The sequence below is a fragment of the Novosphingobium sp. NFX11 genome (assembly GCF_057376415.1).
The window spans coordinates 1,065,001-1,122,671 of sequence record NZ_CP080385.1; the positions used below are offsets into that span (position 1 = coordinate 1,065,001).

The 57,671-nt window shown below is 68.5% G+C and carries 49 protein-coding genes and 5 pseudogenes (1 of these 54 running past the window's edge); 32 read left to right on the top strand and 22 right to left on the bottom strand.

Features of this window, described 5'->3' with window-relative positions; all coding sequences use genetic code 11:
• The first annotated feature begins 137 nt into the window (after positions 1-137).
• The 5 genes and pseudogenes from KZO24_RS22665 (at position 138) to KZO24_RS22685 (ending at position 5,575) form a co-directional block, all read left to right on the top strand.
• The gene (locus KZO24_RS22665; protein WP_271184089.1) at positions 138-1,139 is read left to right on the top strand and encodes a glycosyltransferase family 2 protein; all 1,002 of its coding nucleotides are present in this window, start codon (positions 138-140) and stop codon (positions 1,137-1,139) included.
• 7 nt (positions 1,140-1,146) lie between these two features.
• A complete protein-coding gene (locus tag KZO24_RS22670; RefSeq protein ID WP_271184088.1) occupies positions 1,147-2,679 on the top strand; it encodes an oligosaccharide flippase family protein in 1,533 nt (510 codons plus the stop codon).
• Between the two features lie 244 nt (positions 2,680-2,923).
• A pseudogene (locus KZO24_RS22675) lies at positions 2,924-3,037 on the top strand (aspartyl protease family protein); the annotation flags it as partial.
• A 37-nt stretch (positions 3,038-3,074) separates the two neighbouring features.
• A complete protein-coding gene (locus tag KZO24_RS22680; protein ID WP_486487254.1) occupies positions 3,075-3,701 on the top strand; it encodes a retropepsin-like aspartic protease in 627 nt (208 codons plus the stop codon).
• A gap of 53 nt (positions 3,702-3,754) precedes the next feature.
• Complete coding sequence (locus tag KZO24_RS22685; RefSeq protein ID WP_271184086.1) at positions 3,755-5,575, top strand: ABCB family ABC transporter ATP-binding protein/permease; 1,821 nt, start codon at positions 3,755-3,757, stop codon at positions 5,573-5,575.
• Position 5,576: 1 nt separating this feature from the next.
• On the opposite strand, the gene KZO24_RS22690 is transcribed toward KZO24_RS22685, so the two are convergent.
• The gene (locus KZO24_RS22690; RefSeq protein ID WP_486487255.1) at positions 5,577-5,954 is read right to left on the bottom strand and encodes a hypothetical protein; all 378 of its coding nucleotides are present in this window, start codon (positions 5,952-5,954) and stop codon (positions 5,577-5,579) included.
• 204 nt (positions 5,955-6,158) lie between these two features.
• Here KZO24_RS22690 and KZO24_RS22695 point away from each other — a divergent pair, with 204 nt between their 5' ends.
• Positions 6,159-6,338, top strand: coding sequence for a hypothetical protein (locus KZO24_RS22695; RefSeq protein WP_370425174.1), 180 nt, complete (start codon positions 6,159-6,161; stop codon positions 6,336-6,338).
• Between the two features lie 3 nt (positions 6,339-6,341).
• Here the strand turns inward: KZO24_RS22695 and KZO24_RS22700 are convergent, their stop codons facing one another.
• The 5 genes from KZO24_RS22700 to KZO24_RS22720 all read right to left on the bottom strand — a co-directional run bounded on the left by KZO24_RS22700 (position 6,342) and on the right by KZO24_RS22720 (position 9,691).
• The gene (locus tag KZO24_RS22700) at positions 6,342-6,542 is read right to left on the bottom strand and encodes a DUF1737 domain-containing protein (protein WP_232493580.1); all 201 of its coding nucleotides are present in this window, start codon (positions 6,540-6,542) and stop codon (positions 6,342-6,344) included.
• A gap of 207 nt (positions 6,543-6,749) precedes the next feature.
• The gene (locus KZO24_RS22705) at positions 6,750-7,148 is read right to left on the bottom strand and encodes a GFA family protein (RefSeq protein ID WP_271184083.1); all 399 of its coding nucleotides are present in this window, start codon (positions 7,146-7,148) and stop codon (positions 6,750-6,752) included.
• 110 nt (positions 7,149-7,258) lie between these two features.
• On the bottom strand, positions 7,259-8,557 hold the full coding sequence (hslU, locus tag KZO24_RS22710) for an ATP-dependent protease ATPase subunit HslU (protein ID WP_486487256.1): 1,299 nt from the start codon (positions 8,555-8,557) through the stop codon (positions 7,259-7,261).
• 13 nt (positions 8,558-8,570) lie between these two features.
• On the bottom strand, positions 8,571-9,149 hold the full coding sequence (gene hslV, locus KZO24_RS22715; RefSeq protein ID WP_008832063.1) for an ATP-dependent protease subunit HslV: 579 nt from the start codon (positions 9,147-9,149) through the stop codon (positions 8,571-8,573).
• A 44-nt stretch (positions 9,150-9,193) separates the two neighbouring features.
• The gene (locus tag KZO24_RS22720) at positions 9,194-9,691 is read right to left on the bottom strand and encodes an outer membrane protein assembly factor BamE (RefSeq protein ID WP_486487257.1); all 498 of its coding nucleotides are present in this window, start codon (positions 9,689-9,691) and stop codon (positions 9,194-9,196) included.
• Positions 9,692-9,862: 171 nt separating this feature from the next.
• Between KZO24_RS22720 and KZO24_RS22725 the strand changes: the two genes are divergently transcribed.
• The 3 genes from KZO24_RS22725 to KZO24_RS22735 all read left to right on the top strand — a co-directional run bounded on the left by KZO24_RS22725 (position 9,863) and on the right by KZO24_RS22735 (position 12,111).
• Complete coding sequence (locus KZO24_RS22725; protein WP_271184478.1) at positions 9,863-10,390, top strand: ubiquinol-cytochrome C chaperone family protein; 528 nt, start codon at positions 9,863-9,865, stop codon at positions 10,388-10,390.
• The gene (locus KZO24_RS22730; protein ID WP_271184477.1) at positions 10,387-10,914 is read left to right on the top strand and encodes a YceD family protein; all 528 of its coding nucleotides are present in this window, start codon (positions 10,387-10,389) and stop codon (positions 10,912-10,914) included. The genes KZO24_RS22725 and KZO24_RS22730 overlap by 4 nt, the downstream gene beginning before the upstream one ends.
• 213 nt (positions 10,915-11,127) lie before the next feature.
• Complete coding sequence (locus tag KZO24_RS22735; protein WP_271184476.1) at positions 11,128-12,111, top strand: endonuclease/exonuclease/phosphatase family protein; 984 nt, start codon at positions 11,128-11,130, stop codon at positions 12,109-12,111.
• 25 nt (positions 12,112-12,136) lie between these two features.
• Here the strand turns inward: KZO24_RS22735 and KZO24_RS22740 are convergent, their stop codons facing one another.
• From KZO24_RS22740 to KZO24_RS22815, 16 genes and pseudogenes are all read right to left on the bottom strand, one after another.
• The gene (locus KZO24_RS22740; protein WP_271184475.1) at positions 12,137-15,550 is read right to left on the bottom strand and encodes a glycosyl hydrolase; all 3,414 of its coding nucleotides are present in this window, start codon (positions 15,548-15,550) and stop codon (positions 12,137-12,139) included.
• An 88-nt stretch (positions 15,551-15,638) separates the two neighbouring features.
• Positions 15,639-16,953: pseudogene (locus KZO24_RS22745) on the bottom strand (family 1 glycosylhydrolase).
• 10 nt (positions 16,954-16,963) lie between these two features.
• A complete protein-coding gene (locus KZO24_RS22750) occupies positions 16,964-17,626 on the bottom strand; it encodes an alpha/beta hydrolase (protein ID WP_486487258.1) in 663 nt (220 codons plus the stop codon).
• A complete protein-coding gene (locus KZO24_RS22755; RefSeq protein ID WP_486487259.1) occupies positions 17,574-17,819 on the bottom strand; it encodes a hypothetical protein in 246 nt (81 codons plus the stop codon). The genes KZO24_RS22750 and KZO24_RS22755 overlap by 53 nt, the downstream gene beginning before the upstream one ends.
• The gene (locus KZO24_RS22760; RefSeq protein WP_271184472.1) at positions 17,816-18,289 is read right to left on the bottom strand and encodes a hypothetical protein; all 474 of its coding nucleotides are present in this window, start codon (positions 18,287-18,289) and stop codon (positions 17,816-17,818) included. The genes KZO24_RS22755 and KZO24_RS22760 overlap by 4 nt, the downstream gene beginning before the upstream one ends.
• Before the next feature lie 2 nt (positions 18,290-18,291).
• On the bottom strand, positions 18,292-20,304 hold the full coding sequence (locus KZO24_RS22765) for a TonB-dependent receptor (RefSeq protein WP_486487753.1): 2,013 nt from the start codon (positions 20,302-20,304) through the stop codon (positions 18,292-18,294).
• Positions 20,198-20,554, bottom strand: a complete 357-nt coding sequence (locus KZO24_RS22770) for a hypothetical protein (protein ID WP_486487260.1) — start codon at positions 20,552-20,554, stop codon at positions 20,198-20,200. Before KZO24_RS22770 ends, KZO24_RS22765 begins: the two co-directional genes overlap by 107 nt.
• Positions 20,555-20,598: 44 nt before the next feature.
• Complete coding sequence (locus tag KZO24_RS22775) at positions 20,599-21,432, bottom strand: fumarylacetoacetate hydrolase family protein (RefSeq protein ID WP_271184470.1); 834 nt, start codon at positions 21,430-21,432, stop codon at positions 20,599-20,601.
• 41 nt (positions 21,433-21,473) lie between these two features.
• Positions 21,474-22,364, bottom strand: a complete 891-nt coding sequence (locus KZO24_RS22780) for a VOC family protein (RefSeq protein ID WP_271184469.1) — start codon at positions 22,362-22,364, stop codon at positions 21,474-21,476.
• On the bottom strand, positions 22,361-22,792 hold the full coding sequence (locus KZO24_RS22785) for a GlcG/HbpS family heme-binding protein (RefSeq protein ID WP_271184468.1): 432 nt from the start codon (positions 22,790-22,792) through the stop codon (positions 22,361-22,363). Before KZO24_RS22785 ends, KZO24_RS22780 begins: the two co-directional genes overlap by 4 nt.
• Entirely contained in the window at positions 22,789-24,312 is a 1,524-nt protein-coding gene (locus KZO24_RS22790) for a bifunctional 3-(3-hydroxy-phenyl)propionate/3-hydroxycinnamic acid hydroxylase (protein WP_271184467.1), read from the bottom strand. Before KZO24_RS22790 ends, KZO24_RS22785 begins: the two co-directional genes overlap by 4 nt.
• 20 nt (positions 24,313-24,332) lie before the next feature.
• Positions 24,333-25,585: pseudogene (locus KZO24_RS22795) on the bottom strand (amidohydrolase family protein).
• 94 nt (positions 25,586-25,679) lie between these two features.
• Entirely contained in the window at positions 25,680-26,603 is a 924-nt protein-coding gene (locus tag KZO24_RS22800) for a LysR family transcriptional regulator (RefSeq protein ID WP_430098837.1), read from the bottom strand.
• A gap of 88 nt (positions 26,604-26,691) precedes the next feature.
• Positions 26,692-27,306, bottom strand: coding sequence for a hypothetical protein (locus KZO24_RS22805; protein ID WP_271184464.1), 615 nt, complete (start codon positions 27,304-27,306; stop codon positions 26,692-26,694).
• An 86-nt stretch (positions 27,307-27,392) separates the two neighbouring features.
• On the bottom strand, positions 27,393-28,379 hold the full coding sequence (locus KZO24_RS22810) for a sterol desaturase family protein (RefSeq protein WP_271184463.1): 987 nt from the start codon (positions 28,377-28,379) through the stop codon (positions 27,393-27,395).
• A gap of 479 nt (positions 28,380-28,858) precedes the next feature.
• Entirely contained in the window at positions 28,859-30,205 is a 1,347-nt protein-coding gene (locus tag KZO24_RS22815; RefSeq protein WP_008831686.1) for an LLM class flavin-dependent oxidoreductase, read from the bottom strand.
• Positions 30,206-31,809: 1,604 nt separating this feature from the next.
• On the opposite strand from KZO24_RS22815, the pseudogene KZO24_RS22820 reads away from it, so the two are divergent.
• From KZO24_RS22820 to KZO24_RS22930, 23 genes and pseudogenes are all read left to right on the top strand, one after another.
• Positions 31,810-32,690: pseudogene (locus tag KZO24_RS22820) on the top strand (phage tail sheath family protein); the annotation flags it as partial.
• Positions 32,691-32,712: 22 nt separating this feature from the next.
• Positions 32,713-33,236, top strand: a pseudogene (locus KZO24_RS22825) (phage tail protein).
• Positions 33,237-33,240: 4 nt separating this feature from the next.
• A complete protein-coding gene (locus KZO24_RS22830; protein WP_271184461.1) occupies positions 33,241-33,948 on the top strand; it encodes a hypothetical protein in 708 nt (235 codons plus the stop codon).
• Between the two features lie 827 nt (positions 33,949-34,775).
• On the top strand, positions 34,776-36,080 hold the full coding sequence (locus tag KZO24_RS22835; RefSeq protein WP_271184459.1) for a Pvc16 family protein: 1,305 nt from the start codon (positions 34,776-34,778) through the stop codon (positions 36,078-36,080).
• A complete protein-coding gene (locus KZO24_RS22840) occupies positions 36,077-37,999 on the top strand; it encodes an AAA family ATPase (protein ID WP_486487261.1) in 1,923 nt (640 codons plus the stop codon). Before KZO24_RS22835 ends, KZO24_RS22840 begins: the two co-directional genes overlap by 4 nt.
• Positions 37,996-38,232, top strand: a complete 237-nt coding sequence (locus tag KZO24_RS22845; RefSeq protein ID WP_271184457.1) for a hypothetical protein — start codon at positions 37,996-37,998, stop codon at positions 38,230-38,232. Before KZO24_RS22840 ends, KZO24_RS22845 begins: the two co-directional genes overlap by 4 nt.
• A complete protein-coding gene (locus KZO24_RS22850) occupies positions 38,229-45,221 on the top strand; it encodes an eCIS core domain-containing protein (RefSeq protein ID WP_486487262.1) in 6,993 nt (2,330 codons plus the stop codon). Before KZO24_RS22845 ends, KZO24_RS22850 begins: the two co-directional genes overlap by 4 nt.
• Positions 45,187-45,477 (top strand): hypothetical protein, encoded by a 291-nt coding sequence (locus KZO24_RS22855; RefSeq protein WP_486487263.1) that lies wholly within the window; start codon positions 45,187-45,189, stop codon positions 45,475-45,477. The genes KZO24_RS22850 and KZO24_RS22855 overlap by 35 nt, the downstream gene beginning before the upstream one ends.
• A 70-nt stretch (positions 45,478-45,547) precedes the next feature.
• A complete protein-coding gene (locus tag KZO24_RS22860) occupies positions 45,548-46,489 on the top strand; it encodes an eCIS core domain-containing protein (RefSeq protein ID WP_486487264.1) in 942 nt (313 codons plus the stop codon).
• A 401-nt stretch (positions 46,490-46,890) separates the two neighbouring features.
• Complete coding sequence (locus KZO24_RS22865; RefSeq protein WP_486487265.1) at positions 46,891-47,502, top strand: hypothetical protein; 612 nt, start codon at positions 46,891-46,893, stop codon at positions 47,500-47,502.
• Entirely contained in the window at positions 47,499-47,696 is a 198-nt protein-coding gene (locus tag KZO24_RS22870; protein ID WP_486487266.1) for a hypothetical protein, read from the top strand. The genes KZO24_RS22865 and KZO24_RS22870 overlap by 4 nt, the downstream gene beginning before the upstream one ends.
• Positions 47,693-47,866 carry a hypothetical protein gene (locus KZO24_RS22875; RefSeq protein WP_486487267.1) on the top strand — a complete coding sequence of 58 codons (174 nt, stop codon included), beginning with the start codon at positions 47,693-47,695 and terminating at the stop codon, positions 47,864-47,866. Before KZO24_RS22870 ends, KZO24_RS22875 begins: the two co-directional genes overlap by 4 nt.
• Positions 47,859-48,341 carry a hypothetical protein gene (locus KZO24_RS22880; RefSeq protein ID WP_486487268.1) on the top strand — a complete coding sequence of 161 codons (483 nt, stop codon included), beginning with the start codon at positions 47,859-47,861 and terminating at the stop codon, positions 48,339-48,341. The genes KZO24_RS22875 and KZO24_RS22880 overlap by 8 nt, the downstream gene beginning before the upstream one ends.
• Positions 48,338-49,039 carry a hypothetical protein gene (locus tag KZO24_RS22885; RefSeq protein ID WP_486487269.1) on the top strand — a complete coding sequence of 234 codons (702 nt, stop codon included), beginning with the start codon at positions 48,338-48,340 and terminating at the stop codon, positions 49,037-49,039. The genes KZO24_RS22880 and KZO24_RS22885 overlap by 4 nt, the downstream gene beginning before the upstream one ends.
• Complete coding sequence (locus KZO24_RS22890) at positions 49,036-49,551, top strand: phage baseplate assembly protein V (protein ID WP_008831698.1); 516 nt, start codon at positions 49,036-49,038, stop codon at positions 49,549-49,551. Before KZO24_RS22885 ends, KZO24_RS22890 begins: the two co-directional genes overlap by 4 nt.
• Positions 49,551-49,895, top strand: a complete 345-nt coding sequence (locus tag KZO24_RS22895) for a PAAR domain-containing protein (protein ID WP_271184453.1) — start codon at positions 49,551-49,553, stop codon at positions 49,893-49,895. The genes KZO24_RS22890 and KZO24_RS22895 overlap by 1 nt, the downstream gene beginning before the upstream one ends.
• Positions 49,892-50,278, top strand: coding sequence for a GPW/gp25 family protein (locus KZO24_RS22900; protein WP_271184452.1), 387 nt, complete (start codon positions 49,892-49,894; stop codon positions 50,276-50,278). Before KZO24_RS22895 ends, KZO24_RS22900 begins: the two co-directional genes overlap by 4 nt.
• A complete protein-coding gene (locus KZO24_RS22905) occupies positions 50,275-50,820 on the top strand; it encodes a hypothetical protein (RefSeq protein ID WP_486487270.1) in 546 nt (181 codons plus the stop codon). The genes KZO24_RS22900 and KZO24_RS22905 overlap by 4 nt, the downstream gene beginning before the upstream one ends.
• The gene (locus tag KZO24_RS22910) at positions 50,736-52,694 is read left to right on the top strand and encodes a baseplate J/gp47 family protein (protein ID WP_486487271.1); all 1,959 of its coding nucleotides are present in this window, start codon (positions 50,736-50,738) and stop codon (positions 52,692-52,694) included. The genes KZO24_RS22905 and KZO24_RS22910 overlap by 85 nt, the downstream gene beginning before the upstream one ends.
• Positions 52,691-54,223, top strand: coding sequence for a hypothetical protein (locus KZO24_RS22915; protein WP_486487272.1), 1,533 nt, complete (start codon positions 52,691-52,693; stop codon positions 54,221-54,223). Before KZO24_RS22910 ends, KZO24_RS22915 begins: the two co-directional genes overlap by 4 nt.
• Before the next feature lie 738 nt (positions 54,224-54,961).
• Positions 54,962-55,363: a hypothetical protein gene (locus KZO24_RS22920; RefSeq protein WP_486487273.1), complete on the top strand. Its 402-nt coding sequence runs from the start codon at positions 54,962-54,964 to the stop codon at positions 55,361-55,363.
• 5 nt (positions 55,364-55,368) lie between these two features.
• Complete coding sequence (locus tag KZO24_RS22925; protein WP_271184449.1) at positions 55,369-57,549, top strand: hypothetical protein; 2,181 nt, start codon at positions 55,369-55,371, stop codon at positions 57,547-57,549.
• Between the two features lie 19 nt (positions 57,550-57,568).
• A protein-coding gene (locus KZO24_RS22930; RefSeq protein WP_486487274.1) for a DUF6519 domain-containing protein crosses the window boundary here: on the top strand, positions 57,569-57,671 show its beginning. It continues 1,691 nt past the right edge of the window; only the first 103 of its 1,794 coding nucleotides appear in the window; its start codon is at positions 57,569-57,571; its stop codon lies off the right edge, out of view.

The window sequence follows — 57,671 nt, forward strand, 5'->3', positions numbered from 1 at the left end:
GAGGCTTAAGCTTCCCCTGCCCCCTTGCATCCCCGGCTTCCTCATCCCCAACGCTTTCTTTACCACGGCAGGCATAAAGGCTGATTTGCAAACGCGCTTTCCGGCGCGCGGCCTTGATTGAGGAATCTGTTACCTACATGCCGACACCGGCGATCAGCGTTGCCATGAGCGTCTTCAACGGCGAGCGCTTCCTTGCATCCGCGATCGAGAGCGTCCTCGCGCAGGACTTCGCCGATTTCGAGTTCCTCATCATCGACGATGGTTCCAGCGACGGTTCGGCGGGACTCATTCGCGAATACGCGGAACGCGATCCGCGTATTCGCCCCATCGTACGCGAAAATCGCGGGCTCGTGGCCAGCCTCAACGAGATGATCGACGCAGCCCGCGCACCGATCATCGCACGCATGGACGCCGACGACATCTGCAGGCCGGACCGCTTCGCCCGGCAGATCGGCTTTCTTGCGGGCCATCCCGAATATGGCGTCGTCGGCAGTTGGAGCGAGGACATCGGAGAAAACGGCGAAAAGCTCGTCCGGTCCGGTGCCGACCATCCCGAGACTCACGAAGAACTGCTCGCCGCGATAGAGATCGGTGGGCAACTGATATGCCATCCCGCCGCGATGTATCGCCGTGACGTAGTCCGGTCGGTCGGCGGCTATCACGCCGCATTCCGGCATTGCGAGGACCTCGACCTGTGGCTGCGTCTGTCGAGCGTGACCAGGCTCGGCAATATTCCCGAGCGCCTGTTGCGCTATCGGCGCTATCCTGGACAAGTCTCCTCCCGCCACGCCACCGAGCAGCAGATCGGCACGGCCGTCGCCCAGATCGCCTGGCGCGAGCGCAAGGCCGGACGCACCGATCCGACCGCCGACCTCGAGCACCTGCCGCCGATCGGCGAACTCGACTCCCTTTTCGGCCGTCCCGGCATTTCCCGGCAAGTACGCGAGCAGGTCGCGCTCGGCCTGCTCTATTCGGCCAGCGCCATGCGTGATGAAGGATTCGATCTGCTGGTGAGCCACTTGCGCGATGGCGGGCGGCGTGACGGCATGTGGCGCACCGTCGCCAGACTCGTGCGCTTCGGCGAGCCGGTGCGTGCATTGCGCCTTGCCGCCACGCTCACGACCTCGACTTCGACTTGACCGCCCCATGACGGTCGAGATCGAAGCACCCGCCGCCGAGCCCCGCGCCACGGATGCAGGCCGGGGCACCGGCAGCGTAAAGTCCGCAGCCCTCTGGGCAGCGGCGAGCCAGTACACGCAATTCGTGCTGCAATTCGCAACCTCGGTCATCGTCTCGCGCTTCTTCCTGAAGCCCGAAGAGATCGGCCTGTTCTCCGTCGCGCTGGCTGCGGCGATGATCCTTTCAGTGATCCAGGACTTCGGACTTACCCGCTATCTGGGACGGCACCCCACCGCCGACGAGGACACGGTGCGGCATTGCACCGTGATCGCAGCGGGGTTCTCGCTCTTGCTTGCGGCGCTGATCCTCGCAATCGCCTGGCCGGTGGCGCGGTTCTATGGGGAACCGAGACTGTTCCCCATATTCGGGCTGATCGCGGCATCCTACCTGCTCAATCCTTGGAGCATCGTGCCGGTGGCACTGCTGTCGCGGCGGCTCGACTTCAGGGCGACGTTCATCGTCAACGCCGCCGGATCGGTAACAAACAGCGCCTGCGCGCTGACGCTGGCGGCGCTGGGGTTCTCGGCCACTTCGCTCGCCTGGGCCATGATCGCACAAGCCGCCGCGCGCGCCGTGGCGGCCCAGATCCTGCGACCGACCCCGCCCAGCCTTCGGGTACGGCGCGAAAGGGCACGCGAGATCATCGGATTCGGATCGGGCAGCGCGCTGCTCTATCTCTCCGGAGGGATCGGCATGCGCACGCCCGACCTTATCGTCGGGCGCATGCAGGGCATGACGGCGGCAGGCCTGTTCAGCCGGGGCGTCGCGCTGGCGACGCAACTTCACTACCTCGTGGCGGGCGCGGTGAGCGCGATCTACTATCCGACTTTCGCGCGACTGCGCGACGAGGGCAAGGATCTCGGCCCCTATTACGAGCGCGTGGTCGCGGCGCATGGCGCGATCGTCTGGCCCGCCATGGCCCTGCTGGCAGTGCTCAGCGAGCCGGTGATCCTGTTGCTCTACGGTCCCGGCTGGGCCGAGGCGGCGCCGCTGCTCGCCTTCGTCGCGATTGCCGAGTGCTGTTTCGTCGCGCTGCCGCTGCACATGGACCTGCCGATCCTGCTGGGGCGGCTGAAAGTCCTGCTCTGGTTCAACCTCGCGGACACAGCGCTGTCGGTCGGCACGCTGGCGGCGGGGGCGGCCATCGGCGTGGAAGCGGCGGCGGCCTCCCGGCTCGTCTACGGCCTCGGGTGGTTCTTTCTTTATGCGTTCTGGCTCCAGCGGATGATCGGCTTTCGCTGGCGCGCGACCGTCAGGGTCTACGCATCGTCCATCCTTGTCGCGGTGGTGACGATCGCGCCGGCGCTTTATGCCGTCACGGCGTGGCGGTCACCGGCGACGCTTGGATTCGTCGGACTTGTAGTCGCCGGTACGGCATCCGTGGTGGCCTGGGTGGCCGCGATCATGCTGTTTCGGCACCCCGCTCGAGACGACATAAAGGGCATGGCGGGGCACATTCTCACGCCGATACGGATGCGCCTGCGCCTCAGCCAAAGCTGAAATATTTATCCGTTTCACGTAGTGTTCCACGCAATATCGTGATAAACTGACATTCTCTATAAAGAACGCGAGGCACGTACCTCGCGGGGAGGATGCAATGTCGGGAATGAGCATGGCGCTGGCGATGCTGATCGCCAATCCCGTTATCCTCGGGGCAACCCCTGCCCCGATCACGGGCCCCGCACAGCCCGGCGCCGAGCCGCAGGGCGATATGGTCCAGGGCGACACCGACGCCCATGCACGCATGACCATCGCCGTCGCCGTCCATGGGACCGGGCCCTATCGCTTCCTCATCGACACCGGATCCCAGCGCACCGTCGTCTCAACCGCGCTGGCAGGCACCCTCAAGCTGGCGCAGGGACCGCAAGTGCGCGTGGTGGGCATCGCGGGAGCGCATGACGTCGCCACGGCCCAGGTCGAGATCCATCACGATCGGCCCGCGCGCCTTTTACGGCCTGACCGTGCCCCTGCTCGAACGCGCGAACATGGGCGCCGACGGGATTCTCGGCACCGACAGCCTGCAGCATCAGCGCGTGCTCCTCGATTTCGCGCGAAACACCATCACCATCGGCAACCTTGCCGAGACCGGCGGCGGGCGCGGCTTCGAGATTGTGGTGCGCGCCAAGGAGCGCTCCGGCCGCCTGATCATGACCGACGCGCTGATCGATGGCGTACGCACCGACGTCGTCATAGATACCGGCGCCAGCGGCACGATCGGCAACCGCGCCTTGCAGGAGGCACTGGCGAAGAAGCCACGACAGGCCATGCTCAAGGGTGCGGTATCGAGCGTCACCGGGCAGGAACTCGCCGTCGATCTCGGCGTCGCGGACAAGCTGGAGCTGGGCGGGATCGGCGTATCCAACGTCGTCATAGCCTATGCCGACGCCCCCGCGTTCAGCGAGCTGAAGCTCAGCCGCAAGCCCGCGATCTTCCTTGGCATGCGCGAATTGCGGGCCTTCAAGCGTGTCGCCATCGACTTCACGAAGCGCAAGGTTTCGTTTGACCTGGCCGGTGCGCGTTGACGGACAGCGCATTGCCGGATTGTTTCGTGACGTCGAGGCCCTAAATAGCGCCGATGCCTCCCGATACCGCCGTTCGCGATTCCAATGCCCGCCACGATGGCTGGCGCACGCTCCTGCGCTTCCTGCCGTACCTGTGGCCGCGCGACAATCCGGCGCTGCGCTGGCGGATCGTCTGGGCCTGCGTGTTCATCGTTCTCTCTACGGCGACGCAGCTGGTGCTGCCGTACATGATGAAGTGGGCGGTCGACCTGATGGGCACGACCGGGCCGAAGCTGCTCCAGCTGACCATGCTCATGGTGCTCGGCTATTCGGCCGGACGGCTGGCGCAGACCGGCTTCGACAACTTGCGCAATATCGTGTTCGAGAAGGTCGGGCAGGACGCGACGCGCCAGCTGGCGGAGAACGTGTTCGGCCAGTTGCACCGACTGTCTCTGCGTTTCCACCTTGCCCGGCGCACCGGCGAAGTCACCAAGACCATCGAGCGCGGGACCAAGAGCATCGACACGATGCTCTACTTCATGCTGTTCAACATCGCCCCCACCGTGCTGCAGCTGCTGGTCGTGGCGGTGATCTTCTGGGTCAATTTCGGCCCCGGCCTCGTCGCCGCGACGGCGCTCGCCATTGCCGCCTATATCTGGGTTACCCGCGTCATCACCGAATGGCGGACCAAGCTGCGCGAACAGATGAACCGCCTCGATGGGCAAGCCCTTTCCCGCGCGGTCGATTCGCTGCTGAACTACGAGACGGTGAAGTACTTCTCCGCCGAAAAGCGGGAAGAGGAACGATACGCACAGGCGACCCGCGCCTATGCCGTCGCCGCCGTGAAGAGCGAGAATTCGCTCGGCCTGCTCAACATCGTGCAGGGCGTGGTGATCAACCTGCTGATGGCGGGTGCCCTGGCCTGGACGGTTTACGGCTGGTGGCGCGGCAATTATTCGGCGGGCCAGCTGGTTTTCGTGCAGACCTACCTCACGCAGTTGTTCCGGCCGCTCGACATGTTGGGCATGGTCTATCGCACGATCCGGCAGGGCCTGATCGACATGGCCGAGATGTTCCGCCTGCTCGACACCTCGGTGGAAGTCTCCGATGCGCCGGGAGCGCCTGCGCTGGTCATCCGCAAGCCTTCGATCGTGTTCGATGATGTGGTTTTCGGTTACGAACCCGACCGCACGATCCTCCATGGTCTTTCGTTCGAGGTGCCTGCCGGTCAGGCCTTCGCCATCGTCGGCCCCTCGGGCGCGGGCAAGTCGACGATCGCGCGGTTGCTCTATCGCTTCTACGATCCGCTTTCGGGCCGCATCCTGATCGACGGGCAGGACATACGGGAGGTCACTCAAGTGAGCCTGCGCGGCGCGATCGGTATCGTTCCGCAGGATTCGGTGCTGTTCAACGACACCATCGGCTACAACATCGGCTACGGCCGCGACGGCGCCGAGGTCCAGGAGATCGAGACCGCGGCACGCGGCGCGGCGCTGATGGGCCTGATCGACCGGCTACCGCAGGGCTTCGAAACCGAAGTCGGCGAACGCGGTCTCAAGCTCTCGGGCGGAGAGAAGCAGCGCGTCGCGATCGCGCGAACGCTGGTCAAGAACCCGCCGATCCTGATCCTCGACGAAGCGACCAGTGCGCTGGACTCCCGCACCGAACAGGACATTCTCACCACCTTGCACCGCGTGGCCGAGCATCGCACTTCGTTGTCGATCGCCCATCGCCTGTCGACCATCGCCGACGCGGATCGCATCCTCGTCCTCAACGAAGGGAAGCTGGCCGAGAGCGGCACCCATTCCGAACTGCTGCGCCATGACGGGCTCTACGCAGAAATGTGGGCGCGCCAGGCGGCCGAAGCCGAAGCGATGATCGAGGCCGCCGAGTAGTTCAGTAACCCGAGGCCTTGCACAGCGCCTCGAGTTTCTGGACCTGCGGATGATCTTCGCCATATTGCCGGCGATAGATCGGGCGGTTGTCGCACGCCTGTTTCTGGAATTCCGGCGTGCCGGGCGCGGGGCGGGAATCGGATGGCGTATCGCTCGATGCTTCCTGCCCTGCATCCTTTTCGCGTTGGCGGCGCGCCTGTTCCTCCATGCGCGCACGGTTGAACACGCCCTCCGCTGCCTGACCCGGCGAGATTATGGGCACAATGTCTTGCGCCGCGACCGGCACGGCGATGAAGGCCGCGGCGGCAAGAGGGTCGACCGTCTTGAGGACCATGTCGTTCTCCGCAAGCTTAGGCGTTTTCCCGTCAGGCGACATCACCTGGCGGGAAAACATTACAGACCGCAAATTCTGGAGCAATCAGCCTGAATGCTCCTGCGTCAGGGCAAGTCGAGCATCGCGATGCGGGGCGTGCGGGCAAGGCGAAAGCCTGCGGACCGTGCCTCAATCACGGTGAACCCGTCAGGGAACCCTTTGAACCTTCAGCAGTTCGTTCGGGAAGAGTTCTGCCGGAGACATGATTCGATGAAGTCCAGCTTTGCGGGTATCGGTGCGCTTGCCCTCGCGGCAACGCCCCTCTGCGCCATCCCGCTGGCCCTGCCCTCCAATGTGGCGCAGGCAAAGGCCGAGAGCATCGCCGAGCGTGCCTTTGCCATGGATCGGGCAGACCACGACGTCAGCCCTACGGACGACGCCCCTCGCTGACTGTCACTTGACGACGTCGGCCTCGTGCCAGACGACGGCCTGGGCAGCCTTCATGCAGTTCTCGGCCGTATCCCATGATAGTGACGGCGAACCGTAGAGCCGCCAGCCCTGCGCCAGAGCTTCCGACACGCGCTCACAGAAGGCACGGTCGTCCGCTCCTGTCAGCAGGCGATATACGGGGCGATCTTCCGGGGTCTGGTACATGTGAAGCACTCTGGTTATCCGATATCAGATGCCTAGCCATTCCAGCCCGAACGGCAAGGCCCCGATCGCATAATCGACCTGCAAAAACAGCCCGGCCATACGGCATTCGTCCCAAGACCGTTTCCAACCCGGCGAGCATAGGCAAGGCCAACCCCGGATGGAGTTTCACTCCGTCCAGATCCAGCTCTGCAAGCGTACAGGCCACCGTCATCCCGGATAGCGCTCGAACTCCGGCAGGCTGGCCGCGTGCTTCATCCAGCTGATACGCTCGGCAACCTGGATGTGCGCCTGCGGCTGCAGGGTATCGGGCTTGTCCAGCGAGGCGACCTGAATATCGACCAGACCGGGCAGGACCGCTTCGTTGACGTAATAGAGCCCGGATCCGCACGTCGGGCAGAAATGACGGATCGCATCCCCGTTGGAGCTGTAGGACGAAGCCGCTCCTGCCGTCACCGCGAAGTCATCCGCCGCGTAAGCTGCCCATGCGACAGCCGGCGCCCCGGAAGACTTCTGGCAATCGGCGCAATGACAGAACGCGACGTGCTGCGGCTCCCCTTCGACGCTGTAGCGCACCGCGCCGCACTGGCATCCACCTTCGAGTTTCATCGCGATTCTCCTTCGCCGCCGAAGCTACGCGATTGACAGGAACATTCAAGGAACAAAAAGGGCGCGAGCAAGCTGCCCGCGCCCCGTCTGAACCATTCCGGTGCTGCCCGTCAGAGAATGTACTTGGACAGATCCGCGTTGCCCGCGAGGCCGGACAGCTTGTCGCGCACATAGGTCTGGTCGATCGTCACCGTTTCCCCCTTGCGGTCCTCGGCCTCGAAGCTGAGTTCCTCGAGCAGCTTTTCCATCACGGTCTGGAGACGTCGGGCGCCGATGTTCTCGACGCTCTCGTTCACTTGCGCGGCGATCTTCGCGATCTCGCCGATGGCGTCTGCGGTCACTTCCACCGTCACCTGCTCGGTGCCGAGGAGCGCCTTGTACTGGGCGATGAGGTTGGCGCGCGTCTCCGAGAGGATGCGCACGAAGTCCTCTTCGGTCAGCGCCTTCAATTCGACGCGGATCGGCAGGCGTCCCTGAAGTTCGGGCAGCATGTCGCTCGGCTTGGCGACGTGGAAGGCACCGCTGGCGATGAAGAGGACATGGTCGGTCTTCATTGGGCCGTACTTGGTGGCGACCGTGGTGCCCTCGATGAGCGGCAGCAGGTCGCGCTGCACGCCTTCGCGGCTGACCGAGCCGCCGCGCACGTCCGAGACGGCGATCTTGTCGATCTCGTCGAGGAAGACGATGCCGTTATGCTCGGCGTTCGCCAGCGCGACGCGGGCGACGTCGTCCTGATCCAGCCGCTTTTCCGACTCCTCGTCGACCAGCTTGTCCCAGGCGTCAGGCACTTTCATCTTGCGGCGCTTCATGCGCTGGCCACCCAGCTTGCCCATGATGTCGCCGAGGTTGATCATGCCGACCGAGCCGCCCATTCCGGGAATCTCCATCGGGCCCGCCGGAGCGTCCTCGACCTCGATCTCCACTTCGGTCTCGTTCATCGCGTTTTCGGTGATGCGCTGGTGGAAGGCGGCGCGCGTCGCCTCCGAGGCGCCATCGCCGACGAGCGCGTTGAGCAGGCGATCCATCGCCGCCTTGCTGGCCGCCTCACGCACGGATCTGCGGCGGCGCTCCTTCTCCAACCGGATCGCTTCCTCGACGAGGTCGCGGGCGATCTGCTCGACATCGCGGCCGACGTAGCCGACTTCGGTGAACTTGGTGGCTTCCACCTTCACGAAGGGTGCGTCGGCCAGCTTCGCCAGGCGGCGGCTGATCTCGGTCTTGCCGCAGCCCGTCGGGCCGATCATCAGGATGTTCTTAGGCGTCACCTCGTCGCGCAGGTCGGCATTCAGGCGCTGACGGCGCCAGCGGTTGCGCAAAGCGACGGCGACGGCTTTCTTGGCCTCGGTCTGGCCGACGATGTGCGCGTCGAGCGCGGCGACGATCGCCTTGGGCGTGAGATTGTCGTTCATGTGGGTTCCCGGCTCAGACGGTCTCGACCGTCACGCGGTCATTGGTGAAGACGCAGATGTCGGCGGCGACCTGCATGGCCTTGCGCGCGATCGTCTCGGCATCGGTTTCATAGGCGTCGATCGCGCGGGCAGCGGCCAGAGCATAGTTGCCGCCCGAACCGATCGCGGTGATCTGGCTGTCGCCGCCAGCCGCTCCCTCGGGCTCCAGCACGTCGCCGTTGCCGGTCAGCACCAGCAGGGTATCGGCATCCGCGACGATCATCAGCGCCTCTAGGTTGCGCAAATACTTGTCGGTGCGCCAGTCCTTGGCGAGTTCGACCGCCGCCCGCATGAGCTGGCCGCGATACTGCTCCAGCTTGCGTTCGAGACGCTCGAAAAGGGTGAAGGCGTCGGCAGTGGCGCCCGCGAAGCCGGCGATGACCTTGCCGCCTTCTCCGATGCGCCGGACCTTGCGGGCGTTCGGCTTCATGACCGTGTTGCCCATGGAAACCTGACCATCGCCGGCGATGACGGTCTTGCCGCCCTTGCGTACGCCGATGATGGTCGTTCCGTGCCACTGAATGAGGCCGTGGCTCGCCCCGTCGTTGTTCATGAGCGCGGATATATGCCGCGCTCCGAATGGTTCAAGACAGGAGATCAGCTGCCGTTCGGACCGGGGCCCGTGTTCGAGCCGGTGTTGCCGCCCATGCCGCCCGCGCCGACCGCGCCGATGTTGCCGAACAGATCCTCGAGCAGGCTGCGGTGGCGGCCCAGCGTCGGCGTGACGTGGCCATCGGGATTGATCCGCGCGACCTGTTCCGCGCCGCGCTTGTCGACGCCGACGACGTTGTTAGCCGCGTCGAAGCGGACGCGCAGCACGGTCTGGCTGTCCGTGCGCGGCTTGCGGAACGGCGGCGTCTTCACCTGCTGCGAGACGTAGTACCAGTCCTTGGTGCCGAACTGGCTTTCGAAGGTCGGGCGACCGAGGGTCTTTTCCACCGACATGCGGTTGTCGATGCCCGGCTGCACCGGATCGAGCAGCGCCTGGTCGATCAGGTAACCGCGATGGTCGCGGATCGACGTGCAGCCGCCGACCAGAGTGGCGACCGCCAGCGCAATGCCTGCCGCTGCCACCTTGAGACCCACCTTGCGCATTTCAACACTCCAAACCGCAGGTATGGAAGCCGCAGGCATTGCCAGCCGCGCCCATACCCATATATCGCCAGACGGCCTTAAGGCCCCATCCGCGCCCGCGCAATGGGCGTTGGGGCAGACCGGTTGAATTGCTCCTTAACGGATATCCTCGAAGAAAGGCCCGTAACCATCGTGTCCCTGATCTCCCGCCTTCTCGGCAAAGGCCCCGACTCCCGCGAAGCCGCGCGGCCGCTGTGGCATCGCGTGGTCGAAATCGCGCGCGAAAAGGCATGGTATGCCGAGTGCGGTGTCGCCGATACCGTGCCTGGCCGCTTCGACGCGGTGACGCTGGTGATGGCGCTGGTCATGCTGCGCGCCGAGCGCGACAAGGAAACCGACGATACGCTGATCAACCCCTCGGTGCGGCTGACCGAGCTGTTCGTGGACGACATGGACGGCCAGTTGCGCCAGTCGGGTGTCGGCGATCTCGTCGTCGGCAAGCGCATGGGCAAGCTGATGAGCGTGCTGGGCGGCCGGATCGGTGCCCTGCGCGATGCGCTCCCACAGGACGACGCCGCGCTCGCCGCCGCGCTGGAGCGCAACGTCACGCTGGTGGAAGGCGCCGACACCGCGCGCCTCGCCGCCCGCGTTCGCGCGCTTCACGCGCAGATCGATGCCCTCTCCAACGAAGACCTGCTTGCTGCTAGGATCGCGCGATGACCCCTGAATTCTCCCGCCTGCTGGACGTGCGCCAGATCGAAGGCAAGCACGTCCGCCTCTCGCCCAACGAGGCCGAGCGGGCTGCTCTCACCGAACGCTTTCTGCTGGTGCGGATCGACGAACTCGTCGCCGAACTCGACCTCTCGACGTCGGAGCGCGAGGGCGGCTTTCGCGTCGAGGCGCGCGGCACCCTTAAGGCCGAGATCGTCCAGCCCTGCGCCGTTTCCGCCGAGGATGTCCCGGTATCGATCGACGAACCGCTGTTCTTCCGTTTCGTGCCCATGGCGACGGATTACGCCCCGGACGAGGAAGTCGAGCTGACCGCCGACGAACTCGACGAGATCGAATACGAAGGCACCCACGTCGATATCGGCGAGGCGGTAGCGCAGAGCCTCGCCCTTGCCATCGACCCGTTCCTGACCGGGCCCGAGGCCGATACGGCGCGCAAGGCGGCGGGACTCGGCACGCCCGAGGACAGCGGCCCGTTCGCCGCGCTCAAGGGCCTGAAGCTGGGCGGGGAATAAGCGCCACTTCGTCATTGCGAGCATAGCGAAGCAATCCAGGGCCGCGTAAACCGCCCTGGATTGCTTCGCTATGCTCGCAATGACGATCGAGGGCGTCGTCCTGCTCTGAACACCGTCACGCAGCCTTCACCGAACCGCAACGCCAGTTTCACACGGCGCGCCTAGTGGCGCCGTCAGGACCACGTTGCGAAAAGTTCGGGGGGAACGCGTCGCATGAAGAGCCTGACGAAGATGTCGCTTGCGACGGCCGCTGCGGTCGTCGTGCTCAACCTGTCGAAGCCCTCGCCGGCGGCGGCGCCCGAACGTCCCTTCGCTACCTCGGTGCGCGATGACGGAACGCTTTCGGTCATGACCTATAACGTGAAGGGCCTGCCCTTCCCGCTCGCCTATGGCCGGGCCGAGGCGCTGGAAGCGATCGGCGACCGGCTCCGCAAGCTGCGCCGCGAAGGACGGCAGCCCGACGTCATCCTGTTGCAGGAAGCCTTCATTCCCGAGGCCAAGGCCATCGCCCGGCAAGCGGGCTACGCCCACGTCCTGCTCGGCCCCGGCGTCAAGGACGCAGCCCCTGCCGGCGGCGAGGCCGACGCCTTCGTGCAGAAGGCTTCGTGGAGCCGGGGCGAGACGGTCGGCCCGCAAGTCGACAGCGGCCTCGTCATCCTGTCGGATCATCCGATCGTGAAGGCCAGCCGCATGACCTTCCCCGAGGCGATGTGCGCCGGGTTCGACTGCCTTGCCAGCAAGGGCGTCGTCATCGCCTGGATCGCGGTGCCGGGGCGCGTCGGACCGGTCGCGGTGGCCGACACCCACCTCAATTCGCGCAAGGCTTCGGGCGTGCCGGTCGCCCGCGCCAACATGGCCTTCACGCGGCAGGTGGAGGCCATGCGCGCCTTCCTGCGCCGGCAGGTCGATCCGCGCACGGACCTTATCCTGGGCGGGGACTTCAACATCGGCGGAGACCCGGAGCGGATCGCGGCCACGCGCAACCTCATCGCAGGCGGGCAGGAAGCAACCACGATTACAGAAGCCGCACCGGACCAGCAGCGCGACCTTGCCGCCATCCGCGAACGCAACAAGGACAAGCTGTACTATCGCGGCCTTATGCGCCTGCGCAGCCTCGAGGTTCCCCTCGGCGAAAACACCGGACAGGACGTTTTCTCCGATCACCTCGGCTACGTGGCGCACTACAGGCTGTCGTGAACATGCCCCTGAGCGTCAGCGAGATCTAACGGCCGATCAGGGTCACGGGTCCGATCAGACCCGAAGGGCGCAGCGGTGCATCGGGACGGTAGGTCGGCATCGCCGTCCAGGTGATTGGCTTCGCGCCGGCCTGCTGGTCGCCGATCAAGCGATTGACCCAGAGGTTCGCGACCTTGACCTCGATCGTGTTCGCGCCCTTCCTGAGAGCGCGGCCGACGTCGATGCGGTAGGGCGCATGCCACAAGGTGCCCATGTCGCGCCCGTTGACCGTGACTTGCGCCAGATCGCCCACTTGGCCTAGGTCGAGCAGCAACGACTTGCCCGGCCGGGCACCCTCGGGCAGCGCGAAGCTGCGCGTATAAATCGCCTCTCCCGAAAAGTACCGGATCGCCGGATCGGCATTGTGGTCGAGCGGCGCGAGTGTCGTCAGCCGGGTCGAGGCCGGCGCGCCGCGTTCCGGCTGGAAGCGCACGGTCCAGTTGTGGTCGAGTGTGGCCAGTGTCGTCGCGGTCTTGACTGGCACATCGAGCGATCGCGCGGTCGCAGCCTCATGGAACACCACGAACACCGCATCGCCCGCCACCAGCGAGAGCGGCACTATCGTCTCATCGCCTTCGATGCGGTAGCTGACGGCTTCGCTCTCGCCCGTTTCCGGGTGCCACAAGCGCGGTGCCTTGCCGGTCACGCGGAAATGCGCTTCGACGGTTTGGGCGCTGTCATGCGGGTTGCTGAGGTAATAGATGTCGCCGCGCTCGTCCCTGCGGTGGACGAAGGGGATCTTGGCCCCGGCTGCGGCTCCGGTGAAGGTGAAGTCCGGCGCGGTGCCGATCGCCTTGAGCGCAGCCTCCACGTCGGTGCCGGGGATGACCCGGCCCTGCCCGACCCGCGCCTCGCCGGCACCGGGCCACAGCCTGGCGACGAGAGCGGACCACTCGGCATCGCTGCCCTGCCCCCGCCCGTCCATGCCCGGCGTCGCGACCGGTGCGTTGCCGATCACGGTCGCCCCGCCCTCGACGAGTGCCGCCAGCTTGCGCAGCGCGGCAAGGCTCATGCGCTGCGAGGAGCCGCCTAGGTAGATCGCCTTGTAGCGCGCTCCGCTGGGCGCGACGAGGTCGGCACCGTCGTTCTTCAGCAGGGTGTCGAGCGCATCGAAGCTGAGGAAGTCATAGGCATGGGAGACCGGGGCGTCGGCCACCGGCTTGTCGCCGTAGAGCCCGGTCAGCGGGGCTTCCTCGCCGTAGAAGTAGGCGACGTCGGCGACGTTACGCCCGGCCTGCAGCAGCAGCGAGGACCGCGCGATGTAGTCGACCCAGGGCTTTGCCATCTCGCCCCAGCTTTCCATACGGTTGAAGTACTGGCCGAAGATGAACAGCGAGAGGCCCGGCTTCTTGTCGTCGACCGGGACATGGACGGAAGTGTGGACCACTGGCCGGTTGACGCCATTGACGAATTCCATGTCGATGAAGCGCTTCAGGTCCTTGGGCGCGAAGGCCCAGGGCGCCATCGAGGCCGTCATCGATTCCGCCGCGACGAGGTTCTGCCCATAGAGATGCGCCACCGATGCCGCGCCCTTCATGTCGGCGATCAGCGTCTGGCGCGGGCCATCGTCCTTACCGAAAGTCCACATCGCCGCCATCGGCACGTCGGTCGCCTTGCGCATGGTCATGTCGTCGCCCAGCATCGGGCGCTTGTCCTCCAGCGCCTCGCCGTAAACGATCAGGCCGTTCTCATGGGCGACCTTGGCAACCGTGCCGTAATGCTCGCTGGAGAGAAGGTCCGCCAAAGTGCGGCGATAGTCGTAGAGGAACTTGTCCGACTGCGCGCGCGTGCCCACCAGCGTGCCCGTGAGCGCGGGCAGCCAGGGACGCGGATCGTAGCCGCGCAGGTTCTGGAACTGCTCGATCATCCGGGGCGTCCAGTTCGCCTCACCGACTTCGATGGAATCTGTCAGCAGCACCCGCACGCCGCGCTTGCCGACCATGTCGGCACCGGCGGCGTCCTTGTACATGCCGATGTAATGGTCGAGATAGCGGCGCACCGCCGCGCCGTCGAACTTGTCCACCTCCAGCCCGGTCGCTTCGGGCGAGGCGGGATGGTTGGTGGTGCCGAGCAGCGAATAGCCCATGCGCAGGACGCGCCAGTGCTGCCCCTTGGAAAGCGCCGGAGCCGTCCAGTCGAGGGAGCCGTCGGGCCGCAGCCTGCCGGTGAGGTCGACAACCTTGGCAGGCGCCACGCCGCTTGCCGCGTCGGCCGGTTCACCGAGCGCGTAGTAATCGCGGCTCATGATGAAGCCGGACTTGGTCTCGAAGCGGTCGACCTTGCTCCCGGCGCCCAGTGCGAAAGTGCCGACGACGAGCGGCTTCTTCGCCATCATCGCACCGATGCCGTCGAACAGGCCCGCCATCGCCGTCCCCGGAGCCGGTGAGCCGAGCCCCTCGTCCGGCTTGCGCGGATTGAGCACCACGCGGAAATGCGCGGCGGTGACAGCCGGGAAGCTCGCCGTGGTCGGCACGGCACCGAGCGTCAACGTGGTGATTGGGGTCCATGCGGTACCGTCGGTGCTGGCCTCGAGCGCGGCCGTGAAAGCCGCTCCGGCAAAGGGCACGACCACATCGGGGATATAGAGCGTCGCCGAACGCACTTCGGTCGGCCGGGCGTAGTCGAGCCGCAGTTCGGGCGCGGTGCCCTCCTTGCGCACCAACGTGACGCCGCCCGCGATGTCCGCGTCGCCGAGGGCCGCAGCATCCAGCGCGTTGCCGAGCCCATCCGAAGCGCGGGCCGCCGCCAGCGAAACCGGCATCGCCTCCGGGAACGCGAAGATGCCGATCTCGCCGTAGAACTGCGGGCCGGGAGGCGCGGGGTGGCCGGAGATCATCTCCTCGATCGACAACGCCGGGGTCAGGTTCTGGTAAGGCCCGGTCGTCTGCGGCGGCGCGGCCAGCTTGCCGGTGAAGCGCTTGCCCGGCGCTATGGACGTCTCCGACCAGACCAGCTTCTTCAGGCCATCGCGCGGCTGCACCCATGGCCCGCCGGTTTCCGACCAGCCGGGCGAGGAAGCGATGGCCAGTTCCAGCCCCTGCCGGTCCGCCTCATGCGCGGCGAAGCGGAAGGCGTCCTTCCATTCGGGCGTCATGTAGACGAGGCGATGGTCCACAACTTGCGGCGTCTGCAGGTTGGCGTCGAAAGTCTGGGCGCCGCCGATGCCGACGCGCTTCATCCATGCAAGGTCCTTGGCGATGCCGTCCTTGGTGATGTTGCCGTTCATCCAGTGCCACCAGACGCGCGGCCGGGCCGAGTTCGGCGGATCGCGGAACGCTTCGAGCAGCGGATCGCCTGTCTCCGCCGCCGCCGTGGTCGGCGCCTCCTCCTTCGCCACCGCATGCGGCGCGGCCAGGGCCGAAGCGAGCATCAGCATCACGCGAAAACGGCGACCCGGCATTCCATACTCCCCATCTCTATCCTGCGGAGCCGCTTCAGGCTCTCGCATTTATTAATATATTAATTCTAATTTTAAAAGCCCGCATGCGTTACAATGCATTTCGCCGCGCGATCGCGCCGAGCACCGAAGCACTGGGCTTGGGCGTGCGGGCAAAGGTGGCGGGATCGACGCTGCACAGGCCGAAGCGAGGCTTGTAGCCGAAGATCCATTCGAAGTTGTCGAGCAGCGACCAGTGCATGTAGCCCAGCACCGGCACTCCGTCGTCGATGGCCTGCTTCAGCCCTTCCAGCGCGGCGGGGATGAAGCGCGCGCGCAAGGTGTCGTCGTCGGTGCCGACGCCGTGCTCGGACACCAGCACCGGCACCCGCGTCGCCTCATGGACGTAGCGCACCGCACCCGCGAGCGAGGGCGCCCATACCTCGGTGCCCGACCAGTTGACGTCCGCACCATCGGGATGCGGCAGCCGCCCCTTGTCGTTCCACACCGCGCGTTCGTAGTTCTGCACGCCGATGAAGTCGTCGGCTTTCGCCACTTCCAGCCAGGCCCCGTAGGTTTCCGCGCGCACTTTGTCGCGGATCGAGTTGCGGCCCGCCGCCTGGTCGTCCAGCACCGAGAGAGTGAGGCCGACCGGCAGGTCCGAACGCACCGCCTTGATCGCCGCGCGCGCCGCCTTGTGTCCGGCCAGCAGCCCGGTCTGGATCGCGTCGAGGTCCTCGAGCGCGGCGACGTTGGCGCAGACGTACTTCTCCACGCCGAAGCGCTTGGCGGCGGCGGCAAGGGTCTGGCGCTGCATGTCCCATACCGGCGGGGGCAGCATCGGCTTGAGGATCAACAGCAGGTTGGGCTCGTTCAGTGTCATGGCCATGGCGATGTCGGCGCCGATCGCGCGGGCCACCTTGTCGCAGTAGCGCGCGAAGAGCTGCGCCGATTCCGGGTTGGTCCAGCCCCTTGCGCGCTGAACCAGCGCGGCGCGGTGAAGTGGTTGAACGTCACCAGCGGCTTCAGTCCGCGCGCGTGGCAACCCGCGACGATCGCCTTGTAGTGATCGAGCATCGCCTGCGAGAACAGGCCCTTCTCCGGCTCGATCCGCGCCCACTCCACGCCGAAGCGATAGGACGTGAGGCCGAGCGACTTCACGATGTCGAGGTCGCTGGCCCACAGTTCCAGGCTGTTGCAGGCATCGCCCGAAGGCTGGGCGAAGATCGTCGGCTGCTGGTTCTCCAGCGGCCACAAGTCGGAGGCGACATTGTTGCCCTCGATCTGGTGCGGCGCGGTGGCCGCCCCCACAGAAAGCCTGCGGGAAATGCCGGGCTCGGGCGCTTCGCGGCGGCGCGCGACACGGCGGGAGCAGCCGCGATCATGGCGGCGGCGGCGAGCATGCTGCGGCGGTCTATCTGGGTCATCAGGATTTCCTCACGAATGCGCGGAGATGAAGGTCAGAATTTCGTCGGAAAGCCGCCGGTCGGCGGTGCCGAGGTGCATGGCCATCGAGTAATGGTTGTGGCCGCTGGCATAGTGCGTGCGCGGCAGGCAGCCGTGGCGGTCCAGCCGGGCCTGCAGAAGCCCGGCCCACTCGGCCTGGAAGCGCGGCGGATCGAACTCGGCACAAGCGAGCAGCAAGGGGAGCGCGGTCTCGACCACGGCCTCGCGCGGCATCCGTCCGGCGTAGGCGTCCTGCCGCCCGTAGTAGAGCATGTCGCGCTCATCGAGCGGGGTGAAGCCGTAGAGCCCCGAGAGCAGGACGGCGGCGCGCACCATCCCGGCATGGTCGCTCCGCAGCTTCAGGAAACTGGCAATGTGAACCGAACCGGCGGAGGTGCCCAGTAGCACGATCCGCTCGGGATCGCCGCCGTGCTCGGCCGCGTGCTCCTGCAGCCATTCGACGGCAGCGGCGACATCCTCGGCCCCGGCGGGCCAGGTCTCATCGGGCGCGAGGCGGTAGTTCATCACCGCGCCCAGCATCCCGTTCGCGGCGGCCCAGCGCCCCAGATGGGCGTTGGCCCAGCCGCCGTTGCCGTTCCCGTCACCGCCCTTGTCGCCGACAAGGAAGCCCCCGCCGTGGACGAACAGCAGCACCGGGCGCGGCCCCCGCCTTCCCCTCGCGATAGAGGTCCAACCGGTTGCGCGGATGCGGGCCATAGGCGCAGTCGATCGCCACCGACGCAAGCGCGGCGGCGCGGGGCTCCTGCTCGGGCGCATAGAGCGCCCTCACCGCGCCCACAACATCGGGGCCGAGGCGGGTTCCGAGTTCGGCGATCGTATCGGTCACGCAGCCTGCTCCTTCAGCGTCCGGTCGAACAGGAAGGACACCGCCAGCCGCGTACAGGCAAGTCCCAACAGCGCGCCGTACACGACCTTGAAAGCCAGTGCCGGATGGCTGGGCACTTCGTGGAGCGGCCCGAAAAGCGCCAGCCCCGCGAGGACGAGCGCGGAGGCGATGCCGCAAGCCACGCCGCGCAGGACGATCCCCGCAACGCTTGCGGGCGTCGCCAGCCCCATCCCGCGCAGCTTCGCCCGCACCAGCAGGGTTGGCACCAGCGAAGCCATGAGTGAAACCATCACCCCTTGCGGCACGAAATCGAGCGCGAAGCGATCCGGCGCCGCCATCGTCAACGGCCTTGCGGAAGGGCCGAAGACGATGGCGAAGAACACCGCGCTCAGCACCGCGTTGATGATCGCGCTGATCGCCTGTTCGCGGCGGCGCAGCGCCCGAAGGTCCAGACCTGACGGCGCCGCCATCGTCAGAACTTCGCGTCCAGGCTGATGCCGACGTTCCGGAACGACTGCGGCCCGTAGATCGCGCCGATGTTGCCTTCGCTCGCCCCCGCAGTCGTCGTGCTGGTATAGGGGAAGTCGCTCTGCATCAGCGAGGGTTCGTGCACGTTGAACAGGTTGCGCACGAACAGCGCGACCGAATAGCGCTGGTCCTGCGTGCGCAGGCCGACCCGCCCGCCGACCATCCAGTGGGCGCGGAAGGTCGTGTCCGCCACCGAGTTCGCTTCGTACCGCACGCGCGACTTCCAAACGGTGTCCACCGCCAGGAACCCGGCCAGGGTATCGCCGAAGTCCTGCTCGTACTCGCCCGAGAGCGTGAACTTGTAGCGCGGCGAATTAGCCAGCTGCGTGCCGCCGATATCAGTCCCGTCGGTGCCGACGAAGCCGCCGGGATAAGTCGCCTTGGCGTAGATGAAGCCGGTGTTGAGCGAGAGGTTGGGCGTCACCTTGCCGAAGAAGTTCAGCTCGGCGCCGCGCGTCTTCACGCCGTTGATGTTGGTCTGGACGCACGAGATGATGCCGTTGTCGTCGACGGTGCACTGCTGCGCCTGGAAGTTGCGGATCTTCATGTAGAACACGCTGAGGTCGGCCACCCAGCCGCCGAACAGCGTGGCCTTGAGGCCCGCTTCATAGGAAGTCGGGATCTCGGGCTGGACGACGGAGGGATCGCCAACTGCCGGAACCGCGATCTGACCGCCCTTGAACCCGCGCGATACGGTGGCGTAGCTCATCATCGTCGGCGTCAGATCGTACTGCGCGCCCGCACGCCAGGACCACTTGGCAACGTCGAGGAAGGTTTCGGTCTCGGACGTCGCGGTGTTCAGCGAAAGGCGATCGGTCGTGTAGCGCACGCCGCCGATCAGGCGGAAGCTGTCCGAAACGTGGCCGGTCGCCTGCCCGAAGAAGGCCAGCGATTCGTCGCGGATCGTCAGCGCGGGCGTGGTCGATGTGACGATCGGGATCACGACGCCCGGAACCGGGACCAGCGTGACCCGAACGATCTCGGGAATGCGGGTCTGCTTCTGGCTCGAATAGAACGCGCCGGCCGTATACTCGATGGGCGAGCCCGCCGCCGAGCTGACGCGGAACTCCTGCGTGAACAGGCCGAGGTCGCGGTCAACCGGGTCGTTGGCCACCTGCAGTTCCAGCGGCGAGCCGCGGAAGACGTCGGACGCCGCACCATACCCGGTCTCGGTCGCCTTGCGCCAGGCGGTGATCGAGGTCAGCGTGAACGGATCCGCCGCATAGTCCACCTGCAGCGAACCGCCATAGCTGGTCGCCTTGCCGACCTGGTCGTTGTTGCTGCAGTAGTCACGGTTGCCCTCCCGCACGGTCACGCCGCAACTGGCGAGGCGATCGGTGATGCCCACCGCGTCAAAGCCCGCACCACCGAGGAAAGAGCCGGGGCCGCTGGTCTTGACGAAAGTGAAGAAGTCGCCGCCGTTCTCGTAGCGGCTCTTGGAATAGTCGCCGATGAGGTTGACGGTCACCCGGTCGGTCGGTTCCCACAGCAGGCGGCCGCGCACGCCGTAACGGTCGTTGTCGTTGTAGTCGCCGGTCGTCGCGTTGCGATTGACGCCCTGGCGCAAGTTGGCGACGCCCGATACGCGCACTGCCGCGTTCGAGGCCAGCGGCACGTTGATGACGCCCTGCACCACCTGGTTGCCGTACTTGGCGCCCGCCGTCCCGGCATTCGACAGCTCGGTGCGGACACGGCCGGAGAACTCGCCGAATTCGGGCGCATTGGTGGTGATGTTGATGACACCCGCCGAGGTCGTCAGGCCGAACAGCGTGCCCTGCGGTCCCTTGAGCACTTCGACGCGGGAAATGTCGAACAGGTCCGAGATATTGGCGTTGCCCTGGCTCACCTGATCAACGACGACGCCCACCGAGGCGACCGCACCGGGAGAGAACGTCAGGGTGCCGATGCCGCGGATCGAGCCGCCGCCGCCGGTGTTCTGGCCGGGTGCCGACTGGATTTCGAGGCTCGGCGCGATGCGGGCGAGGTCGTTGACGGTGTCTCACCTGCTGGCGCTCGAGCTGGGCCGCGCTGGCGACGGTGATCGAGATCGGCACCTCGGTCACCTTCTCGGCGCGGCGCTGGGCGGTAACGATGATGTCGTTGCCGGTGGCGGTGTCCGCAGGGGCGGCGGCATCCTGCGCGAAGGCAGGAGCGCCGATGGTGCCGAGGGCGATGCCCGAAAGCAGCGCAATCTTGCGAATGGTCATGTCTGTCTCTCCCTTGAACTTGTTATCTGGTTGGTCGCAGCGGCTCAGGCTTCATCAATGACGGGGTTGGAAAGGGTGCCGATCACGCCGATCGAGACTTCGACGGTGTCTCCGGCCTTGAGGTAGAGCGGTGGCTTGCGCTTGTCGCCGACGCCGCCCGGGGTGCCGCTGGCAATGACGTCACCGGGGTGCAGTTCGGTGAAGGTCGAGCAATAAGCGATGACCGTGGGAATATCCCAGATCATGTCGGAGACCGGCTGGTCCTGCACCAGTTCGCCGTTCACGCGGGTCTGTACGCGCTGCGCGGCAAGGTCCTCGACTTCACCCGCCGGGACCATGTGCGGACCGAAGGCGCCGGTGCCGGGCCAGGTCTTGCCGGGGGTGAACTGGATATTGTGCCGCTGCCAGTCGCGGATCGAGCCGTCGTTGAACGGTGCGTAGCCGGCGACATGATCCCATGCATCCTCGGGTGCGATGCGGCGTCCGCCCTTGCCGATGATCACCGCAAGCTCGCCCTCGTAGTCGAAGCGTTCGCTTTCGAGCGGGCGGACCATGGCGTCGCCGTCGGCGATCAGGCTGTCGGCCCAGCGGGTGAAGATCGCGGGATGCTCCTTCTGCTCGCGACCGGTCTCGGCGACGTGGGTGGCGTAGTTGAGCCCGACGCACAGGATCTTGCCGGGGTTCGGCACCACCGGCAGCAGCCTGATGGCGGCGCGGGCAAACTCGCCAGTGACGGGAAGCGCCACTAGATCACCCGCGAGCGCGTCCTTCAGCCACGCATCACCGCCGGGTGCGCCGAGATCGAGCACCGTCTCGCCATCGAGACGGCCAAAGCTGCTGGTGCCGTCGGGGCGCTGGAAACTGATATACTGGGTCATGTCCGTTTTCTCCTGACCTGCCGGAATGGCGGCAGCGGTGTTCATTGTCCTTGCGCTTCGTCCTGCCAGTCGCGGCGGAAGCGGAAGCGTTCCTCGGCGCGGCGCAGTCCGGCGAAATCCTTGTCCGAGATGCCCCACTGGTCGATGCGGTTCTCCGGCCAGGTCCAGTCCTCCGGCGCGCCGACACGGTAGTCGTCGGGCACTTTCTCGACGGCGGTGGAGAACTCGATCACCGGCCCGAACGGGGCGATGTAATAGGCGTAGACGTTGGCCCCCGGCCCATGCCGCCCCGGCCCCCAGGCAGGCGCCAGCGCATGATCGCGCAGGCGGCCGATGCCGCGCATCACCGCATCGATGTCCTCCATCTCGAAGGCGATGTGGTTGAGCGAACTGATCCCCGCCCGCGCGAAAGCGGTCGAGTGGTGGCTGTCGTTGCAGCGCACGAAGACCATGCCCTTGGTCCGGTCGGAAACGCGAAAGCCCAGCACTTCCTCCACCGCAAGGCCGGAAGCCTCGGCATCGGCAGAGTTGAACACGACATGGGTGAGCTTGACCGGCAGGTCGCGGCCCGCGATCGGCTCGACTTCGCCTGCATCGACGAGGAAGCGCAGCAGTTCGCGCTCGGGCAGTTCGACGAGCAGGCCGTGACCGCCGCCGGGGTCCTCGCTGACCGTGGCCCGGTGCGGCCAGCCTGCGGCGGCGGCGCGGCCCGAGATGCCGTCAAGCTCCTCCGCCGAGCACAGGAAGGTCGTGGAGCGGACGAACTCGTCCGCCGATTGCTCGAAGGCGACCAGGTAGGGGTAGGAACCGGAACCGCGCAGGTAATGGGTCGTGCCGATCACGTCGGCGCCCGCCATGCCCCACACATCGGTCATGAAGGCGGCAGCAGCGGCCGGATCGGGCAGCGCCAGTTCGATGCTTCGCAGTTTCATGCCTCGGTCTCCTCGACAAGTCCGGCCGCCCTGATCCCTGCGAGCGCGCATTCGGCATCGCACTCGCCGGTATCGCCGCTGACACCCACCGCGCCGATCAGGGCGCCGCTCGCATCACGGATCACCACGCCGCCGGGCGAGAAGGCGATGCGCCCGCCCACGGCCGCGCTGACGCTATGGAAGAACACCGGATTGCCCTTGGCCCGCTCGGCGAGGACGGCGGTGTCGGCGTCCATGCCCACGGCCCCTTCGGCCTTGGCGCGGGCGATGTCGAAGCGGTAGAGACTCGCCCCGTCCTCACGCGCGAAGGCGACCGGGTGGGCTCCGGCGTCGAGCACGATCACCGCCAAAGCCTTCGCGCCCCGCGCCCGTGCTTCGGCCAGCGCGGCGGTCACGATGGTCTGCGCCTGCAGGAGCGTCAGGGTCATGCGGTAAATTCCTTATAATCGAAAAGCCGGGCCGCGCGAGCGGCCAGCAGGTCCTCGCCGCTGTCGGACGCGGTGCCGAAGACGTAGTGGTCCGGGCGCACCAGCACGGCATCGACGCCGTGCTGGTCAAGCCACGACGCGATCGCCTGATTGTCCGCCAGCGCCGCCGCGACGACGCGGGTGACGCCCCCGGCCTCGCCGGGCACGGTGTCGTCGCGGACGAAAAGGCGCCAGCCGTCGCCGGTGCATTCGTCCAGCTTGCTGCCGTCGGCGAGTACCGGCTGGACGAAGCGCGCGCCTGCACCCGAAGTGCCGGAAAGCACCAGTCCTTCGCGGATCGCGGGGATCAGGTCATGCGCGGTCTCACCCTGCTTGCCGCGTGCTTCCTCACGGATACGGGTATCGCGGGCGGCGGCAAGGTCGGGGTCGAGTTCGCAGATGTAGCGCCCGGCCGCCACCGCCGCGCCGATCACCGCGCGCACGTGCGGGTCGCGCTCGCGCTGGTAGGTATCGAGGATCGCAGGCGAGGCACCCGCATTGATCACCGCGTCCATCTTCCACGCCAGATTGGCGACGTCGCGCAGGCCATGGCACATGCCCTGCCCGAAGAACGGCGGCGTCTGATGCGCGGCATCCCCCGCGAGGAAGACATTGCCGACCTGCCAGCGATGGGCGACGAGGCCGTGAAAGCGATAGGTCGCGGCGCGCACGATCTCGTGCGGTACGTCGGCCATCCACGCGCCGACCAGTTCGGCGACCTTGTCCGGCGCAGACATCGCCTTGTCGTCCTCACCCGGCAGCAGCATGAATTCCCAGCGGCGATGATCGCGGCGGCCGGGCACCACGGTCGCGGGGCGCACCGGATCGCACATCATCACCGACAGCCGCTGCAGGTCCGCCCCTTCGGGCACGCCCGCGATCGGCGGGAAGCTGACCGGCCCCTGCACTTCGGCATCGACGACCAGCCAGGGCTCCTCGAAATCGAGATCGTCGAGATCCACGCCCAGCGCCTTGCGCACGGTGCTGCGCGCGCCGTCGCAGGCGATCACCCAGCGGGCCGAGGCGGTCTGCCGCTCACCGCCCTCGTCGTAGGATACGGTGACGCCGCCTGCGTCCTGCTCCAGACCGGTGAACGTCGCGCCCAGCTTCAGCGTGACGTTCGCCATGCCGGCGAAGCCTTCGCGCAAGTGGGCTTCCAGCTCGGGCTGGTAGAAGAAGTAGTCGTTCGCCCAGCCGAACGGGCGCGGCTTGCCCACCGTGCCCATATAGCGGATGACGCCGTGATCCGCGCCGACATGGAGGTGCCCGTCAGTGGCGATCATGTCGCCCTCGACACGGTCGATCACCCCGGCCGACTGGAACAGGCGCATCATCTCATGGTCGAGATGGACCGCACGCGGCAGGGGGTAGTGTTCCAGTTCCCGTTCGAGAACGAGGACTTGCAGCCCTTTCAGGCCGAGAAGGTTCGCGGCCAGCGCGCCCACAGGGCCGCAGCCTACGACAACGACGTCGTACGACATGATTTTCGTCCCTGTTAAACTCAGTTCGCGGCGGCGGCGACCCCTGCCCCGGCCCCGGCCAAGATGTCACTTGGAGCCTTGTGCAGCTTGCCGCCCTTCATGATCATCTTCAGGCGATCCTTGTCCTGCAGGATCGCAACGTCCTGCGTCGGGTCGCCGTCCACCAGCAGCAGATCGGCCAGCCAGCCCTCGCGGATCACGCCGGTCTCGATGCCCATAAGTTCGCCGCCATGCTGGGTCGCCGCCTGCAGCGCCTCGGCGGGAGTGAAGCCGAAGTAATCGACGAAGTGCTGCAGGTCGCGCGCGTTGCGGCCATGCGGGTTGAACGGGAAGCCATAGTCGCCGCCGACCAGCACGCGCACGCCGCGCGCCTTCAGCCGCGGGATCAACTTCGCCTCAAGGTCCATGCGAACCTTTGCGCTCGCCTTCATGTGCGTCATATCGACGTGCGGCGGCGGGTTCGCCTCCAGCGCGGCGACCGAGACACCGGGACCGGGGGCATAGAAGAACCTGTCCTTCTCCGCCGCCATCCGCTCCACCGTCGCTTCGTCGGCGAAGGAGCAGTGGTAGAGGATCTGCGCGCCCGCATCGAGCGCGAGGCCGATCGCCTCGGGCGAATAAGTATGGCAGGCGATCCACATCCCGGCCTCGCGGGTGGCCTCCCCGCCGCCAGCATTTCCTCGCGGGTATAGAGCACGTCCATCGCGCTGCCGGGCTTGAGCGCATCTTCGCCCGAGACCACCAGCTTGATCGACTTGACGCCCTCGTCCGCGCAATAAGCCACGAACCGGCGCATCGCCTCCGAGCCACGGCCGTTGAACACGTCGCCGGTATCGTCGCCTTCGGGGCTGCGCTCCAGCGTCGAGGGGACGAGGCGCGGGCCGGGCGTATCGCCCTCCTCGATGGCGCGGGCGAGATCCGGCTCGATCATGTCACCCAGGGCACCGGCCGAGTATAGGCTGGTGAAACCGTGGTCGAGCAGCACCCGTGCATTGCGCCAGGCTGCGACCTTCAGTTCGTCATGCGGCAGGATGAACTGGTGGTAGACCTTCTCCAGCGAGGAAGCCCAGGTCAGGTGCGTATGCGCATCGACGATGCCGGGCATGAGGGTCAGCCCGCGCCCGTCGATCACCAGATCGGCGGCCTCATCGGCGAGTGCGTCCTCACCCGGCGCGACGCGGGCGATACGCTCGCCCTCGACCAGAACGGAGCCTGTCCGGAGCGCCGAGCCGGTGCCGTCGAAAATGGAAACCTGGCGGATCAGTGCCCGCATCCTGCTCTCCTGCGATCATCGTTATCGCTGGATTGTTAAGCTGCGCAGACCCACAAAGTAAAATAATGATTTTTTGCGATGCTATAGTCTGAAACTATGGAACCTGCCGAAGCGCGTCCATCATCGCCTGCGCCGGACGAGACAGCGGACGACTGGCTAGCCATAGCACGCCGACGCTGCGTTCACGCACGGCTTCCTCGATCATCACGGCCCGGATGCTGTCATCGGTGACGCCGTCGAGCGCCACGGTTCGCGGCAGTACCGTCACCCGGTCGCTCTCCCTTACGATGGCCCGCGTGGTGAGAAGGGAGTCGCAGCGGATCGTCGTGCGCGGCACCGCCACCCCCGCGGCGATGAACAGCGCGTCGACCTGCCGCCGGAACGCGCCGCGCGCCTCGGGCAGCACCCAGGGGTAGCTCTCGACCTCGCGCAGCGACACGCGGCCCGGCAGCTTCTCATGCCTGGGGCCGACGATCAGGACGAACGGGTCGCTGGCGCACGTGACTTCCTTCATGTCGGCCGGAACGCTTTCGATACCGGTCGTCACGAAGGCCAGTTCGATCGCCCCTTTGCGCACCATCTCCAGCAGTTCCTCGTCGGGCCGCTCGATGGCGCTGAGCGCAAAGTCGCCGATCGCCTCCTCCACCCGCATGATCGCGCCGGGCAGAAGAGTGAGCAGGGCGCCCGGCGTGCCGCCGATGCGCAAGGGTCCGGCGATGCCCTGCCGGGTGTGCTCGATCTCGGTCACGGCATCGCCCAGCAGCGTCGCCATGGCCTCGGCCCGGCGCTGGAGCACTTCGCCTTCCGCCGTCAGCACGATGCCGCCGCGCCCGCGCTCGAACAACACGACGCCCAACTTGCGCTCCAGCAGCGAGATCGTATTCGACACCGAGGGCTGCGAGAGGTTGAGCGCCCGGGCGGCAGCGCTTATCGATCCGGTATCGCAGACCGCGCGGAAGGTCAGCAGGGCACGCGGGTCCATCGCCGCCCTGCTCCTGTTCTCGCCTGCTTCCGCCATTCCTGTACGCCTCTTCCCGCTTCGACGTACCCCTGACCGAGATCACCCGGCGAAGCAATCCATGGCGCGGTACGGCGAGAACAAGACGCTAGAGTCCCGAAAGCTTCCTGCGGATCAGCGCCTTGATCTTCCGGTCCTCGAGAACTCGCCCACCGACGTAGAGCGCGGCGAAGATACCGGCGAAGACATAGGCGGAAGTGGGCGAGTGCTTGTCGTCCTTCTTCTCTTCCTTCTTGTCCTTGCTGTCCTTCTTGGGCTTTTCCGGAGCCGGTGCGCCGAGGAACTTGTCGATCGGGTTCATCGCCGGCGCGGCCTTGTCCTTTTTCTCGTCTTTCTTTTCCGAGGCTTCGGCTGCGGGCTTTTCCAGCTTGCCGAGCGCGATCGTCAATTGCCCGAAGGCGAGGAACAGCAGCGGCGCCAGGAAGCAGAACAGCAAGGCCCGGCTGGTCATGTGCCAGCGCAGTACCGACCCGCCCGCGCCGTTATCGATCCGGAGCGTGCCGCCGTCGAAGACCGACATCCTGTCCTGCGCGGCTTGGTCGCGCTTGGTGAAAGTCAGGGTGTCGCCGCCGCGCTCGTGGCTGGTGCCGCTCTCGAAGAACAGGGGTGTGAGGCGGTCGAAGGCATCCTCGCGCGACTGTCCGGGCGCGAGCGGCAGGCTGCCCCTGACATGCCAGATCCAGTCGATGAAACGCGCGTTCATGGTATCCCTTTCGGCACGGCCACAAGGGCCGCCCAAGTCCGTGGACTGCATTTGCATGGGAGGAGAGCCGCGCCCGATGCGGGCGGTCACTCGGCCGGAACCGCAGTGGCGCGGGTGCCGCCGAAGCGCTCCTTCAGGGCCTTCCAGCCTTCGGTGAAGGGGAAGGTCATCTGCTCACGGATGCCCATGCGGCGGCCGCCTTCCATGCCCAGCAGCTCCGCCTCGCCATCGACGCACGTGCCGAAGATGCGGTCGATGAAGATGTAGGTGTTGGTGAAGTTGCTGCGGCTCGCCTCGAAGTCCTGCGAGTGGTGGAGGCTGTGATGCTCGGTCGTGTGGAACAGGAAGCGCCACCAGCGGGGCGAATTGAAGCGCACGTTGATGTGCTGGTAGCTGCCGACCGCCATGCCGATCGCCCCGGCCAGCAGGAACGCGCGCGGCAGGAAGTCGAAGAACCCGCCGACACCCAGCCCGATCAGGAACAGCTCCACCGGGTTGCCGACCGCGCCCTTGTTGATGTTCAACTGGGTGATGTAGTGGTGCACCGAGTGCGGCAGCCACAGCGGATACCAGTTGTGCATCCCGCGATGCATCCAGTACTGCCCGAAATCGAAGATGAACGAGATCAGGAAAGCCTGCAGCAGCAGCGGCAGCCCGGTAAACCAGGCGAACTTGTCCCAGTGGAACGCGCCCTGGATCGCCTCGATCATCACGCCGTCGCCGATGTAGCCGTCGACGATGCGCAGGATCGTATAGCCGAGGCCGACGTAGAACAGGTCGGTCGCCAGTTCCTTCCACGTGAGGTTCCAGCTTTCGTAGCGCGGGAAGGCCCATTCGAGGCCGAGGAGAAACAGACGGAAACCGATGCCGATGCCGATCGCTGTCGATGCCTTGGCGATGGAATTGGGGGCGTAGTACCAGAACGCGATCAGCGCGAAGAGCACCGTTGGCTGGAACCAGGTGAAGACGAACTGCTTCACCGGACCGCCTTCGACCCTGCCGATATTCTCCCAGCCGACAGTGACTGGTGCCTGTGTTCCGATCAATCTCTTACCTACGCGAACCCCGTCCATGCGCCTGCCCTCGTAATATTTGACCACCCATGTCAGTAATACTTATTTCAAACATGGTAATACGGGATGGCGGCGTCGTCTACGCCCTTTCTGCAATGCAGCACGAAATCTGCGCTACTGTACGAAAAAGCGTCGGCCGGACCTTCCGCATGGTCAATTACTCCGGGTCCGCAATATAGCCTTGCCCTTATCGGCCATCAAAGAGATTTCTCCGAGAAACAGGCAAATCCTGTATTCCCGAAGCAATTAGGGCAATCGAATAATGACTTGGAAGATCGGCACTCGTGTAATGCTCCGGTCTCTGGAGAACATGCGATCCGCCTCATCTCGTCGTTACGAACCACGTGCGACACCCGAAAGCAGCATGGCGCCGCCTCCGGGTGACCGGCTCTTTCGACATGGCGATCCGCTGCCGGACAGCCACTCGAGAGAGCCCCGGACCGGCACCGCGGCGCTGAAACCCCGGGTGCGCGGCTACGTCACTGCGCGGCCAGCATGTCCTCGCCCAGATCGAAGCGGTTGCCGGGATGCTCCAGTCCGAGGTGGTCCCGGAGGGTCGTACCCGCGTACTCGCTGCGAAACAGCCCGCGCCGCTGCAGTTCCGGCACGACGCCTGAAAGGAACCGCTCCGCCCCTCCCGGCATGTAGGGCGGCATGACGACGAAGCCGTCGGCGCCCTTCTCGCGGACCCATTGCTCCATCCTGTCCGCCACCGTCGCGGGCGAGCCGACGAACTTCGCGAAGGCGAGGCCCTTGGCATAGCTTCGACCGAGATCGCCCAGCGTCATGCCCTGCTCCATCGCGCTCTTGAGCACGACTTCGAAGCGGCCCTTGCTGCCGCGTATGCGATCGCGGATATCGGGCACGGGCGCATCGGCCGGGTGGACGGACAAGTCGTAGTTCATGCTCCCCGACATGAAGCTGAGCCCTGCCTCGGGATGGATCAGCGCGTCGAGTTGGGCTTCGAGTTCGAACGCGTCCTCGTCGGTATCCGCGATGATCGGAACCACCCCCGGCAGCACCTTGACCGCATCGGGAGACCGGCCGGCGGCCACGACCTGGGCCTTGAAGTCGGCGTAGAACGCCTGCGCCTTGGCCAGCGTCGACTGTACCGGGAAGATCACTTCGGCATTGCGCGCGGCCAGAGACTGGAACGCCCCGGAGACACCGGCCTGGATCAGCACCGGATGCCCCTGCGGCGGCCGCACCGCGCCGAGCGGCCCTTTGACCTGGAACCACGTGCCGCGATGATCGGCGTAGTGGATCCGCGACGGATCGGCATAGCGCGCGCTCGCCTTGTCGGCGGTGATCGCGTCTTCCTGCCATGTGTCCCACAGCAGGCGCACGACGTCGATGAACTCGGCGGCGCGTTCGTAGCGCTCGGCGTGCCCCAGATGCTCCGCCCGGCTGAAGTTGCGCGCCTCGCCGTCATTGACGGAGGTGACCGCGTTCCAGGCCGCGCGCCCCTTGCTGAAGTGGTCGATCGACGCGAACATGCGCGCGGCGTGATAAGGCTCGGAATAGCTGGTCGAGATCGTCGCCCCCAGCCCGATCCGGTCGGTCGTCATGGCCAGTGCCGAAAGCAGGGTCAGCGGCTCGACGTGGATCGCGGGCCGCAGCCTGACGGCGGCCTCGAACGAACTGCCGTAGATGTCGTCGATCGACAGCTTGTCGGCCACGAACACCATGTCGAGCTTCGCCTGTTCCGCCGCCTGCGCGATCCGCGCGTAGTTGGCGACGTCGAAGGGATCGCCATGCTCGGCCAGCGGATGGCGCCAGCCGGCAAGATGTGAGCCCGACAGCGAAAGGAACAGGGCGAGATGCACGGATCGACTCCTCAGATTGCCGGGATGACCTGCGGACCGAAGCCGCACGGGACAATCGAGTTGGTTGCCGCGACCTATGAGTTGTTCTGAACGGTGGTGCCGACAGGCAGGGAGCGGGTGACCTGCCGCCGCATCGTCATGGCAAGCGCAGCGACTCAATCCTGCGCGGAGTGACGCGGCAAAGCGCCACGCTTTACCGCATGCAAAACCCGCAACGACAGTCGAAATTCAGAGAAAGACAATCCAATCAAGTAGAAGCAATACTACATGATGTTAACCAATATCAGTTGATCTACATAATAAGTCATTTCGCCGCACACCGACAAACATACTCTAACATATATCGTCATGTGCCCCGAACTTCCCCGGTGCTATTGATTCGCCGCAAGCAGATCTGGTCGCCAAGTAGCTATACGTAGCGATTATCATTCAAGGTCGATTTCCCATCAACATCGATCCACCATCCGCATGTGCGGACAAGGGGGAGGAGGGGCCTCATGCCTATCGTACCGACCTATCCCGGCGTCTACGTCGAGGAATTGGGCAGCGGCGTGCGTCCGCTGGCCGGCGTACCCACCGCGATCGCCGCCTTCGTCGGCTATACCGCGCGCGGGCTCGACAACCGGGCGACGACGATCTTCAGCTACGCCGACTACGAGCGCGAATTCGGCGGCCTCGCCGCCAACAGCGAGCTGAGCTATTCGGTCCAGCAGTTCTTCCAGAACGGCGGCGGCCAGGCGATCGTCGTGCGCGTACCCAAGAGCGACGGGGTCGCCGCGCAGGTCAACCTCAAGGAAGGCGTCGCCAACGCCGCCAAGGTCAGCTTCACCCTCACCGCGACCAGCAAGGGCGACTGGGGCAACGGGATCGTCGCCGACGTCGATTACGACGGGGCATCGGCCAGCAACTTCAACCTCACCCTGACCGATCTCGGCAGCGGCGCCGTCGAGCGCTGGGCAGACCTCAGCGTATCGACCGCCTCGCCCCGCTTCGTGGAGGCGGTGCTCAACGACCCGGCCAACGGCTCGCGCCTCGCCACGGCGAAAGTCCCCGCCGCGAGCCCCGGCGCGCGCCCGGCCGAGAGCGGGATCGTCGGCACCGACTTCACCGTCACCTCCACCGGGATCACCGGCCTCGCCAACGACAAGGCGTACAAGGTCCGGGTCACCGCCAACCGGCCCAGCGGCCCCATCACCGCACTCGAAGTCACGCTGATCAAGCAGGCCGAGACACTGCCCACCTCGGTCGTCGCCCTCGCCCGGCTGCTGGAGCGGCGCTTCAACGAGGCGCTGGCCGCCGCACTGCCCGGCGCGGCCGTCGCCGTCGGCGTCACCGGATCGGGCAAGGCCTTGCGCATCGCCCCGATGTTCGACCCGGCCTTGCTCCCCGCGGCCGTGGACACCACGCTTTCGCTGGCGGACAGCGCCCCGGCAGGTGCCCTGGCGATGCTCAAGCTGCCTGCGGCGAACTTCAATGTCGGTCGCTACCGCCTCGGCACCGGCACAGCCGAAGCCGCCCAGCGCAACCCCGTCCCCGGCGCCGACGGCACCCAGCTGCCGCAGAGCGCCGACGTGATCGGCAGTCCGTCCGCCTTCACCGGCATCCATGCGCTGGAAAAGGCGGACATCTTCAACATCCTCGTCCTGCCCGACGCCACCCGCGCCAGCCCCGGCGATCCCAATGCGCTCGATACCGGGCTGGACCCGAACGCCATCTATCAGGCCGCGCTCGACTATTGCACCAAACGCCGCGCCTTCCTGCTGATCGACCCGCCGCCGACCGTGAACACCGTGGACCGCGCGTTCGAGTGGATTTCCTCGGGCCTCACCGTCAAGGGCGCCAACGCGGCCACGTATTTCCCGCGCGTCCGCATGGCCGATCCGCTGAACGACTTCCAGCTGCGCACCTTCGGCCCGTCCGGCGCGATCGCCGGGCTCTATGCCCGCACCGACGCCGAGCGCGGCGTGTGGAAGGCCCCCGCCGGAACCGATGCGCAGCTGCGCGGGGTGCGCGGGCTCGTCTACAAGCTGTCCGATTCCGAGAACGGGCTGCTCAACCCGCTGGGCCTCAACTGCATCCGCGCGCTGCCGGTCTACGGCACGCTCTCGTGGGGACGCGCACCCGCGTCGGCTCCGACGTGGAGGCAAGCCAGTGGAAGTACGTACCCGTCCGGCGCCTTGCCCTGATGATCGAGGAAAGCCTGTTCCGGGGCACCCAGTGGGTCGTCTTCGAACCCAACGACGAACCGCTCTGGGCGCAGATCCGGCTGAACCTCACCACCTACATGCACGGCCTGTTCCGGCAGGGCGCGTTCCAGGGCCAGACCCCGCGCGACGCCTACCTCGTCAAGTGCGACAAGGAGACGACCACGCAGGCCGACATCGACCGGGGCATCGTCAACATCCTGGTCGGGTTCGCGCCGCTCAAGCCCGCGGAATTCGTCATGATCCGCATCCAGCAGCTGGCCGGTCAGGCCGCTTCGTAATCGGCAAGGGAGGAGTTGCCCGATGGCCCAGTTCAACGTCAACGCCCAGCGCTTCGACCCGTACAAGAACTTCAAGTTCCGGGTGAAGTGGGACGGCCGCTATGTCGCGGGCGTCAGCAAGGTCAGCGCGCTCAAGCGCACGACCGAAGTGGTCAAGCATCGCGAGGGGGCGACCCCTCCTCCAGCCGCAAGTCCCCCGGTCGCAGCGAGTTCGAGGCCGTCACCCTCGAACGGGGCGTCACCCACGACGTCGAGTTCGAGCGGTGGGCCAACAAGGTCTGGAACTTCGGTTCCGCCCTCGGCGCCGAAGTCTCGCTCGCCGACTTCCGCAAGGACATCACCATCGAACTCTACAACGAGGCAGGGCAACCGGCGATCGTCTATCGCCTGTTCCGCTGCTGGATCAGCGAGTTCCAGTCGATGCCCGACCTCGACGCCAACGCCAACGCGGTGGCCATCCAGCACATCAAGATCGAGAACGAAGGCTGGGAGCGCGACTACGCGGTAACCGAGCCTTCCGAACCGAGCTTCGTCGAACCGCAGTAAGGCCATGTCCACGAACCCGGTCGAGGGACTGCTCGCACTTTGGGAGGCGGGCACGAACCCGCTTGCCCTGCTTCGGGCCGCCGAGCCCGGTGCCGGGGATGATGCCCTTGCACGCCTTCCCATCGGCGCGCGTGACGGGAAGCTGATCGCGCACCAGCGGCGACTGTTCGGCCCGGCCATCGAGGCGACCGTGCCCTGCCACGCATGTGGCGAGACGGCGGAAGTCACGCTCGATGCCGACAGCCTGCTGGCGATGGCCCCGCAACGGAGCGCGCCGATCTTGGTGACGACCGGCGCGTGGCGGATCGAGGCCCGCCCCGCCGACAGCCGCGACATGGCGGTGCTGGCGACAGAGGAGCCCGAAGCGGCCGAGCGCGCCCTCCTCGCCCGCGTGGTGACGCTCTGCACCCGCGATGGTGCGCCCGCCGATCCCGCGAACCTCCCGCCCGAAGTTGTCGCCGCGATCGAGGATGCGCTGGAAGCTGCCGATCCGCTGGCGGCGATCACGCTGCTCGTCGCCTGCCCGCACTGCGGCGCGAGCATTCCGGCGCTGCACGATCCCGCGCATCACCTCGCCCGTTCGGTCGCCGCCGAGGCGCGGCGGCTGCTGGCGGAAGTCGCCGCGCTCGCCCGTGCCTATGGCTGGCGAGAGGCGGACATCCTGGCGATGACCCCGCAGCGCCGCGCGGCGTATCTGGAGCTGGCAGCGTGAGCCGCTATCTCGCCACCCTCGCCGCCCGAGCCTCGGGCCGCGTGGCGCTGCTCTCCCCGCGCCCGCGCACGCTTTACGAGGGCGGCGGCGAAGATACGGCCTTCGAGGAACCGGCGCAGCCGATCGCCGGGAGCGTGCAGCCTATACCGCGCACGGTCATGGACGCGCCCTCCGCCCCAAGGGAAAGCACGGCGCCGCGCCCGGGCACCACGGCCCCCGCCGCCGCGCCGACAATCCGGCAGGGTTCGGTGGTGCAGGTTACGCAAGTGCTTACGTCCGCTGAGAATCCGGAACCGCGCTTCCGTTCTCAGGCCGTGCCGCCAATCCAGACGGCGATACCGAGTAGCGAACGTCCTGCGATACCGCAGCCCCCTGCCGATCCCGGCCATACGCCTGCGCTCACGCACCCCCGACCCAGGCGCCTGACCGCCCGGCTCCCCGCCTCGTGCCCAACTCGCCCTCCCCGAACCTCCAGATCTCCGAACGCACGGTGCTGCAGGAGATCGTGCGCCACGTCGAAGTCCACGCACGCGCCGGCACAACGCCCGGCCCGGACGTTCAGGCACCCTCGCCGCGTCCCGTCGAACCCGCTCCTCGGCCGGTCGCGCATGCGATACCCCGGCCCACACCCGCCGCTCCGCAACCTCGCCAACGCTCCGTTTCGACGCCCCGAGGCGAGCCGCCGGTCATCATCCGGATCGAGCGCATAGACGTCCATGCGGTGCCCTCGCCCCCGTTCCGGCGCCCGCACGGCGCCAGCCCGCCTCGCCTGCGCCGTCGCCCGGCCCCTCGCTCGCAGAGTTCCTTTCGGGCGGGGAGCGCGCACGATGAGCACGCCTTTCGCCATCGCCGGAGTCACCGCCGTGCTGCGCCAGCTCGTGGTGGAGGGCCTTGCGCTCGACAAGGCAGGCGACGCGGTCGGCACCATCGGCGTCAGTGCCGGGCCGCCCGACCTCGTCGCCAAGCCCGGCCAGCCCGAGCCGACGCGGGTGAACCTCTATCTCCATCAGGTCACGCCCAACGCGGCCTGGCGCAATCTCGGGCTGCCTGGGCGCGACAGCGGCGGCGACCTCGTCTCCGCACCGCCGCTGGCGTTCACGCTGTACTACCTCGTCACGACCTTCGCGGCGGAGATGTTCGTCGCCGAAGTCCTGCTCGGCCACACCTTGCGCATCCTCGGCGAGAACGCGGTGCTGACGCGCGAGGCGGTGCGCCGCGCACTGGTGCCCACGGCGGCGAGCCCGCTCGCCACGGCGCTGGAGAACTGCGGCCTCGCCGACCAGATCGAACTGGTCAAGCTGACCCCCACCGCCGTCGCGCTGGAGGACATGTCGCGGATCTGGTCGGCATTCCAGGCGCATTACCGCACCACCGTCGCCTACGAAGCGAGCGTCGTGCTCATCGATCCGCGCGCGAAAGGCCGCACCGCCTTGCCCGCCACCGCCCGCGCCGTCTTCGGCGAGACGCTGGCGCTGCCCGAGATCACGCGGATCGGTCTGCCGGGTGATCCAAGCGCCGCGGTGACCACCGAGGACACGCTGGCAATCTCCGGCCTGCGCCTGCTCGCCGCCAGCGGCACCGTGGTCCGCATCGGCGCCACCGACCACGCGCCCGCCTCCGATTCCCGCGCCCACATCCTGAACGTGGACCTTGCCGCCGCCCCTCGCCCGCGCGCCGGAGTGCAGAGCGTCACCGTCATCCACCCGCGCCAAATGGGCGATCCGGCCACCGCGCACGAAGGCGTGTTCTCCAACGCCGCCGCGCTGATCCTGCGCCCGGTGGTGAACACCGTCTCCGCCGCCAATTCCGCGACGCGGACCATCGACGGCATCGTTTACGCCGACGGCACCCTGACGGTCACCGCCGCCCGCGCCATCGGCCGTGACCAGCGGGTCGAAGTGCTGCTCAACGAGCGCGGCGCTCCCGCCTCGCGGCCTCCACGCGGCTATGCCATCGCCGCTCCCGCCGCCAATGGCCTAGCCGAAAGCGTGGACGAGGCTGCGCAGATCGCAATCCCCTATCGCGCCATCGCGCGCGGCGACTACCTCGTGCGCCTGCGCATCGACGGCGCCGAAAGCCTGCTCACCCCCGGCGGCGACGGCCGCTTCGCCACCCCGCTGGTGACGATATGAGCGCGCCGTCTCTCGCCGGCGAGATCGCCGTGATCGAAGCGCACCTCGCGCTTGCCGCCGCGCGAACGGGCGAGCAAATCGCAGCCTCCGAAGCGACATTGCACGCAGCGCTGGAGGCCGCCCAATCCGGTGGGCCGGCAAGGCGTCTCGCCGAGCGCCTTGGCCTCATCGCATTCGCCCGTGATTGCCTGCTGCTGGCCGCTCTGCCGCACTTGAGTGCACGCTCCGTAGCGCTCTGTGCCGCCGTGACCGGCGACCCGCAAGGCCGCATCACCGCCGCCCTCGCCATGGCGGTACTGCCGGAGGCGGCATGGTCGGCGCTGCGTCCCGACGCCCCGCTGCGCGCGTTGCGATGCCTGCGCCTCGCCGATCCCGACCGACCGACCCTTTCCGAACTCCTGATCGACGAACGCATCCTCCTCGCGCTGCTGGGAGAGGACGCGCTTGACGAACGCCTCGCCCCGCTCGTCCGCCCGGTGGCGGCGGGCGCGGAAATCGGCCCCTCCGGCCGCGCCCAGGCGGAGCGGCTGGTCGAGCGCTGGTGGTCGATGCGCGCGGACGGAGAGGCACCCGCGATCCACCTGCATCACGGCGAGCCCGCCGACGCCCGGCTCATCGCCCAGACTGCGGCGACCCGGCTGGGGCGCCGCCTCCATGTTCTCGGCGCGGCGAACCTGCCGCCCACTCCCGCCGAGCGCCACGGTTTCGCAGCCCTGTGGCGGCGAGAGGCGCTGCTGGGCGGCCTCGCGCTGCTGATCGAGCTGCCCGAAGACATCGCCCCCGAACAGGCGGCGCTCGCCGCCGATCTCGTCGATCGACTGGACGATTGCATCATCGTCAGCGGCGGCGCGGGGGCGCTGCCATGCCGCCGCCCCTTTATCTCCGCGACACTGCAAGTGCCTGAAGCGCCCGAGCGCCATGCCCTCTGGACGCGGGCGCTGGGGCAGGCTCAGGCCGCCAGGCTCAACGGCGCGAGCGAAGCCCTGGCCAGCCAGTTCGCCATCGGCCCGACCGCCATCGCGCGCCTCGGCCCGCTGGCCGAAGGGCTGGACCGCGAAGCCGCGCGCGACCTGCTCCACCGCGAGGCCCGCGCCCATGCACAGGCGCGTATCGCCGCCATCGCCGAAGTCATCCACCCCGTCGCCACGTGGGACGACCTCATCGTTCCCGCAGAACTCAAGACCGCGCTGCACGCCATCGCCGCGCAAGTGCGGTACCGCCGCCACGTCCACGAGGACTGGGGCTTTGCATCGCGCGGTGGGCGCGGCCTCGGCATCGCGGCGCTGTTCGCGGGCTCCAGCGGCACCGGCAAGACGATGGCCGCCGAAGTCATCGCCGCCGACCTCGGCACCGACGTGGTTCGCGTCGATCTGGCGGGCGTCGTCAGCAAGTACATCGGCGAGACCGAGAAGAACCTCTCACGCGTGTTCGCCGCCGCCGAGGGCAGCGGCGCGGTGCTGCTGTTCGACGAGGCCGACGCGCTGTTCGGCAAACGCAGCGAAGTCGGCAACGCGCACGACCGCTACGCCAACATCGAAGTCAGCTACCTCCTGCAGCGCATGGAGAGCTACACCGGCCTCGCCATCCTCACCACCAACCAGCGCGAAGCGCTAGACGGGGCGTTCTTCCGCCGCCTGCGCTTCGTGGTGGCCTTCCCCTTCCCGGACGAAGCGCTGCGCCGGACCGTCTGGGAACGCGCCTTCCCGCAAGCCACGCCGACCGAAGGGCTGGACTTCGAGCGCCTCGCGCGCCTCAACGTCGCGCCCGGCAACATCCGCAGCATCGCCGTCAACGCCGCGTTCCTCGCGGCAGCGCAAGGGGACGCCGTGGAGATGCGCCACCTGCACGAAGCCGCCGTGCTCGAATGCCGCAAGCTGGAGCGGCCGGTCACTTCGGCCGAACTGGGAGGCTGGCTGTGAGCCGCGTGGCGATCGAGGTCGGCCAGTTGGTTTTCCACGGCCTCAACGCCGATGAGGCAGGGCGCGCCGGGGCGGCCTTCTCCTCCGAGCTGGAGCGTCTCGTCGGCCAGCGCGGCCTGTCGCGCGCCGCAGCGCCGCCGCGTCTTCCCGCCCGGCCCCGCCCCGAGGAGATCGGCCGCGCCGCCGCCGCCCGCGTCCATGCGGGGATCGCGGGCCAAGGCCGCGCGCCATGAGCGAACGCGCCGCCCCTTCCTCGACCGAGAGCGTGAGCGCGCCGCGCGAGGCCGCGCAAGGCGCGCTCGCCTGCCTCGCCCCGGCTCTCGGCCTTGCGGCGAGCGAGGTCGATCTCCGGCTCGATCGCGAGGGCGACCGCCTGCTGGCCGATGCCGGGGCGCGCGGCGCGGCGCGGGGCAATGTGGTGTGGCTGCGCGGCTACTATCCGGCATCCGAGGCGAGCCGCCTGACGCTGGCGCACGAACTTGTCCATGTCGCGCAAGGCCGCCTGCATTCCGCGACACCGCCGTCGCCGCTTGCCGCCGAGCGCGAGGCCGAGCGCCTGGCCGCAACCCTGCTCGGCGGAGGCATGGCGCCGCGCCCGCGTGCGGCGACCGGCGGCGCGCTGCATTTCGACGGGGCCGAGCCGCCACCCGCACGCAGTCTGGAAGACGTTGTCGAGGCCAATTACCGGGACGAGCGCGAGGACATGGTTCGCCTGCTCGCGCAGGAAACCCCGTCCGCCGATGCCGTGACCCGCGTGCTGGACCTGCTCGCGCCGCTGCCTTTCGAGACGGCGCGGGTGCTGACGGCGCAGCTGGGCACCGGGCCGCTCGCCGCGCTCGCGAACGGCCTTGGCGATGATCATGCGCGCAGCCATCGGCGCGAGGTTCTGGCCGCAGCGGAATCGTTCACCACGGACATGCTGGACCGCGCCGACAACGGCCATCGCATCTTCCGGGCGATGCGGCTCGACCCCGGCTCGCTCAGTCCGGCCGAACATCACGCCGCCGTCACCACGCTGCGCCGCGTGCCGATCGGCCAGCTCACGCGCCTCGAAGGCGGCGACAACGGCGCGGACCTGCGCGCCTTGCGCACAACCGCCATGCCCGAATACGGCCGCGAGGAGGCCGGCCGCCGGGCCGCGCGCACCGAAGCGGGACGGCGTGCGGCCGCGCCCGACCTCACCCGGCGCGAAGAGGACTTGCGCCGCACCCTCTCCATCATGCTCACCGACGCCAGCCGCGAGGACGCCCGTGAGGCGCTTCGGCTGCTGGCTGAAAACCCCGCACTCGCGGTGCCGGACCCGCGCTTCTCGGGCGCGCCGACACCCGCACCCGACGCCGCCGTTCCCCCTTACCGGAAAGCAGCCTGCAGAGCGTCATCGCCCGGCTCGACGGCGCAGGCATCGTCGATCGCTGGATCGGCGCGCTCGAACCCGTCGACCGCCGGGGAGACGCCCGAAGCGCGCGGCTTCGCGATGCTCGTCCGCACCCGGCGGCCGGACAGGACCATGGCCCGGATGCGCACCCTGCTGAGCCGCAGCTTCTTCGACTGGGCAGTGCGGGACTGGGAAGCCTCGCTCGCCTGGGACATGCTGCGCGCGATGCCGCCCGCCGAGCAGGCGCGCTTCCAGTCGCTCGACGAGGGCCGCCTCTACCTGCGGCTGATCGAGGAACTGCCGGACGACCTGCGCGCCGAAGCCGCCATGGCCGGGCTTATCGTGGTTCGCGGCGAAGACGGCTCCCTGTCCGACCTCACCGCAGAGGCGGGCGCGCTGCTGGAAGGACAGGCCGAACTGATCGCCGCCGCCCGCGCCTTCGACGACAGCGCCGAGGCGGCCTATCGCCTGTTCGTGCGACTGGCCGCGCTCGCCGTGCCGGCTCCTGCCCACGCGCCGCCGGAAGGAACCGCGCCCGCCTCCACGCGCCCGGCGCCCGGCTTGTCCGTCCTGCAGGCCGTCGTGCGAAGGCTTGACGTCCTGGGCCTGATGCGCCGCCTGTTCTCCGCCCTCTCCGACGGGGTAAAACAGGACCGACGCTACTGGAACGATCTCGCCACTGTCCTCGGCGCCCGCGATCCGGCGTTCAATCGCGAGGACCTGCGGCGGCTGCTCCACGTCAGCACCTTCCTGTGGATCATTACCATCGATGAGGTGACGTTCGAGGAGGCGCTGTTCGCCTTCCACATCCTGCGCGCCCTGCCCGAGGACCAGCGCCGCGCCTTCGAGCTTGAGGATCGCGGCGCCTATGCCGCCCGGATCGCCGGGGCACTGTCGCAGTCGATGCTCCACGAGGCAGGGCTGTCGTTCGCCTTCACCCGCCCTGACGAGCGCGGGGAAACCCCGCTGCGCCGCCAGCTGGCCGACCCGGCGGCATGGGACGGGACGAACCCTGCCGATCTGGCGCTGCTGGTCCAGATGGGCATCACGGCGGGCGACTTTGACTGGATCTTCGAGCAGTCGCACCGCCAACGGGCCTGGACCCGCGAGGCGCTTGGGGCGCTGGTCGAACGTTTCGCGCTCTACGACCCGCGCGTGGGGCGCACGTTCCCGCGCCCACACACGGTCAGCGCCGCACGGAGCAGCCGCCACCTGCTGGCGATGCTGTTCGGCACCGGCGCCTACGAACTGGAGGAGTACACCCGCCCTGTCCACGGCACCGACCCCTTCACCGGGGAACCCGCGACGTATGCCGAGACCACCGGGCTCAGGGTGACCGTCGACCTCGAACAGCTGGAGGGCAACGCCGGGGCTCCGCTCTACACCGGCGCGGTGCTGGCGCGGTCGCCGGGCGAGCGGATTTCCATCGGCTCGGACAACCGCGAGGCGGCGCTCGCCCAGCCCAACGTCGTCGATATCGAGATCAACGAGCCCGCCGGTTTCATGCGCGTGCGGGCCAGCCGGATCGCGCTCACCCGGTTCGCCTCCGTCTCGACCGGATCGACGCTGCGCGCGGGGGCGGTCTCGCTCACCGACCTCGATTTCGCGATCACCTTCGCGCCAGAGGACTTGCGGGCGCCGCGTGCCGGGCGCTTCCATGTGGACGACGTCTCGCTCGACGAGATCGTCCACACCCGCGCGGGGGACGCCGAACCGACCGGCCTGCGCCACCTCGGCATCGCCGGAGTCGATGCCAGCGCCAGTTTCCAGACCGCACCGCTGCCCGATTCCCCGGTCCTGGGCCATGTGCTCGGCCTGCTGTGGGACCTCGCGCTCAACCGCGACGCGCTGACCGAGCGGGCGGCGGCGAACACCTCGCTGGGCACCGCGACCATCTCGGTCGGGCGCATCGACGCGCAGGGCCTGCACATGGGCGACCTGCGCGTTGCCAGCCTCTCGGTCGAGGGCTTCACGGCGGCGGCAGGCGGCAACCGCGCGGCGGCGCTGCGCGCGCAGATCTTCGTCCTCGACGCGCGGATCGAACAGGCGCGCGCCGCCGCTCCTGAACAGGTCGCTGGGCTGGTCGCCGATCGCGAGGAGCTGCGGCCCCGGCTCGCCGCACTGGAGCCGCTGGAGGCGGAAATGCTGGGGCTCATGGCGCGGCTGCAGGCAGGGCATCGCCTGAGCCCCGCCGAGCAGGCACGGCTCGACACCTTGCAGGCCGAGACGGGCGTGGGCGGTGTCGGCGGCCTCTCCATCGCCATTGCGCGGGTCAGCGTCGACGGCGTGGACGGCCCGGTCCGCCTTGGCCATGCGGAACTGACCGGCATACGCGGCGGCGGCGACACCGCCGCGCTGGCCTTCCGCCAGATGACCAGCGAGGAGGCGATCCGCCGCTTCGTCAGTGCCGGTCCCCCTTCGCCCGCACGCCTCGGCACAGCGGCGAGCGGACCGAGTGTGACCGCCGACGACTTCACCCTGCGCGACCTCGCCCTGCCCGCGACGATCCCCACGCTCGCCGCGATCGAGGCGCAGTTGCGCGCCGATCCGCCTCCTCTGCCCGCCGAGCGCGAGCACCTGCTGCGCCTGCGCCCGCTGGTCGGTCGCTACGAGGAACTGCGGAGCCGTTCGCTCGGCATCGGCGTGCCGGAAGGGCTGGCCCGCTCGCCGCAGGACCAACGCGAACTGCTGGAAGTGTCGCGCCAGCTGGGCGAACTGCTCGACATCCGCGTGCGCGAAGTCACCGTGACCGGACCGACCATCTCGGCAGGCGGCGGCGAGGCGTTTTCCGCGCGGATCGGGGCCAGTTCCGTGGCGGTGCGCGGCATCCACGGCGCTGTCATCACCGAGCGCGAGGGACAGGCCCTCACCCTCTCGGGTGTCAGCGCCGGGTTGCGGGTGGCTACCGATGGGCTGCATGTCGAGGGGCTCGTGGTGCGCCAGCTCGACTTGCAGGCCCTCGACTACAACAACGGCACCCATCACATCTGGGCGGATGGCCTGAGCACCGCGCGCGACATCACCGCCGACATCCTGCTGCGCCGCCGCACCGGAGAGAACGGCGGCATCGATTTCCGCAACATCCACATCGAGACCTTCCGCATCGGCCGGATCGAAGGCAGCGGCCTCGGCTACGAGAAACTGGTTGCCGGCAGCAGTTCGTACCGGGTCGAGATCACCTCCGGCGCCCTGCTCGGGCTGGCGCTGCGAGGGTTCGACATCGACCTCGGCGGCGAGAAGACGCGGATGTCCGGCGCCATCGAGGTCGCCGGGTTCGACCAGATGCGCTTCCGTTTCGCGATGGGCCGGATGCTGGAGGCCGACGGCCAGCTCGATCGGCCGGAAGGGGCTGAGCGCGCGCCCCGCGCGGTCAGCGTCGACATGGCCAGCGACGGCACGATGACCGTCGCCCTCGATGCCCTCGTCGCCTCCGACACCGAAGTCACCTATCGCGGCGCGGACGGACGCAGCGGCGGGGGCATGCATATCACGCGCGGCGACGTGTCCGGGCAGGTCGTCCTGGCGGGCGGCGACACGCGGATCAATGCGCTGCGGCTCGACAGCCTGACCTTCAGCCGCATCCGCTGGCACACCGCCGACGGCACCACGATCCGCGCCGACGGCCCGACGGTGGCCACCGGCGTGCGCTTCTCCGGCCGCTATTCCTCGCTGGCGGACGAGCGCAGCGAATTCGCGATCGACAGCCTCCATGTCGACCGCATCAGCGCCGCGCGGATCGTCGTCGATGCCGGTTCGCTGCACCTGGAACTGCCCGAGGCTGCGCCGGGCGGGCGCTTCGTGCCGGGAGAGGCGGCGACGCTGTCCGACATCAACGTCCACAACCTGCTGATCGGCCTCGGCGGCGCGGCGACCACCATCGTGCCGACCGCCGGTGCAGCAAGGGCGCGCGGCTCGATCGGCTCGGTGGAGACCGACTTCCTCGTGCGCTACGGCGAACAACTGCGCGCGAGCGGCATGCTGAACGCGGGAAGGATCGACTTCGCCTTCGATCCCGGCGGTGCGATCGAGGGACGTGCTACGGGAATCTCGGGCGCGGGCACGGTCCACTACGGAGACGGCACCGGGCCGGGTGTCGATCTCGGCTATGGGTTCCGCAACTTCGACACCGGGCTGATCCGCTATTCCGGCAATGTCGTCTCGATCGGCGCGAACGGCAGCGCGCCGCTGCATCTGGACAGCCTGAACCTCTCCCAGCTGGAGCTTTCGGGACCGTCGATGCAGATCCTCGCCCCCGACACCAGCGAGATCACGGTCAGCGACATCACCGCGCGGCTCTCGGTGCACCTGCATCCCACGCCCGCGGCAGCGGCGGCTGCAGGCACGCCCTACGAACGCATCGTCATCGACGAACTGCGCCTTGGCCAGGTGGCCGCCTCGGGGATGCGTATTCACCTTGCGAGCCTCGACCTCTGGCTGGACCTGCCGGAGAGCGAGCCCTTCACGGTCGGCCCTGTCCTTGTCGGCCGCCCTGCCGATCCCGCCACCAACGAGCCGCTGGAGATCGTGCCCTCCACCGGAGGCACCGCGATCACCGGGATCGTGCGCGCCGAAGCACTTCACACCGAGCGGCTGCAGGCGCAGCTGGTCGGCTCGCTCAATGCCCGCATGGCCTTCGATGCCGACGTGCTTCAGGCGAACCTCGCGGGCGACGGGCCGATGAGCATCGACCTCCTCAACTGGTCCGCCACCCAGATCGTCGGCTACGTGATGGGCGATCCCGACCAGCGCATCCGCGTACGCCGGGGAGCGGGCGGCACCCGGCACGACATGTTCGGCGAAGGCACCGGCATCGGCGGCGATCGACTGTCCTACAACGCGGCGGAAGGCGGCCACGTCACCCTCGCCGGCCTCAACGCACGCGGCCTGCGCTACGACGACGAGGGTGCGGGCATCCACCTCGACATCCGCCGCATCGAGTCCCCGCAAGTCGCGGTGGATCTCGGCGGCAACAACCAGGGCCGCCGCGTCATCGAGATTCCTCGGCGACGATCACCGACGCGTGGTTCCGCATCGATCCGATCCCGTCAGGCGGGGAAGCGGCAGCGGGGCAACAGCCTCGCGCTATCTGGCGGGAGATGCGGGCGCGGCATGGCTCGCCGCGAACCACGAGCTGTTCAGCCACGTCAACGGCAGCTTCACGCTCGCCGGCGCCTACGGGATCGACGGGGCGCTGGGCATCCCTTCGCTGGACTACACCTTCGGGGTGAACGTTCCGATCACCAACGGTTCGATCAATTACGCCGACCTCGAGGGCCAGATCCCCAACCTCGCCGATGCCCTGGTGGACTTCCACCTCGAAGGATCGACGCTTTTCATCGGGGCCGGCTTCCACTTCTACCCGCCGGGCGATCCCGAAGGCATGGGACCCACGCCGGAGCCGATCCCGATCTATCGCGACTTCTTCGAATGGAACCTCGAAGGCAATCACCTGCGCGAGGCGGAGGCGGGCCGGATCGACCTGGAAACCCTGCTGCGCGCACGCTCTCCCCGCGCACCGTCGGCATCCTCGGACTCCGGCGGCACGGACTACGCCGCTCCGCTCAGGATCGACCGGCTGGCGCTCGCGCTGGGGCTGGACAACGGTTCGGATCTCACCGTCTCGCTGGGATCGATAGGGACGGCGACACTCGCGCCGCACGCGCTCGGGGGCCTCACGGTCACGGGGGCGCTGCAACCGCTCGATCCGATCTTCAACGCCTACCCGAGCCTCCGCCGTCAGGGCATCACCAATCCCGAGCGCCTCGGCGCACTGGCGGTAGGGCTCGATCATTTCGATCTCAGCGCGCTCGACTTGCGCTTCCCGACGCGCGGACGCGGATCGCGTGACGTTCGCACCGGCGCGGTGCACATCGGCCGTATCGCCGATGCCGAGATCGGCTTTGCCGGGCTGACCCCGCGTACGGCCGAAGGAACTTTGTCCGAGGCGAGCGTCACCAATCTGATCGTCACGCTCAATCCGGATCAGGTCTGCCCGGTGCCAGAGACACCCGCCCCGCGCCGCGCAGGGGCTCCCGCACTCGACACCGCCGGGGAATTCCGGAGCCTCGACGCGAACGGCAGGCCCCGGGAGGACCGTCCATGAACGCGCCCTCCCCCGCGCTTCTCCTGAAGCGGCACGCCCCACGCTGGAGAACCGCGCGCACGATACCGCCGTGCGCGGGCTGGCCGCACCGGGGCTGCTCGGCGGGCTGCCCGCATCCCGCCGGGCAGCCCGGGACGAGGCCGGACTGCTCCCCCGCAGCGGCGGCTCCCTGCTGCCGGGCACGGTGCGGCGACAGGCCGAGGCACAGCTGGGCATCGACCTGGCCGGAGTACGCCTCCACACCGGGGCCGAGGCACGGGAGCGCACGCACGTGCTGGGCGCCAATGCCTTCGCTCTGGGGGACGAGGTCGTGCTGGGTGCCGGAGCGGGCGCGCCGGTACTGCTTCACGAACTCGCCCACGTCGCGCAGGCCCGTACCGGAGCCGCGCCGCCGATCGCGCTCCACGACGATCCGCCCCGCCCGCGCGGCATCGGCTCGGCGCCCCCGCGCGATGCGTTCGAGCGCGGCGAAGGCGTGATGCCGGAGACCGGCCACGTCCTGTTCGAGCGCGACAGCGCCGACCTCGACCCCGGCGACGTCGCCACGATCGAGGGCCTGATGCGCGGGCGCAGCCGCAGGTTGTGGGTGGACGTCTACGGCTACGCTTCACTGGAGGGCGACGACGCCTACAACGCCAACTTGTCCGCCCATCGCGGCGTCGCCGTGCGCAGGGCGATCGAACCGCTGCTGCCGCCCGGTTCGCTGCTCGACGTCCACGCGCAGGGCGAAGTGCAGGACTTCGGCCCCGTGGAAGAGAACCGGCGCGTCGGCATCCGCCTGCGCGATGCGCCGGAGCTTTCCAGCATCGGCCTGCTCGGCGATTTTCGCCTGCAGCTCGATCCGAGCCCGCTTGTCGGGGGCGTCCGGATGTCGCACCGCCGCCTGCCGGGAGCGAGCCGGAGGCGTCCGCCCCCTCCTCGATCCCCGCTTCGCGCCGCGCTACGGGGCGAGCCTGCTACCCTCGGATTACGCGCCACGCTTCGATGCCACGCTGGTGCCGCCACTGAGTAACGAGAGCCTCTTCCCATGGCGCGGCGAGGGTGTGGACTGGACCGCCCTTGCACGTTCCGCGGCGCTGCGCGGGCAGTCGGTGGACTTGCGGGACGCCGCCGCGGCAGAGTCTCTCTATCGCGGACTGCTACCGTTCTGGAGCGGCGTGTTCGGCGCGGACATCGGCGACTGGCTGGCTCGCCGCTCGATCTCCAGTGCTTACGAATCGTACCAGTACCGACAAAACCCGAACCAGTGGGACCGCTGGCAGCAGGAAGACGAGATCCGGGGCACCTCGGTGCGCGGGCTCTCGATCGACCTGCTCGATCCCCCTGGGCCGAGAAGAAGAAAAAGAAACCCTGAAGCAAAAGGCGCGACGATGGCCAGTTCCCCCTCACCCCCGTCTGCTCAAGGCCGGTCTCGTGCGCGTCGAGGCGCAGACCGGCGTGCTGATCGAGGTCGTGCCGCTGCAGTACAACCCCGACACCCTCTCCCGCACCCTGCAGCCGCGCGGCGCGACCGATGGCGCCCCGGCGGAGGAGGCGACCCGCCTCACCGGCCCGCCGACCGAGACGATCTCGCTGGAAGCCGAACTCGACGCCACCGATGCGCTGGAAAATGCCGAGCCGACCGACGATGCCGCCACGCTCGGCCTCTGGCCGCAGCTCGCGATCCTCGAACGGATGCTCTACCCCGGCCTCGCGGCGATGCGCGCGGCCCACGCACAGGCGGCGCGCGGTGCGATCGAGGTGCTGCCCGCGCCGGAACCGCTGACCGTCTTCGTCTGGGGCCGTTCGCGGGTGATGCCGGTGCGCCTGACCGACATGAGCGTGACCGAGGACGCCTTCGACACCGCGCTCAATCCGATCCGCGCGAAAGTGAAGCTGTCGCTGCGGGTGCTCAATGCCAACGACCTCGGCTTCACCAGCTGGCCTGCCTCGCTCTACCTTGCTTATCAGGGGCGCAAGGAGAGCCTCGCCGGGCGCTTCGGCGGACGGGCCTTGTCCGATCTGGGGCTGGAGGCGCTGCAATGAGCACGTCGCAGCTTCCCGTCCTGCCCGGCCTTACCCCCGGCGCCGAGCCCGCATTCGGCGCGACCAGCCGCTATCAGGGCCTGCCGCTCGCCACCGTCACGCTGCCAGACGGCAGTCACGCGGCCTACGTCACCCGGCGGCTGATCCCGCCGCCCGCAGCGTTCTCCCCGCCGGGGTCGCCGAAATCGGAGTGAGCGACCGCGCCGACCTCGTCGCGGCGCGGGCCTACGGCCGGGCGGAACTGGACTGGCGCCTCGCCGACGCGGCCGGGCTGTCCGACATCGACGCGCTCGCCGCGACGCCCGGCTCGCGGGTCATGGTGCCCTTGCCCGGCCCCACGCATCAGGCGCAGGGCGATGCTTAGGGGCGCGCAGCTCTCGATCCGGACCGGGTTCATCACCCATGACCCGGTGCCGCCCGCGCTGATCGACGCGATCACCGAACTGCAGGTGACCCGCCAGTCCCCGCGCGGCGGTTTCCAGATGAAGCTGAACCTCGCCAAAGGCGGCGCGGTGGAGACCGAGATGCTCCCCGGTGGCATGTTCACGCCGGGCAAGCGGTTCATCTTCTCGCTCACCATCGACGGCCTGCGCACGGTGCTGCTCGACGGTTTCGTGGCCCGCTACGACGTCGCGCAGTCGAACGAGAGCGGCAAGGCCACCCTCAGCGTCACCGGCGGCGACGTGACGCAACTGATGGACCAGTACGACGTCACCGGCCTGCCGATGCCGGGGATGCCGCCGATGGGGCAGGTCGCCTTCATCCTCGCCCGGTGGACGCCGCTGGGTGTGATCGCCGCGATCCTTCCCCGCCGAGCTGGACGATCCCCAATCCGGTGAACGGCTGGCACGTCCAGCAAGGCACCGACTACGGCCACGTCAACCGTCTCGCCCGCGATTGCGGCTACGTCTTCATGGTCGAGCCGACCGAGGAGGAAGGCGTGACGACCGCCTACTGGGGCCCGGACCTCGGCGGCCTGACGCCGGGCGGCAACTTCAACAGCCAGGGCTTCTCGATGCAGCCCGCGCTGACGGTGAACATGGATCAGGCATCCAACGTGCAGTCGCTGAACTTCACCTTCGACGGCACTCAGAAGTTGCTGCCCTACCTGCTCAGCCAGGAAGTGCGCGGCACCGGCCTCACCATCCCGATCCCCATTCCCGGAGAGGTCCTGAGCCCGCCGATGGGGCCGGGCTGGATACCTTATGCCCGTTTCTCCAAGCTCGCCGACCTCGGCCGCAATTCGGACCGGGAGACGCAGGCACGGCTCGACGTCCCCGAACTGGTCATGCGCGGGCTGGGAGAAGCCGCGCAGGCCAGCCGCGTGGTCGGTGCCTCGGGCACGCTCGACGTCGCGCGCTACGGCCGGGTGCTGGTGCCCGGGCGGCTGGTGCCGGTGCGCGGGGCCGGGCCGCATCACGACGGCGTCTACCTCGTCAAGTCGGTGACGACCTCGATCAAGCGCGGGGAACTCCGCCAGAACTTCCAGCTGGCGCGCAATGCGCACGGCTCATGGACACAGGAGGTGGCCGCATGACCGAGACCCGCCGCTATTACGGAAAGTATCGGGGCACGGTGATCAACAACATCGACCCGATGCAGACCGGCCGCCTGATGGTGCAGGTCCCCGACGGTCCCGGCCTCGCCCCCTCGACATGGGCAGAGCCGTGCTTTCCCGCCACCGGCAAGCAGATGGGCATGCACTGGTTGCCGCAGATCGGCGCGGGCGTGTGGGTGGAGTTCGAACAGGGCAACCTGAATTACCCGATCTGGACCGGGTGCTACTACCACAGCACCAGCGAAGTCCCGCCGCTGGCGATGGCGGGCACGCCCGGCCTGTCGAACTTCGTGATCCAGACCGCCGGGCAGAACACGCTGATGATCAGCGACACCCCCGGGCCGACCGGGGGCTTCCTGCTCAAGACCATGACCGGCGCGATGATCGCGATCAACGACGTCGGCATCACCATCACCAACGGCAAGGGCGCGACGATCATGCTCACGGGGCCGACCGTGACCGTGAACCAGGGCGCGCTGGTGGTGACCTGATGCCCGGCCCGGTCCTCCACGTCGGCGCGCTCGGCATGTGCCCCCACTCCGGGCAGATGAGCATCGCCCCCGGATCGCCGCGCGTCATGCTGGGCGGGATGCCCGCCGCGACCATGGCCGACATGGCGACGATCGCCGCCTGCCCGTTCCAGGTGCCGGTAGGCGCGGGCACCAAGCCCCAGCCCTGCATCACCGTGCAGTGGCTGGTGCCCGCCACCCGCGTCACCGCCGGAGGGCAGCCACTGATCCTCTCCACCTCGCCGGGCCTGTGCAAGAGCGCCGAGCAGATCCCGCAAGGCCCGCCCACTGTCACCACCGTGCAGACGAGAGTGATCGCGCAATGACCCAGCCAGCCACCTCGCAGGCGCCGCACATCGCCTTCCCCCTCGCCTTCGATTCCGGTGGTCGCACCGCCGCCATGAACGCCGAGGGCTATGTGCGGATGCTGATCGGCCAGCTCCTGCTGACCTCTCCCGGAGAGCGGGTGATGCGGCCCGACTTCGGCAGCGGCCTGCGGCAGATCCTGTTCGGCGGCAACGATCCCTCGATCGCCGTGGCCGTCGAACTCGGCCTGCAGGGCGCGCTCGGCCAGTGGCTCGGCGATCTGATCGAGGTCGGGCAGGTGGAAGTGACCATCGAGGAGGCCACCTTGCGCATCCGCGTCGCCTACGTCCTGCGCGCCAGCGGAGAACCGAAGCTGGCGACGATCGAAAGGCCGCTGCCATGACCGCCCGCTACCTCTGCCGCGAGGCGCGCCGCGTCGCGGCAGTGCGCGATACCCTGGGCGACCCGCAGCCCGACGCCATCAACGGCTTCGACTATCTGGAGATCGCCTCCCCGGATCAGACCCTGATCGACGTGTTCTTCGTCCATCCGCTGCCCGGCGAGACCGATGGCGTTCCCGCTTCGCCACCGCTGGTCGCCGCCAACTTCAGCGTGACCGGCGGCGACCGCGTGACCGGGATCGGCGTGGAGGAACTGATCGAAACCGACGGCAACCGGATACGCCTGCGCGTCAATGCCGCCGGGGACTTCTCCACTTACGTCCTGCACCTCGTCAGCGCGAGCGGGGAGGAGGAACCACCGCAGCGCTTCGACCCGCGCCTTGCCGCCATCGACTTCCTGTTCAAGGCCGGTTGCCCCAGCGAATTCGACTGCGCCCCCGTGCACCGCTGCCCCCGCTCGTGGCCGAGGAACCGCGCATCGACTATCTCGCGAAGGACTACGCCAGCTTCCGCCGCGTCATGCTCGACAGGCTGGCGGTGCTGATGCCCGGCTGGCGCGACCGGGGCGCGGCCGATCCCTACCTCGCGCTGGTGGAGACGCTGGCTTACCACGCAGACCGGCTCAGCTACGCGCAGGACGCGGCGGGCACCGAAGCCTACCTCGGCACCGCGCGCAGCCGCATATCCCTGCGCCGCCACGCCCGGCTGGTCGACTACCGCGTGGACGAAGGCGCCAATGCCCGCACGATCGTCCACTTCGGCGTCGCGGCGGGATCGGCGATGGACGGCCGGGTGCTGCCCGCCGGTCAGCTCGTCGCCGGGATGCAGCCCGGGCGCGAGGCGGTGCTGAAGACCGCCGCGCAGCGCGACGCGGCGCTACGCTCGGGCGCGGCGATCTTCGAGACGATGGCCGACGTGACCTTGTGGTCCGCCCACGACGCGATCCCCATCCACACCTGGTCCGATGCGGCCTGCTGCCTGCCGCCCGGCGCGCTCGGCGTCACTCTGGTGGACGAGCCCCGGCTGAACCTTGCCCCCGGCGACCTGCTGATGCTGCTCCAGAGCGCCGATCCCGATACCGGCGCGGCCACTGACGCCGACCCGCGCCTGCGCCATGCGGTGCGGCTGACCGCCGTGCGCCACGCCGTCGATCCGGTGGACGGCACCCCGGTCTGCGACGTCGCGTGGGACGAGGAGGACGCCCTGCCCTTCGCGCTGCCTCTCGACAGCCTGAGCCTTGCCGGTGAAGTGCGTCCCTGCGCCCTCGCCATGGCGAACCTCGCCCCTGCCGATGCGGGGCATTGGGAGCCGCAGGCCACGCTCCTGCCCGACACCGCCCGGGACACGGACCGACCCTATCGTCCGCAACTGGCGCATGCCGGCGTCGTCTTCGCACCGGACTTCGCCGCATCGGGGCCGGTCTCCGGCTTTCTTGCCCCGCCCGCCCAAGCGCCCACCCATGCCGCGATCCAGCTGAACGACGGAGCGCAGGCATGGGACATCCTGCCCGACCTGCTCGGCGCCGACCGCTTCGCCCGCGCCGCCGTCGCCGAAGTCGAGCACGGCGGCACCGTGAGCTTGCGCTTCGGCGACGACCGGCTGGCCGTGCGGCCTGCCTTGGGCACACGCTTCTCCGTCGCCTACCGTCTGGGCGGCGGCGCGGCCGGAAACGTCGGGCGCGACGTGCTGCGCCACGTCGCCCTGCCCCCGCACGAAGGTATCGTCGCCGTCACCAACCCGCTCCCGGCGCAGGGCGGCCGCGACCGGGAGGATGCCGCGCACATCCGCCGCTTCGCCCCCGCCCGCGTCGCCCGGCAGGACCGCGCGGTGACCGAGGCCGACTATGCAGCCGCACTGGAGGAACTGCCCGGCGTCCAGCGCGCACAGGCGCGCATTCGCTGGACGGGAAGCTGGTACACCGTGTTCCTCATCGTCGACCGCATCGGCGGCTTGTCCGCGACGGACGACCCGGACTTCGCTGCGGACCTCTTCGCCCATCTGGAAGCGAAGCGCATGGCCGGTTTCGACCTCGAAGTCGCCGACCCGGTCCACGTGCCGCTCGACATCGTGATGCACGTCTGCGTCGATCCCGACGCGATCCTCGCCGATGTGCGGCAGCGGCTGGAGCGCACTTTCAGCGCGGCCACCGCGCCGGACGGGACGCCGGGGTTCTTCCATCCCGACCGCCGCAGCTTCGGCGACCCGGTGCACGCCAGCGCGATCCTCGCCGCTGCCGTGGGGGTGGAAGGCGTGCGATCGGCGATGCTGACGCGCTTCGGCCGTGCCGGGGCGCCGCCGATAGACCCGGTCGCCGACGGCGTGATCGCACCGACCGGCCCGGAACTGCTGCGGCTCGACAACGACCCCGACCATCCCGACCGGGGCCGCATCCGCTTCGACATGGAGGGCGGACGATGACCACTGACCCCGAATGCGCCTGCTTCGGTGGCGCAGACACGCAGCCGGACACGCCCGCTGCGAACCTCGCCATGATCCCGTGGCGACTGGCCACTCACGCAGGCTTCAACGGCGCGATGCTGGACCGGCTGCACAAGGCCCCGGCGCTCGCCCGGCTGACCACGCGCGACCCCGCCGACCCGGCCATCGCCCTGCTCGACGGCTGGGCCACTGCGCTCGACATCCTCGCCTTCTACAACGAGCGCATCGGCAACGAAGGTTTCCTGCGCCCCGCCACCGAGCGGCGTTCGGTGCTCGAACTGGCGCGGCTGATCGGCTATGCGCCCGCACCCGGCGTCTCCGCCTCGGCTTGGCTGGCGGTGACCTGCGACACCATTCCCGGTTCGCCGGAGGTCGTCTCGCTCCCCGTCGGGTCCGGGATCATGAGCATCCCTGGCCCCGACGAGAAGCCCCAGATCTTCGAAACCGACGCCGCCATTGACGCTCGCCCGGACTGGCAGGACCTGCGCGCCGAAAGCGTCCGCTACGTCGCCCCGAAGGCGGGGGACGACAGGCTCATGCTGCAGCCGCCCACGCAGCTGCGCACCGGCGACATGGTGCTGATCGTCGGCTCCGAGCGGGACACCGCGACCACCAGCCCCCGCTGGCAGGCCCGCCGCGTCGCAGGCGTGACCGATGTGCCTCCCGACACCGCCGACCAGATCCCGGCACGCAGCGAAGTCGTCCTCGAAGCACCGCTCGGCACCGCCGCTGCCATCCCGCAGCTGGCGCCCCGCGTCTTCGCTCTGCGCCAGCGCGCCAGCCTGTTCGGGCACAATGCGCCCGCGTGGGAGTCGTTGCCCCTCGCCCTGCGCGTCGGCGAATTCCTGCCGATCGCCGCAGCCGCGCTGGAGGCTAAGGCGATCAAGCGGGCCATCGTGGGCGGCATCGGCGACACCGCCGTAAGCGCGATCGGCTACGGCGGCATCCTGGACGACATCAGCGAGATCATCGAGTTCGACACCACCCGCAAGCTCGCGCCCGGCCTTTATGCGCGCAGGCGTTCCAGCTGGGCCGATGCGCCGTTCCCCGCCACCCGCGACTATGTCGATCTCGACCAGGTCTACGAACGCTTCGTGGCGGGAAGCTGGGTCGTGCTGCGCGCCGGGACGACTATGGAGACCTACAAGGTCACCGAAGCCAGCGAGATCAGCGTCAGCGATTTCGGCATGTCCGGCAAGGTCACCCGCCTGAAGCTGAGCGGCCCTGCGATGACGGCCTTCTCGCCGCGCTCGACCACCGTGCACGGCGTCAGCGAATTGCTCGGCTGGGCGATGACGCCGGTGACCGAAACCGTCAGCGGCAAGAGCGTGACGCTGAGCCGCCACGTTGCCGGGCTTTCGGTCGGCCAGCGCGTCGCCCTGACCGGTTCCGAGGCCGCAAGCGGCGCGGCGGCCGCGCGCATCCTCACCATCGCCCAGATCGGCACGGTCGCGGCGGGCGGCGACGCGCCGCAACTCGCTCCCCGGCGCGGGACGCCACCCGCCTGACCTTCACCGCCGAGATCGACCCGCCGCTCACCCCGCGCAGCCTGCGGATCAACGCCAACGTCGTCGCCGCCAGCCACGGCGAAACGCGCGAGGACGCCATCGGCAACGGCGATGCGACGCTCGCTTTCCAGGCCGTCGCGCTTCCCGGCAAGCCGCTGACCTGGGTATCGGCCCCCACGCCGCTCGGCCGCGCGAGCACGCTGGAACTGCGCATCGGACCCGCCCGCTGGCGCGAAGTCGCGGATTTCGTCGGTGCAGGCCCGCGCGACCGGGTGTTCACCACCCGCACCGCCGACGACGGCACCGTCACCATCCAGTTCGGCGACGGCGTGACCGGCGCGCGCCCGCCGAGCGGCAAGGGCAACCTGATCGCCCGCTACCGCATCGGCACCGGCCTTGTCGGGATGCTCAGGGCCGGGCAGCTGAGCCAGCCGCTGCAGCGGCCCGCCGGACTCTCGGGCGTGATCAACCCGCTCCCTGCATCGGGCGCCGAAGACCCCGAGACCCTCGCCACCGCACGCGCCAATGCGCCGAGCACCGTGCGCACGATGGCCCGCATAGTCAGCCTCGCCGACGCGGCGGACTATGCGCGCACGTTCGCCGGGATCGGCAAGGCCGACGCCACCCTTGTACGCGACCGAACGCTGCGCGCCGTCGTCCTGACAATCGCCGACACGCGCGGCGGCGCCCCTGCCCGGCGACGCGCTGTTCGACAATCTGGAGCAGTCGATCGCGTCCGTGCGCAGCGGCGGGGACTATGCCGGGCAACGCCACGGCCTGCCGATCGCGCTCGCCCCCTACCGATCACGCCGATTTGTCCTGCACGCCGGGCTGGTACTTGCCGCCGATGCGGTCGCCGCCACGGTCATGGCCGCCGCGCGCGAGGCGCTGCTGGCCGCCTTCGGGTTCGCGGCGCGCGCCTTCGCCCATCCCGCCAGCCTCGCCGAAGTCTCCGCCGTGCTGCACGCGGTCGACGGCGTGACCGCCGCGCGGTTCACCCGCTTCCACCGGCAGGACCAGTCCGCCTCGGTTGCCCCCGTCCTTCCCGCGGCCACCGCCGCGCGCCTCGGCAACGGGTGGCAGGGCGCGGAACTGCTGACGATCGATCCCGCCGCCCTCCAGCTGACGCAGGTGCAATGATGCGCATGGATGCAGATCGCCTATACACCGCCTTGCCCGCCTATCTGCGCGAGGCCGACCTCGATGCCGGGGGAGTTGTCGCCGCGCTGTTCGACATCATGGGCGGGGAGGCCGACCGCGTCGCCCGCGCCATCGAGGAACTGAGCGAGAGCTGGTTCATCGAGACCTGCCCGGAATGGGCCGTACCCTACATCGCCGACCTCCTCGCCGTGCGGGCGCTGACCCCGACCGAGAACTTCTCCGAGCGTGCATGGGTGGCGCAGACCGTCGGCCTGCGGCGGCGCAAGGGCACGCTGGGCATCATTGGCACCCTGACCCGCGCGACGACGGGCTGGCCCGCCGTGCCGGCCGAGATGTTCCGCCGCCTCGCCACCACGCAGGCGCTGCGCCACTTGCGCCTCGACGCGCCCGCTACCGCCACGGTGCGCGAACCGGAGCGGATGCGGCGCCACGACACCGCCTTCGACGCGCTGCCGCACACGCTCGACATCCGCCCCATCGCGCGCGGGCGGGGCCGCTACAACGTGCCAAACATCGGCATCTTCGCGTGGCGCCAGCAGGTCTACCCGCTTGCCGCCGTGGAAGCCGCGCCTGCCGGACCGGGGCGCTTCCTTTGCGATCCTGCGGGGCGGGAACTGCCCTTGTGGAACCCGCCAAGCCCGCTTGCTGCCGACGTTCCGGCGGGCGAGGCCGACCTGCCCACTCTACTCGACCGGCGCAGGCTGTATCTCGAACTGGAAGCCATGCGCGCCGACATGGCGGCGGGACGCACGCCCACGCCGCTGTGGTTCGACGATCGCCCGCCGGTCCAACTCTGGGTGCAAGCCAGCACGGGCGATGCCTTCGTCGCGGTGCCCTCCGCCGAACTGGCCAGCGCGGACCTGCATGACGTGGCCGACGCGCGCGGATGGCGACGGCCTCCTGCGACGCTCGACTACCTCGATGCCACGGGAAGCACCGTGACCCGGCCGATCACCGCCGCCTTCGATCCGATGCGCGGCCGCGTCGCCTTTCCCGAAGGCGTAGAGCCTGCGGGCGTCCACGTCAGCCACGCCCTCGCGGCGCCGGGCGACCTCGGCGGCGGCCCCTACGATCGCAGCACCGCAATCGCCACGCTGCTCGGCGGGCGCGAGATCACCTGGCAGGTCGGCGTCAGCCGTCGCCGCGCTCCGCTTCCGGGAATCATGCTCGCCAGCTTGGCCGAGGCCGTTGCCTTGTGGAACGCGCAGCCTGCCGGGACCGTGGGCGCCATCGTCCTGCTCGACAACGACCGCTTCGACGAGGACCTGACCGGCCCGCGCACGATCGCCCTGCCGCGCGGCAGCCTGCTGCTCCTCGCCAGCGCCGACTGGCCGGAAACCCCGCGCGAGGGCGGCGGCAGCGACCTTCGCCCCGGCTCCCTCACCGCCCGCGACCGGCGCGCCTGCGTGACCGGCGACATCACCGTCGCCGGGACCGCTCCGGCCGATGCGCTCGATCCCGGCGCGCTGGTGATCGACGGCCTGCTGGTCGGCGGCGCGCTCAGGGTGGCGGCAGACGGGTCCGCGAACCTCGGCGAACTGGTCGTGTCCAACAGCACCGTGCTCGGCGCGGACGGCCTCACCATCGCCGGGGACCACGACCGGCTGAACGTGACCCTGCGCCGCAGCGTCCTGCCCGCTCTTTCCGCGCCCGCGACGGTGCCGGGGCTGGACGTGACGGAAAGCGTGGTGCTCGGCGCTCTAACGATGCCCGGAGCGCGCACGGCACTCGCAGGAGCGACCGTTCTCGGCCAGACACAGGTGCGTTCGATCACCGCCAGCGACTGCATCTTCGCCCGCACGCTCGCGGCGACGCGGCGGCAGGTGGGATGCCTGCGCTACTCGCTGGTTCCACCCGGATCCACCGGCCCGCGCCAGTTCCGCTGCCAGCCCGACCTCGCCATTCGCGAAGCCGGCGCGGCCGCAGATCAGGCCGCCATCGCCGCGCGTCTGGGCCTCGCCTTCGAGACGCTGGAGCCGGGCGCTGCAGGTTTCGCGCGCCTCTCGTGGGGCAGCGATCCCGCGCTGACGCAAGGCGCGGCGAACGGCGGTCCGATGGGCGTCTGGCGCTTCCTCGAGGAGCCGCAGCGCCGCGCCAACCTTGCCATCGCGCTCGACGAATACCTGGGCCTCGGCCTCGAAGCCGGACTGCTGCCGGCCAGCTGATCATGCAGGAGAAGGACGAATGAAAGGCGATTTTTCCCGGCTGCGGTTCGATCCCGCCCGCCAGTACGAGGCCGTCCTGCTGCAACAGGGCCGCGTCGCGCTCGACGCCGACAGTAACGAGG

Coding starts and splice junctions, on each gene's coding strand:
- KZO24_RS22665 (WP_271184089.1), top strand. CDS start 138: ATGCCGACACCGGCGATCAGCGTTGCCATGAGCGTCTTCAACGGCGAG.
- KZO24_RS22670 (WP_271184088.1), top strand. CDS start 1,147: ATGACGGTCGAGATCGAAGCACCCGCCGCCGAGCCCCGCGCCACGGAT.
- KZO24_RS22680 (WP_486487254.1), top strand. CDS start 3,075: ATGACGTCGCCACGGCCCAGGTCGAGATCCATCACGATCGGCCCGCGC.
- KZO24_RS22685 (WP_271184086.1), top strand. CDS start 3,755: ATGCCTCCCGATACCGCCGTTCGCGATTCCAATGCCCGCCACGATGGC.
- KZO24_RS22695 (WP_370425174.1), top strand. CDS start 6,159: ATGAAGTCCAGCTTTGCGGGTATCGGTGCGCTTGCCCTCGCGGCAACG.
- KZO24_RS22700 (WP_232493580.1), bottom strand. CDS start 6,542: ATGTACCAGACCCCGGAAGATCGCCCCGTATATCGCCTGCTGACAGGA.
- KZO24_RS22705 (WP_271184083.1), bottom strand. CDS start 7,148: ATGAAACTCGAAGGTGGATGCCAGTGCGGCGCGGTGCGCTACAGCGTC.
- hslU (WP_486487256.1), bottom strand. CDS start 8,557: ATGAACGACAATCTCACGCCCAAGGCGATCGTCGCCGCGCTCGACGCG.
- hslV (WP_008832063.1), bottom strand. CDS start 9,149: ATGAACAACGACGGGGCGAGCCACGGCCTCATTCAGTGGCACGGAACG.
- KZO24_RS22720 (WP_486487257.1), bottom strand. CDS start 9,691: ATGCGCAAGGTGGGTCTCAAGGTGGCAGCGGCAGGCATTGCGCTGGCG.
- KZO24_RS22730 (WP_271184477.1), top strand. CDS start 10,387: ATGACCCCTGAATTCTCCCGCCTGCTGGACGTGCGCCAGATCGAAGGC.
- KZO24_RS22735 (WP_271184476.1), top strand. CDS start 11,128: ATGAAGAGCCTGACGAAGATGTCGCTTGCGACGGCCGCTGCGGTCGTC.
- KZO24_RS22740 (WP_271184475.1), bottom strand. CDS start 15,550: ATGCCGGGTCGCCGTTTTCGCGTGATGCTGATGCTCGCTTCGGCCCTG.
- KZO24_RS22760 (WP_271184472.1), bottom strand. CDS start 18,289: ATGGCGGCGCCGTCAGGTCTGGACCTTCGGGCGCTGCGCCGCCGCGAA.
- KZO24_RS22770 (WP_486487260.1), bottom strand. CDS start 20,554: ATGACCATTCGCAAGATTGCGCTGCTTTCGGGCATCGCCCTCGGCACC.
- KZO24_RS22775 (WP_271184470.1), bottom strand. CDS start 21,432: ATGACCCAGTATATCAGTTTCCAGCGCCCCGACGGCACCAGCAGCTTT.
- KZO24_RS22780 (WP_271184469.1), bottom strand. CDS start 22,364: ATGAAACTGCGAAGCATCGAACTGGCGCTGCCCGATCCGGCCGCTGCT.
- KZO24_RS22785 (WP_271184468.1), bottom strand. CDS start 22,792: ATGACCCTGACGCTCCTGCAGGCGCAGACCATCGTGACCGCCGCGCTG.
- KZO24_RS22790 (WP_271184467.1), bottom strand. CDS start 24,312: ATGTCGTACGACGTCGTTGTCGTAGGCTGCGGCCCTGTGGGCGCGCTG.
- KZO24_RS22800 (WP_430098837.1), bottom strand. CDS start 26,603: ATGGCGGAAGCAGGCGAGAACAGGAGCAGGGCGGCGATGGACCCGCGT.
- KZO24_RS22805 (WP_271184464.1), bottom strand. CDS start 27,306: ATGAACGCGCGTTTCATCGACTGGATCTGGCATGTCAGGGGCAGCCTG.
- KZO24_RS22810 (WP_271184463.1), bottom strand. CDS start 28,379: ATGGACGGGGTTCGCGTAGGTAAGAGATTGATCGGAACACAGGCACCA.
- KZO24_RS22830 (WP_271184461.1), top strand. CDS start 33,241: ATGTCCACGAACCCGGTCGAGGGACTGCTCGCACTTTGGGAGGCGGGC.
- KZO24_RS22835 (WP_271184459.1), top strand. CDS start 34,776: ATGAGCACGCCTTTCGCCATCGCCGGAGTCACCGCCGTGCTGCGCCAG.
- KZO24_RS22840 (WP_486487261.1), top strand. CDS start 36,077: ATGAGCGCGCCGTCTCTCGCCGGCGAGATCGCCGTGATCGAAGCGCAC.
- KZO24_RS22850 (WP_486487262.1), top strand. CDS start 38,229: ATGAGCGAACGCGCCGCCCCTTCCTCGACCGAGAGCGTGAGCGCGCCG.
- KZO24_RS22870 (WP_486487266.1), top strand. CDS start 47,499: ATGAGCACGTCGCAGCTTCCCGTCCTGCCCGGCCTTACCCCCGGCGCC.
- KZO24_RS22880 (WP_486487268.1), top strand. CDS start 47,859: ATGCTTAGGGGCGCGCAGCTCTCGATCCGGACCGGGTTCATCACCCAT.
- KZO24_RS22890 (WP_008831698.1), top strand. CDS start 49,036: ATGACCGAGACCCGCCGCTATTACGGAAAGTATCGGGGCACGGTGATC.
- KZO24_RS22895 (WP_271184453.1), top strand. CDS start 49,551: ATGCCCGGCCCGGTCCTCCACGTCGGCGCGCTCGGCATGTGCCCCCAC.
- KZO24_RS22900 (WP_271184452.1), top strand. CDS start 49,892: ATGACCCAGCCAGCCACCTCGCAGGCGCCGCACATCGCCTTCCCCCTC.
- KZO24_RS22905 (WP_486487270.1), top strand. CDS start 50,275: ATGACCGCCCGCTACCTCTGCCGCGAGGCGCGCCGCGTCGCGGCAGTG.
- KZO24_RS22915 (WP_486487272.1), top strand. CDS start 52,691: ATGACCACTGACCCCGAATGCGCCTGCTTCGGTGGCGCAGACACGCAG.
- KZO24_RS22925 (WP_271184449.1), top strand. CDS start 55,369: ATGGATGCAGATCGCCTATACACCGCCTTGCCCGCCTATCTGCGCGAG.